Below are 53,190 nucleotides of genomic sequence, written 5' to 3'. Positions count from 1 at the left end.
AAGAACTGGAGGGGGGTTCATCCACAGGGCGGGGCGGTGTCGGGGCCGGACGGGACCGGCGCTCGGTCGGTGCGGCCAGGAGGGAGACCTGCGTGGGTTTGACCCTGCTTCTCCGCTCCGCGTACCGTTGCAAGGTCACCCGACGTCCGCTCGTGGTCGACCGGTGCCGCATGTCCACGGATATTCACTCCCAGTCCAAAGGGCGTGTGCCGTGGGGAGGCGGTGCCAGCCGAAGTTTGGCGTGCACCTGATTCCCGCCGGAGTGGACACCCGCAGAGATACCCATCGGAGAGAGCTCGTGAGCAAGCGTACCTATCAGCCGAACAACCGTCGTCGCCACAAGGTGCACGGTTTCCGCCTGCGCATGCGCACCCGCGCCGGCCGCGCGATCCTGTCGGCGCGCCGCCGCAAGGGCCGCAACAGCCTGGCGGTCTGAGCCGGGCTCCGGCGGACCTGAGGGCGTCGAGCAGCCGTGCTGCCGCGACCGGCACGCCTCACCGAGGCTGACGGATTCCGCGCGGCGGTGCGCTCCGGGCGCCGGGCAGGTTCGGCCACCCTGGTCGTGCACTGGCACGACCAAGGACCGGAACCGGCCCAGGTCGGGTTCGTCGTGAGCAAGGCAGTGGGCAACGCCGTGGTCCGGAACCGCGTGAAGCGACGTCTTCGTCATCTGACCCGGGAGCACCTCAGGGAGCTCCCGGGTCGTGGCGTGCTCGTGGTCCGTGCCCTGCCGGACGCGGCCACGGCCCGCCCGGCGCGGCTGGACGCCGACCTGGCGCACGGCTTGCGCCGGGTGCTGACTCCGCGGTCCGCGTCATGACGGTGCGGGTGGCACGGTCGTGAACCCGGTCAAGCTCCTGCTGATCGGGCTCCTGCGGCTCTACCGCACCTTCATCAGCCCGCTCTACGGGCAGGTGTGCCGCTACCACCCCACGTGTTCGGCGTACGCGCTCGACGCAGTGACCGAGTACGGCGCCCTCAAGGGCAGCTGGCTCGCCGTACGCCGTCTCTCCCGTTGTCACCCGTGGTCGCCGGGTGGCTACGACCCCGTTCCTCCCCGCGCGAATGCGGGTCCGACCTCTACACGAGGAGCTTGAGTGCTCGACTTCTTCGGTGCCATCGGCGGAGCCATCATGACCCCGCTCTACTACATCATCTCGGTGGTGCTGGTGGGCTTCCACAAGGTGCTGGGCACGTTCCTGGACCCGGAGGGTGGGTCCGCGTGGGCACTCTCCATCGTCGGACTGACGCTGGTGATCCGGGCGGCGCTGATCCCGCTGTTCGTGAAGCAGATCAAGTCGAGCCGGAACATGCAGCTCATCCAGCCCAAGGTCAAGGAGCTGCAGAAGAAGTACGGCCACGACCGCGAGCGTCTCGCGCAGGAGACGATGGCGCTCTACAAGGACTCGGGGACGAACCCGTTCGCCTCGTGCCTGCCGATCCTGCTGCAGATGCCGATCTTCTTCGCCCTCTTCCGCCTGATCGACCAGGCCGCCGACGGCAAGGCGCACGGCGTGCTGACCACCCAGCTCGCCGAGGACTTCGGTCAGGCGAAGATCTGGGGCGTCGTCCCGATCTCGGAGACGCTGACCGGCTCGTGGGGTGACCAGTGGTCCGTGGTGACCCTGGCCGCCTTCCTGGTGCTGGCGATGACGGCCACCACCTTCCTCACGCAGCGTCAGCTGATGAGCAAGAACATGCCGGCGGACGCACTCACCGGCCCCTACGCCCAGCAGCAGAAGATGCTGCTCATCGTGCTCCCGGTCGTCTTCGCCGTCGGTGGTATCGCGTTCCCGATCGGTGTGCTCCTCTACTGGACCACCTCGAACCTGTGGACGATGGGCCAGCAGTTCTACGTGATCCGCAACAACCCGGCGCCGGGCACACCTGCCGCAGTCGCCAAGGCGGAGCGGGACAAGGCCAAGGCGGCCAAGAAGGGCCACGTGGTCGACGGCGAGGTGCCCGGTGCGGTGGACGTGCAGGAGGCCCCCGAGGCCCCGCGTGCCGCGCCCCGTCAGCAGCCCAAGCGCCAGACCCGGTCCCAGCGCAAGAAGCGCTGATCCCACCCACAGCTGTCGGCGGGACGCCCGCCATCCACCACACGACGCAGGGAGAATCGCGTGACTGAGACCGAGAAGGAAGCGCAAGGCGGAGCCGGGGACGCTCCGGAGCCGCGCCTGAGCAAGGTCGACCGGTTGGAGCAGGAGGGCGACATCGCGGCCGACTACCTCGAGGAGCTCCTCGACATCGCCGACCTCGACGGGGACCTGGACATGGACGTGGAGGGTGACCGCGCGTCCGTCTCCATCGTCGGTGCCGACCTGTCGATGCTGGTCGGGCGGGACGGCGAGGTGCTGGAGGCCCTGCAGGAGCTGACCCGGCTGGCCGTCTACCGCGAGACCGGCGAGCGGTCGCGGCTGATGCTGGACATCTCCGGTTACCGCGAGGAGAAGCGGCGCGAGCTGGTGGCTCTGGCGGAGCGTCTGATCGCCCAGGTCAAGGAGACCGGTGAGCAGGTGGACCTGGAACCGATGAGCTCGTTCGAGCGCAAGGTCGTGCACGACGCGGTCAAGGCCGGCGGCCTGACCTCGGAGTCGGAGGGCGCTGAGCCCCGGCGGTACGTGGTGATCCTGCCCGGTGCCTGACGACGTTTCACGTGGAACCACGGGGCGACCCGTGGACCTGACCCCCCTCCCCGACCTGCCGGATCGGGTGAGGGGGGTCGTCCCGTCTGAGCGGCTGGGCCTGGTGACCGAGTACGCCCAGATGCTGGCCACGGACGGGGTCGTCCGTGGGCTTCTCGGTCCGCGGGAGGTGCCTCGCCTGTGGGACCGCCACATCCTCAACTGCGCCTGGCTCACCGAGCTCATCTCCGAGGGCCGCACGGTCTGCGACATCGGGTCCGGGGCGGGACTGCCGGGCATGGTCGTGGCGCTGCTCCGACCGGACCTCCAGGTCACGCTGGTGGAGCCCCTGCTGCGGCGCACCGTCTTCTTGGACGAGGTCGTGGAGTCGTTGGCGCTCGACAACGTCGAGGTGGTCCGCGGCCGCGCTGAGTCGCTGCACGGCAGCAGGCTCTTCGGTGTCGTGACCTCGCGGGCGGTGGCACCGCTGCCTCGCCTGCTGGACTGGTCGATGCCTCTGGTGGACGCCGGCGGCGAGCTGATCGCGCTCAAGGGCTCGTCGGTCGCCGACGAGATCTCCGCGAGTACCGCCGAGCTGCGCCGCCACCGCTGTGGTGAGCCGGAGGTCGTGCGTCTCGGTGGGGACGAGGACACGGTCCCCACGTATGCACTCCGGGTTTCCCGCGTGGATCCGGGGGCGCTACCGTTGCGCCCTGGCGGTAAGTCCCGTGGCGGGCGATCCGGTCGGCGCCCAGCTCGCAACCCGCGCTGGTCCTGACGAGACGGCACGGCGACTCCGCCGTGCGGGATGCTCTTCCGGGCCCGTGCCGTCGGCGGCGAAACGTGGCCCCGAGGATCACGTCGCACCAGCTGTCGCCCTTGGCGGCACCTATCGCAACCACAAGTGAGAGGGTCCCCCGTGACTGACGCAGAGCACCGGCAAGGGAATGACGGTGAAGAGTTTTCCACCGGCCCGGAGACCGCCTCTGAGCGTGAATCGGGTGGGTTATCCACTGGTTATCCACAGGCGCGGGAAAGCGACGCACAGGGGGACCAACCTCCCTCATCAGCCGGGGGTCATGAGGTTCCACGTGAAACACGTGCCTCGTCCACCCACTTGGTCGACGTGCTGGGATCCGTGCCTGCGGGCGCCATTCCGGCTGTCCCCTCTCCTCAGTTCTCTCACCAATCACCCGCGTCTGAGTTCGCCGGCAATGCTGTGACCCCCGCGCCCCCTGGTGCCGAGCCGACGGCTACGGGCCGAGTCGCGGCGGCTGCCGAGGACTCCGGTCCGGCCGCCGCCTCGCCAGTGCGGACTGAGTACGAGGCTGCGGCCGCGGCTAATCCGCCAGCGGAGACGCCTGTTTCACGCGAAACCGAGTCGGCTGTCCACGCCGGGGCCGGAGGGTCCGCAGCCGGGTCCTCCGCCATGCAGGCATCCGGCACCTCGGGCCAGGTTTCACGTGAAACCCCCGCCCCCGCCGCGGCTCAGGTTTCACGTGGAACGACGTACCGCACCGCTGGGCAGATCGCCGAGGGCGCCCCGGCCGACTTCGACAACACGACCCCACTGGCCAGGGCGGCCGAGCACGTGGTGCGGGCTCGCCACGGCGCGCTCGGCCGGTCCGCGCCGGCCCGCCCAGACGCCACCCGGGTGATGGTCGTCGCCAACCAGAAGGGTGGGGTGGGCAAGACCACCAGCACCGTCAACCTGGCCGCGGCCTTGGCCCAGCTGGGCAGCCGCGTCCTCGTGATCGACCTCGACCCCCAGGGGAACGCGTCCACGGCCCTGAACGTGGAGCACCGCCGTGGTGTGCCGTCCACCTACGACCTTCTGGTCGACAACGTGCCGATGGCCGACGTGGTCACCACCTGCCCGGACCTGGAGAACCTCTGGGTGGTCCCGGCCACCATCGACCTGGCGGGCGCCGAGATCGAGCTGGTCAGCGTAGTCGCCCGGGAGAACCGGCTCCGGCGGGCCATTCACGCCCATCCGTGGGTGGGCACCGCCGCGGAGGCCGGCGAGGAGCGCTTCGACTACGTGTTCGTGGACTGCCCGCCCTCGCTCGGGCTGCTCACGCTGAACGCCCTGGTGGCCGGGGACGAGATGATGATCCCGATCCAGGCGGAGTACTACGCCCTGGAGGGGCTGGGACAGCTCCTGGAGACCGTGGAGATGGTGCGCAAGCACCTGAACCCCGAGCTGGCGGTCTCCACCATCCTCCTCACCATGTACGACGGCCGCACGCGGTTGGCGGCCGGCGTGGCCGAGGAGGTACGCGAGCACTTCGGCTCCACCGTCCTCAAGACCATGGTGCCGCGCTCCGTACGGGTCTCGGAGGCACCGTCGTACGGGCAGACCGTGATGACCTACGATCCTGGTTCGCCGGGAGCCTTGTGCTACCTGGAAGCCGCCCGTGAGATCGCCAGCAAGGGAGCACCCCAGCGATGAGCAACCCGACCAAGCCGGTACGACGTGGACTGGGACGCGGTCTGGGCGCGTTGATCCCGACCGGGCCGCCGGTGGAGTCAGAGGCCGACGCCGGGACGGCCCGGGGCATGGCGCCCGGATCGGGTGAGGTCGCAGGCCCGGCGGGCGAGCTGGGACGTCACCTGGCCTCCGCGAGCGACGAGCCTCAGCGCTCGGAGGCCGTCCAGGGCGCAGGACGCGAGTCCGCCGGCGCTCCGGACTCCGCGGACCCGACCGCTACCCCCGCCGAGATGGTGGCGGGAGCCTACTTCCGCGAGATCCCGATCGAGCAGGTCAGGCCGAACCAGTGGCAGCCCCGCCAGGTGTTCGAGGAGGACGCGCTCGCCGAGCTCGTGCACTCCATCCGCGAGGTGGGTCTGCTCCAGCCCGTCGTGGTGCGGCCCGCTGACGAGGGTGGCTACGAGCTGATCATGGGCGAGCGCCGCTGGCGCGCCTCCCAGGAGGCCGGTCTGGAGAGGATCCCGGCCATCGTCCGGGAGACCGAGGACGGCGACATGCTCCGGGACGCCCTCCTGGAGAACCTGCACCGCTCGCAGCTCAACCCGCTGGAGGAGGCTGCCGCCTACGGACAGCTCCTGGAGGACTTCGGCTGCACGCACGAGGAGCTCGCACAGCGCATCGGACGCTCGCGTCCGCAGATCAGCAACACCCTGCGCCTGCTCAAGCTCAGTCCGGCGGTCCAGCGGCGCGTGGCAGCTGGTGTGCTCAGCGCCGGGCACGCCCGTGCCCTGCTGGCCGTCGAGGACGGCGACCTCCAGGACCGCCTGGCGGCACGGGTGGTGGCCGAAGGGATCAGCGTGCGCGCGCTCGAGGAGATCGTCGCTGTGGGCGACCACGGGCGTCCGGGTCGTGCTGCTCGGCGCAGCAAGCCGGTCGCTCCCGGCCTCACCGACCTTGCTGACCGCCTCGCTGACCGCTTCGAGACTCGGGTGAAGGTCGATCTGGGCAAGTCGAAGGGGAAGATCACCGTGGAGTTCGCCTCCATGGACGATCTGCGCCGGATCGTGGCCGTGATGGACCCCCGGAACACTGACGACCGGCCGATCTGAGTCGCTTTCTCGACTGAGCCACAAGTCGAGAAAGCGATAAGGGCATATGTCGACAAGTCGACATATGCCCTTCGTTGTTCCACGTGGAACAGCACCAGCCTCAGGAGTCAGTCGAGCCCTGACGCTTCTCGGCCGCCTTGGCGGCCTTCCGCCGCGCGCGGGCCCGGCGCTCCTCGGCGTCGATCGCCGCCGCCTCCTCCAAGGTGGGAGCGGAACCGCCGTGGCTGGCCGGCACCCACCAGGCGCCCGCCGGGCGCTCGGCGGCCGGGTGACGCTGGATCGTCTCGTCCAGCATCTTGCTCATCCGGGCGTGCAGCTCGGCGGTCTCGGTGACCGGGTCGGCACCTGAGACCGGCATCGGCTCGCCGACCGTGATCGTGATGCTGCGGCCCCGGGAGAAGTCCTTGGGGTGGCCCTTGGTGAAGATCCGCTGGGTGCCGAACAGGGTGACGGGGATGATCGGGACGCCGGCGGCCGACGCGATCCGCACCGCCCCGGTCTTGAACTCCTTGAGCTCCATGGCGCGGGAGATCGTCGCCTCCGGGAAGATGCCGACCAGCTCGCCCTCCCGCAGGTAGTCCACCGCCTGGTGGTAGGAGGCGATGCCGTCGCCGCGGTCGACGGGGATGTGGTGCATCGAGCGCATCACCGGGCCTCCGACGGGGTTGTCGAAGACCTCCTTCTTCGCCATGAAGCGCACCACCCGACGCCCGGCGAGGTGCGCGGGGAACCCGCCGTAGATGAAGTCCAGGTAGCCCACGTGGTTGAACGCCATCAGCGCGCCTCCCTGGCGCGGGATGTGCTCGACGCCCTGGATGTCGAACTTCTGTCCGAGCACCCGGAACACCGTCTTGGCGGTGAGGATGATCGGGGGGTAGGTGATGTCCCGCATGACAAGGCTCCTGGCTGTGAAGGTCGGACGGGAGGGTGCCGCGTCCGACGTCGAAGCCTAGAGCAGGGCTGCTCAGCGGCGGGTGGCCAGGAAGTCCGAGATCCGGCCGATGGCCTCCTCCAGCACCTCCGTGTCCGGGAGCGTGACCAGACGGAAGTGGTCCGGCGCGGGCCAGTTGAAGCCGGTCCCGTGGGTGACCAGGATCTTCTTGGCCCGGAGCAGGTCGATGACGAACTGCTGGTCGTCCTCGATCTGGTAGACCTCGGGATCCAGCCGGGGGAAGCAGTAGAGCGCCCCACGCGGCTTCACGTTGCTCACTCCCGGGATCTCGTTGAGCAGGCGGTGGGCCAGCATCGACTGCTCGTAGAACCGTCCGCCCGGACCGATGAGCTCCTCGATGGACTGGTAGCCGCCCAGCGCGGTCTGGATCGCGTGCTGAGCGGGCACGTTGGCGCACATGCGCATGTTGGCGATCAGCGTGAGGCCCTCGAGGAAGTCGGTGGCGACCTCCTTGGGCCCGGAGATCATCACCCACCCGGCCCGGTAGCCGCAGACGCGGTACGCCTTGGAGAGACCGCTGAAGGTCAGGGTCAGGACGTCGTTGCCGGCGTACGTCGCCACGTGGTGGTGCTGGGCGTCCTCGAAGAGGATCTTCTCGTAGATCTCGTCGGCGAAGATCACCAGCTCGTGCCGACGGGCGATGTCGACCAGGCCCTTGACCGTCGCCTCGCTGTAGACCGCACCCGTGGGGTTGTTCGGGTTGATGATCACCAGACCGTGCGTGTTCTCGGTGATCTTGGCCTCGATGTCGGCCAGGTCGGGGTTCCAGTCGTCGTCCTCGTCGCACCGGTAGTGCACCGGCGTGCCGCCCGACAGCGTGATCGCCCCGGTCCACAGCGGGTAGTCCGGCGCAGGCACCAGGATCTCGTTCCCGTCGTCGACGAACGCCTGGAGCACCATGGAGATCAGCTCGGAGACCCCGTTGCCAATGTAGACGTCGTCCACCCGCACGTCGCGCAGCCCGTGGGACTGGTAGTAGTTCATCACCGCGGTGCGCGCGGAGTAGATGCCCTGGGAGTCGCTGTAGCCCTGCGCCTCCGGCAGGTGGTGCACCATGTCCGCCACGATCGCCTCCGGCGCCTCGAAGCCGAACGGTGCGGTGTTGCCGATGTTCAGCTTGAGGATGCGATGCCCCTCCGCCTCGAGGCGCTGCGCCTCCACGAGGATCGGGCCGCGCACGTCGTACCGGACGTCCTTGAGCTTCTGGCTCTGCTTGATCTGGCGCACGAGACCCATCCTCTCAGGCCGCGCCACGTCCTAGCATGGGGATATCGAGCAGCCCAGGAGGTACGCCGATGTCCCGCAAGGTCGTGCGGTTGACCCTGGACCACCTTCCCCGCCTCGACGAGCACGTGCGCACCTGCCTGCGCTGGCAGCTGGACCCGGTGGCCAGGGGCCGTGTGGCACCGCCGGAACGGGCCGACGAGCTGAGTGCCTGGGTCTCGGAGGTGCTCCGGGAGTGGGGATCGTGCGGCCGGGTGGCGCTCAACGACGACGAGGTGGTCGGAGCAGTGCTCTACGCCCCTCCGGCGTTCCTGCCTGGGGGCCAGGACCTGCCGACCTGGCCGCCGACGCCGGACGCGGTGATGCTCGCCCAGCTCTACGTCACGCCCGAGGCGCGGGGCGGCGGCTGGGGACGGATGCTGGTGCAGGGACTCGCCCGGGACCTGGTGCAGCGGGAACAGGTGGCCCTCGAGGCCTTCGGTGACACCCGCGGGCTGGCCGACGACGGCACCGCGCGCGCCTGCGTGCTGCCGGCGGAGTTCCTCGGCGCGGTGGGCTTCAAGACACAACGGGCGCACAGCACCACCCCGCGGATGCGGATGGAGCTCCGGACCACACGCGCCTGGATGAGCGACGTGGAGCAGGCCCTGGAGCGCCTGGTGGGTGCTGTGCGCCCGGCGCTGAAGCCTCAGCAGGGCAGGAGCGTCAGATCAGGCCCTCGAGCTCCTTGAGGATCGCGGCCTTGGGACGGGCGCCCACGATGCTCTTCACGACCTCGCCGCCCTGGTAGACGTTGATCGTGGGGATGCCGGTGACGCGGTACGAGGCCGGGGTGACCGGGTTCTCGTCGACGTTCATCTTCAGGAAGGTCATCTTGTCGCCGTGGGCACCGGCGATCTCGTCCAGGATGGGTCCGACCTGGCGGCACGGACCGCACCACTCGGCCCAGAAGTCGACCAGGACCGGCTTGTCGGCCTTCAGCACCTGGGTCTCGAACTCGGCATCGGTCACGGCGGGCATGTTGGACATCTGATCCTCCTGAGGCTCAGCGGTACGGCGGTCTGTGACGTGCAGTGATCTGTGCCCTGTCAACACCGGGCGGGTGGGGCTTGTTCCCCGGCGGGAGGCCTCAGGCCTTCGCCGCCTCGACCTCCTCGACGGCCGCGGCGGCGGAGCCCGCGGTGTCGGCGGAGAGCTGGTCGAGCATGGCGACGTAGCGCTCGGCGTCCAGCGCGGCGGAGCAGCCGGTGCCGGCGGCGGTGATGGCCTGCCGGTAGTGGTGGTCGACCAGGTCGCCGGCCGCGAAGACGCCCGGCAGGTTCGTGGCCGTCGAGGGGTGCTTGACCAGCACGTAGCCGTCGTCGTCCAGGTCGACCTGACCGGTCAGCAGCTCGGAGCGCGGGTCGTGGCCGATCGCGATGAAGAGCCCGGTGACCGCCAGCGGCCGGAGCTCGCCGGTGACGGTGTCACGCAGGGTGAGCGACTCGACCCGGTCCTCGCCGTTGATCTCGGCGACCTCGGAGTTCCACACGATCTCCAGCTTGGGGTCGGCGAAGGCGCGCTCCTGCATGATCTTGGAGGCGCGCAGCTCGTCGCGGCGGTGGATCAGGTACACCTTCTGGCCGAACCGGGTGAGGAAGGTGGCCTCCTCGATCGCCGAGTCGCCCCCGCCCACGACGGCGATCGCCTGGTCGCGGAAGAAGAAGCCGTCGCAGGTGGCGCACCAGGAGACGCCGCGGCCCGAGAGCTCCTCCTCGCGGGGCAGGCCGAGCTTGCGGTAGCCGGAGCCGGTGGCCAGGATCACCGAGCGGGCGGTGTACGTCGCCTCGGCGGTCTTGACGACCTTCACGTCGCCGGTCAGGTCGACCTCGACCACGTCGTCGGCGATCAGCTCGGCGCCGAAGCGCTCCGCCTGGGCGCGCATCTCGTCCATCAGCGCCGGGCCCATGATCCCGTCGCGGAAGCCGGGGAAGTTCTCCACCTCGGTGGTGTTCATCAGGGCGCCGCCCGCGGTGACCGATCCCTCGAAGACCAGCGGCTCGAGCGCTGCGCGGGCCGCGTAGACCGCTGCGGTGTAGCCCGAGGGTCCGGAGCCGATGATGATGACGTTGCGGGTGGTGGTGGCGGTGTCGCTCATGGTCGGTGGAACTCCCTGCGTGGTCGGATCGGCAATGGGTGTGCGGATGCTAGAACCGATCCTAGGGGGGTGTTGTTCCCTGGTCCGGAGCCTCGGCGGGGAGGGTCGCCCGCCGGATCGGCGCCTCGTCGCCGCACACCACCACGAGCGCCTCCTGCCCCGCGGAGGTCGCGGGCCTCAGCACCAGCGCGGCGGGTCGCCCGTCGTACCGGATCTCGACCAGGCGGTCCCGCGGCCGGGTGGGCGAGGGCAGGCAGCCGGCGACGGCCAGCCGGCCGAGGACACCTGGGCTCGGCGCGGCGCTGCGCGCCCGGACCAGGTCCCGGACCAGGGAGGCGGGGTTCACCTCGGGGACCGGGAGCCCGAGGGTGTCCTGGCCCGGCGCCGGGGGTGCGTCGCCCCTCCGGGTCCCGTCGCTCGCAGCCCCCGGGGCGTCGTCGGCGGACGGCGCCTGGTTCGGGGCGGGAGACGGGGCGGGAGACGGGGAGATGCGCTCCTGCTCCCCGGCCGCCGACGTGTCGGCGCTCGAGGACGCCCCGTCGGGTCCGCCGGAGCCCAGGGGGCCCAGGGTGGTGCCCCACACCCCGCCGACGACCAGCACCGCGGCGGCCGCCGCGGCCGGCCAGACGAACCGGCGCGGCCGACGGGGCTCGGCCGCCTGCGAGCGCTGCGAGAGCTGGGAGGGCTGGGAGGGCTGGGAAGCGCGCGCGGCCCGGGAGCGCTCGAGCTCGGCCAGCGTCTCGTCCAGCCGGTCCGCCACCGGAGGGGGGATCGGCTCGGAGCCTCGCGCGGCGGCGAGCAGACGCCGTACGTCGTGCTCGGGGTCGCTCACCTGGTCACCTCGTCGTCGGCGCCGGGAGTCGGCGCGCTGGGCTCTGTGTCTGTGGACAGGACGGTGTCTGTGGATAGGACGGCGTCCGTGGGTAGGACGGACCGGGGCCCCGGCGGGTTCCCCAGCAGGTCGGCCAGGACCACCGCCAGCCGCCGCCGGCCGCGCGAGCAGCGCGACTTGACCGTCCCCTCGGCGCAGCCGAGCATGGTCGCGACCTCGGCCACCGGGAACCCCTCGAGGTCGACCAGCACGAGCGCGGCCCGCTGGTCCACCGGCAGGGTCGCCAGCGCGGCGTGGACCTGACGGCGCTGTTCCTCGTCGAGCACGGCGTCGGCGGGATCGACCGGCGCCGAGCCTCCGGGCGCGACGCCCAGCGGCACGACCCGGTCGGCGAGGTCGTCGGGGAGCGGGTCGGCGGCCCGCACCTTGGCCGCGCGCAGCCGGTCCAGGCACGCGTTGACGACCACCCGGTGCAGCCACGTGGTTACCGCCGACTCGCCGCGGAACGAGTCCGCCCGGCGGAAGGCGGAGACCAGGGCGTCCTGGAGGGCGTCGGCCGCGTCCTCGGGGTTGCCGGTGGTGCGCAGCGCGACCGCCCACAGCCGGTCGCGGTGCCGGGCGAAGAGCTGGCCGAACGCGTCGGGCTCGCCGGCGACGTGCGCAGCCAGCAGCTCCGCGTCGCTCGGCGACGGGCTCACCCGCTGACCACGACCTCGCGGATCTCCCCGCGGAAGTCGGAGTCGACCGGCGGCAGCGCGGTCAGCCAGACGGTGACGTACCGGGCCTGCTGCGCCTCGTCCAGCTCGACCGAGATGGTCTCCTCGTCAGTGCCCGAGCCGACCGGCTCCAGCCCGGAGACGTCGGTCGGGGCCTCCTCACCGAGGTAGACCTCGGCGCTCGTCGAGCCGCCGGAGACCGAGATCTCCACCAGCCGCACGTCCTTGACCGTGCCCAGGTCGAGGGTGAGGCCGACGCCGGACTTCAGCCCGCCCGGCCCGAACTGCTGGAGGTAGCTGCTGGTGATCCAGGAGGTGTTGGGGTCGCCGTCGACCGCGTACGGGACCAGCTCGGGGTTCTCGTCGCGCGGCGGGCTGCCCTCCGGGTCGAAGTCGGTGGCCGTGACCCCGTCGTGCGGGGTGACCTGGGCCGAGGGCGGTGCGCCGCTCGGCTCGTCCGGCTCCTCGTCGTCGCTGCCGGCGCCCCCGCCGCCCAGCTGGTAGGCGGCCACCACGGTGAGCAGGATCAGGGCGGAGAGGCCGATCACCCAGGCGAGCCGGAGCCAGCGGCGGCCGGGCTGCCGGGCCGGGGGGACGACCGGAAGGTGACCCGAGCTGCCGCCGCCGTGCGTGGCGCCGGGACCGGGGCCGGCGGAGGTGTCCCAGGGCCAGTACTCCGCGCCCTGGTCGGGTGCGGGCCGCGGCGCCCGGGGACGTCGTACGGGGGTGCCGTCCTCCGGGTCGGGCGCGAAGAGCGGGCGCGCCGCAGGCTCCTCCAGCGCGGGCGGGGGCGTGGGCGGGTTGCCGCGGGCGCGCAGCCACTCGACCTGCTCGTCGTCGTGGAAGACCGGCATCCCCGCCTCGGTGGGCAGGTCCGTGGTGCTGGACCGTGCCGGAGCGACGGGTGCGTGCCCGTTCGTGGAGACCTTGGCCGAGGCAGGCTCTGCCTTCTGCTGCCCCTCGACCTGCGGGGCCCCCTCGACCGGGAGCGTGGTGCTGCCGGTGGCGACGTCGCCCAGGAACTCCTCCAGCGCGTCGCGGACCCCGGCCGCGGTGTGCAGGTCGTGGGTGGGCCGGTGGCCCAGGTGGGACAGGGTGCGTCCGCCTCCGTTGCGCCCCTGCGGCCGGTGGCCGAGCACCTCGTCGCAGATCTGGTCCAGGGCGCGGGGGATGCCGGCCCGCACCTGCCGGGGCCGCAGCGGGTGCCCGTGCTCCCGCGGCGCAGGGGGCACCGAGGAGCCGTCCGGGCCGGGCCAGCGGCCGGTGAGCGCGGCATACAGGACCGCGACCAGGTCGCGCACGTCCTGCTCGCGCCGGTCTGCGGGCAGGCCGTGCAGGGCGGCGTCCACGGCGAAGCCGATGATGCGCACCTGACCGTTCTCGTCGACCAGCACGCTCTCGGGGTAGAGCCGCCCGTGCGCGCGGCCGGCGGAGTGGGCCACGGCCAGGGTGTCGGCGACCTCGGCGACCAGCCACGCGGCCTGCCGGGCCGGGAGCGGCCCCTCGTCGGCCAGCATGCTGTCCAGCGAGACCCCCTGGCCCCACTCGTTGACGACGTAGCAGAGACCGTCGTGCCGGTCGGCGTCCAGCACCCGGAGGTTGCGCCGGTCGACCAGCGCGGCGGAGCGCCGCGCTGCGGTCATCAGCGCCTCCGCGCGGTCGTCGTCGTCCGGGATCAGGTGGATCGCCACCTGGCGTCGGAGCACGGCGTCCTGGGCGCACCAGAACCACCCGCCCTCGCTCTCCCGGAGCAGGTCGACCATCTGGTAACGCTCGGCAAGGACGTCGCCGGCATGGAGCGAGGCGGCCACGGTCCTCCAGGAATGTCAGGTCAGCCAGGTGGTCTCAGGGTCATGGTACGGCGCGTTCAGCGCGCGCGCAGGCGTCGGCGGACCGTGTCCATCACCGGATCCACCAGCTCGGTCACCTCGCCCAGCCGGAGCACCCTGGCCAGGACCAGGAAGACCGCCACGTCGACCACGCCGACCACGCCGGCGCGGCCCACGGAGACCACCGGGTGCGGCTGCTCGCCGAGGCCGCCGAGGGCGAGCGCGGCGAGCCAGGCGGCCGCAGTGGAGAGCGCCACCACCAGGAGCAGCCGGGCGCCGAACCGCACCAGGCGGGCCACCTCCAGGCCGCCCACGCGCCGGCGCAGCACCGAGAAGCTCACGCTGGCGCCCACGACGTACGCCAAGCCATAGGCGGTGACCAGGGCGGGGACGGTGTCGCGCGGGGAGGCCTGCCCCACCAGCAGCACCGCGGCGGTGATGTTGACCGCCGCGAGGACGCACTGGATGAGGAAGACGGTGCGGGTCTGCTCCAGCGCGTAGAAGCCGCGGAGCGTGAAGTAGTGCACGGTGAAGAAGACCAGGCCGATGCCGAACAGGGAGATCGGCAGCACGTAGTTGTCGACGTCCGGGGCGCCCGCCCCCCAGCCGTACGCCGCGTTCGCCAGGTCGGGGGCCAGCACCGGCAGCAGCGCCGCGAACGGGACCACGATCGCCAGCGAGCTGCGCATCGTCGCGCTCAGCGTGCGGGCCAGGTGAGCGAGGTCGTGCTCCGCGGCGTACGCCGAGAGTCGCGGCAGGATCGCGGTGGCCAGGGAGACGGTGATGATCGCGTGCGGGACCATCGTGATCAGCATGCTGTTGGCGTAGACCGTCGGGCCGGTGCCGTCGCCGCCCCCGACCGTGCCGCTGGTGGCCAGGCGGGTGACCTGCCAGAAGGTGATCTGGTTGACCACGACGAACAGGATCGTCCAGATCGCCAGCTTCATCGTGTGGCCCAGTCCGGTGCCGCGGAAGTCGAACCGCGGGCGGTAGCTGAACCCGGCGGCCTTGAGGTACGGCAGCAGCACCAGCAGCTGGACCACGATGCCGGCGGTCGAGCCGAGGCCGAGCAGCAGCTCCTGACCGGTCGAGTAGGGCCCCACCTTCTCCGCGCCCTCGGCCGGGCCGTAGACGAACCAGTAGGTGACCAGCATCCCGATGGAGATGACGTTGTTGGCGATCGGCGCCCACATCATCGGGCCGAACGTGCCACGGGCGTTGAGCACCTGCCCGACCAGCACGAACATCCCGTAGAAGAAGACCTGCGGCAGGCAGAACCGGGCGAACGCGATGGCGGAGTCCCGCTGGGCCGCCATCGCCGGGTCGTCGAGGCGGGCGTCGAAGTAGAGGTCGACGATCCACGGCGCCGCCGCCACGAGCAGCACGCTCACCGCGCCCAGGAAGATCGCCGCCAGGGTGATGATCCGGCTGGTGTACGCCGCTCCCGCGTCCTCGTCGTGCTTCAGCGCGCGGACCAGCTGGGGCACCAGCACCGCGTTGAAGACACCGCCCGCGAGCAGGATGTAGAGGGCGTTGGGGATGGTGTTGGCGACGTTGAACAGGTCGGCGTGCAGCAGGCTGCCCAGGGTGGCGACCAGCAGGGCCGAGCGCAGGTAGCCCGAGATCCGGGAGAAGAGGGTGCCCGCGGCCATCACCGCGCTGTTGCGGGCGATGCTGCGGCGTTCGACGTCGGGGGGCGACTCGCTCACCCGCGGGCCTCCTGGGTCTCGGGCTCGGGGGCCGGGTCCTGGGTCTCGGGCTCATCGGGCTCGCCGCGCTCACCGGGCTCGCCGGGCTCCTCGAGCTCCTCGGCCTGCTCGCGCCGGGTGGCGCGGTTGCCGCGGGCCAGCCGGACGCCGATGGCTCCGAAGAGCAGCGCCGCGCCGGCGCCCATGATCACCCAGAGGATGCCGCTGACCTGCGAGGTGCGGACCGGGTAGCTGGCCACCGACCCGAGCGGGACACCCTCCTGGTCGGTGACCCGCAGGGTCAGTTCCTGCTTGCCCTCCCGGGTGGCGGTGGCCTGGAGTCGCATCCGGCGCCGGGACTGCGGCGCCAGGGTGAGCGGCTCCTGCTCCTCGATCAGCAGGCCGCCGGGGCTGCTGGCGGCGATCCGCACCGTGACCGAGACGTCGAGGTCGTTGACGATGGTGACGCCCAGGGTGCCGCGGTCGCTGGACAGGGTCGCCCGCAGCGGGGTCTCGATCCGGATCGACTCCAGCCGGTCGTCGAGCCAGTCGGTGGCGCGCACGGTGCGCTGGCGCCAGGTGCCGGCATCGCGCCGGGCGAAGTAGGAGAGGCTGGGCAGCGCGGCCTCGAGCACCGAGGAGACCAGGGGCGAGGGGCGGCTGAGCACGCCCTCGAGCAGCCGGGCGCGCTCGAGCTGCTCCTCGACCACCGAGATGCTGGCGCCCGGCAGCAGCGCCTCGCGCTGGGCGTCGGTCCACACCAACGCGTCGTCGGGCAGGGACTGCCCCGGCGCGGGGCTGCTCAGCGGCGCGGTGAGCGCCTCGGCGCCGATCACGTCGCTCAAGGGGCGGAGCTTGAGCAGGCCCCGGACGAAGGTGGAGTAGAGCTGCTCGGAGCCGGTGGCGGGGTCCCAGCTCGGGGGCGGGGCGATCACCAGGGGCGAGCGGTCGTCGACGAGCATCTGCAGGGCCGCCTCGCTCACCACCCGCTGGCGCACCGCGATGGCGCCGGACGCGCGTTCCGGTCCCGGCCCCCCGGCGGCGATCCCGGAGGAGCTGGTGGCGAAGGTGCGGTCGAGGATGCGTCCCGTGCTGGGCGTCTGGCCCAGCGGGTCCTGGAGCGCCCGGTCGCTGAGCAGGATCCCGGTCTCCGGGGTGGTGGCGGCGATCGCCTCCGGCGACAGCCAGCCGTCCGGCGGGGCGAGCACCGGGGTGGCGCTGATCCCCAGCTCGGCGAGCACCTGGTCGGAGTGCGTGCGGGCGAGCGCGAGGAGCTCGGGCGCGCGCTCCTGGAGCGCCGAGGCGTCGACGTCGCCGTACGGCAGGGCGAGCACGGGGTGCTGGCTCATCTCCGCCTTGAACAGCTCGAGCCACCCCTGGGCCGCGGCGGCTGCCGCCACCTGCTGCGGGCTCGGTTCCTTGGCCGGCTCGCCGTCCTCGGGCTCGGGGACGGACTGGGTGGGGTCGGTGGGCGGCGGGGCGGGGGTCTCCCCGTCGGTCCCGGCGGCACCGCCGGAGTCGTCGGTCTCGCCCTCGGAGCCGTCGCCGGAGTCGTCTCCGCCCTCCTCGGCCGTCGCGTCGGGGAGCGGGGCGGTGCTGGCCGGCGGGTTGCCCGCGGCCAGCTTCATCACCGCGTGCGGCACGGCCGGGTCGAGCAGCCACGTCACCGGCCGGTCGCCGGCCGCCTGGCCGGCCTCCAGCAGGTTGCGCAGCCGGCCGCCGGGACCGAGCAGCTTGGCCCACGCGGCCGGTCGGGCGATCCGGCCCGCGGGGGTGTGCTGGATCGGGGCCCGCAGCGGCAGGATCACCGCGGCGTCCAGCCGGGGGCGGCGGTCGGTGACGACCGGCAGGAACGTGCGGGCCCGGCCGTCGGCGGACCCGTCGCGGACCTGGGTCTCGGTCTGGCCGATGGCGTGCACGCCCGCCCAGTAGACGCCGTCCCCGCCGGCCAGCGAGCCCGGCGGCACCAGCACGGTGAACTCCGCGGACTCCCCGGGCGCGAGCTGGGGGATCGTCTGGAAGGTGCCGGGGTCGACGATGCGCGGGCCGAGGACCTCCTCCTCGGGCATGGTCGCGGCCAGCGCCAGCGTGGGGGAGTCGAGGATCGGGGTGAGGGAGTGGAAGGCGTGCACGTTGATCGTCGTCCACACCTCACGGCTGCTGTTGGTGACCGTCCCGGAGATCTGCACGAGGTCGTCGGCCGCCGGCACCGAGGGGGTGAGCTCGGTGATCTCCATCTGCAGCGGGTCGGCCCCGTCGTCGGGGGCCGCGGAGGCCGAGGGCGCCGCCCAGGAGCCGAGCGGGACGCTCGCGACCAGCATCAGCAGGGCCGCCGCGAGGCTCGCCCGGGCCCGGAGGGCGGACGGGAGCGGTCGACGGCGAAGCACCCCATGACTCTAGTGCGCCTAGACTCGTTCCTCGTGTCCGACGCCCCTCCCCTTCCCCCGTTGAGCATGGCCCAGGTGCAGCAGGCGGTCGCCGCCGAGCTGGACCGGATCGGTGCCGTCATCAATGAGCTGGGCGCTCGCTTCGCCGGCGCCGGGCACGAGCTCTACCTGGTCGGCGGGCCGGTCCGCGACGCCATGCTCGGCCGCCTCCAGAACGACCTGGACTTCACCACGGACGCCCGACCGGAGCAGACCGAGCGGCTGCTCAAGGGCTGGGCGGACGCCGTGTGGGACATGGGCCGCGCGTTCGGCACGATCGGCTGCCGCAAGGGCGAGTGGCAGGTGGAGATCACCACCTTCCGCTCCGAGACCTACGACCCGAGCTCCCGCAAGCCCGACGTGGACTTCGGCGACTCCCTCGCCGGTGACCTGGGACGACGCGACTTCACGGTCAACGCGATGGCGGTGAGCATCCCCGACCGCCGCTTCGAGGACCCGTACGGCGGGGTGGTCGACCTCGCGCACCGGGTGCTGCGTACGCCGGGGCGCCCGGAGGACTCCTTCTCCGACGACCCGCTGCGGATGATGCGTGCGGCCCGGTTCTCCGCCCAGCTCGGTTTCACGGTCGCCCCCGAGGTGGTCGAGGCGATGCGGGCGATGGCGGGGCGGATCGAGATCATCTCCGCCGAGCGGGTCCGCGACGAGCTGGTCAAGCTGGTCTGCGCGCCGTTCCCGCGCCGTGGGCTGACCCTGCTGGTCGAGACCGGCCTGGCCGACCACGTGCTGCCCGAGCTGCCGGCGCTGGCGCTGGAGAGTGACGAGCACCACCGGCACAAGGACGTCTACGAGCACACCCTCACGGTGCTGGAGCAGGCGATCGAGATGGAGGAGCGGCTCACGCCCGACGGCGAGCCGCCGCGCCCGGACTTCGTCTCCCGGTTCGCCGCGCTCATGCACGACGTGGGCAAGCCCCGGACCCGCAAGTTCGTCGGCGACGGCACGGTCACCTTCCACCACCACGACGTGGTCGGCGCCAAGATCACCCGGAAGCGGATGAAGGCGCTGCGGTTCTCCAACGACGAGATCGAGGCAGTCAGCAAGCTGGTCGAGCTGCACCTGCGCTTCCACGGCTACGGCTCCGGGGAGTGGACCGACTCCGCCGTACGCCGCTACGTCCGCGACGCAGGCGACCAGCTGGAGCGGCTGCACATCCTCACCCGCGCCGACTGCACCACCCGCAACGCCCGCAAGGCGGCGCGGCTGCGGCGTACCTACGACGACCTGGAGGCGCGGATCGAGCGGCTCTCCGAGGAGGAGGAGCTCGCCTCCATCCGTCCCGACCTCGACGGGACGCAGATCATGGAGATCCTCGGCATCGGCCCCGGTCGCGAGGTCGGCGAGGCCTACAAGTTCCTGCTCGAGCTCCGGATGGACGAGGGCCCCCAGGACGAGGAGGCGGCGCGGGCCGCGCTGCTGGCCTGGTGGGGGCAGCGCCAGGCCTGACCCTGCTGGTGGGCTGCTTGGTCCTCACGAATCCCCGCACAGCCGGGGATTCCCGGACTTAGTGACGCATACGACCCGTGCCAACCACGTGGAACCAGTACGAAGTTCACGCCGAGCCTCCCTCGGCCCCTGCCGCCGTACGCCGCGTACGCCGCCGCGGCCGCTCCGGACACGCCTCGCGCGCTGCCCACCCGTCCTCTAGATTGCCCGGATGACGACGTCCAGCGCAGACCAGGTCGAGCCCCTCCTCGAGCAGACGATCGACGTGCGGGCCACGCCCGACCGGGTCTGGGCGCTGGTCTCCGACCTGCCCCGGATGTCGCGGTGGAGCCCGCAGGTGGTCCGGAGCATCCTGCGCGGCGGACGCCCAGTGCGGCTGGGCAGCCGGATGGTCAACGTCAACCGGCGCGGCCTGCTGGTCTGGCCGACCCAGGCGAAGGTCGTGCGGTTCGAGCCGACCCGGGAGATCGCGTTCAAGATCAAGGAGAACGGCACCACGTGGTCCTTCACCCTCGAGCCGGCGGCCGGGGTCGACGGCACGGAGGCCGACGGCACCCGAATCGTCCAGCGGCGCGAGGCGCAGCAGGGCACCAGCGACCTCTCCCGGAAGCTGGTCGACCGGTTCATGGGCGGCCAGGTCACCTTCCAGGACGAGCTGCGCGCGGGCATGCGGCAGACGCTGGCGCGGATCAAGGCCGAGGCCGAGGCGGTGCCCGGGCGCTGACCGGGGCCTGCGGGCGTCAGTCCCGGTCTGGTCTCGCGAAGGTCTCGCCCTCCACCGCCGTCCGCACGGCGTCCAGCGCGGTCCGGGGACCGACCCCGATCGCCTGGGCGCGGGCCAGGAAGTCTCGGGTCAGCTGGCGGAGCACCGCATCCGGGCCGGGCGTCACGGCGTCGGCGACCCGGGTGCCGGCTCCCCGACGGGAGACGACCAGCCCTTGGGTCTCCAGCTCTGCGTAGGCCCGGCCCACCGTGCCGACCGCCAACCCGAGGTCGCCTGCGAGCTGGCGCAGCGGGGGCAACCGGTCACCCGCCCGCAGGATCCCCGCCCGGATCAGGTCCTCCAGCTGCCGGCGCACCTGCTCGTACGGCGGTGTCGGGTCCCGCGGGTCGACCTGGAGAGCCGCGTCAGGCACGCGCGGTCTCCTGCTCCCGGACGACCGGCCGAGGAGCGGGCGGTGTGAGCAGCGCGACCAGCGAGGCGACGAGCGCGACGAGGGCGAGCGCCCCCACGGCCAGCGCCAGGCAGCCGACGGCTCCCCACCCCGGCCGGGGGCAGGCGTGCTGGAGCAGCGTGGTGCCGGCCACCAGGGCGAGGCCGATCATCGGCGCGGAGACGACCACCCCGAGAGCTCCCACGATCGCCTGCATCGACGTACGTCGGTGGTGGTCGGCCTCGGCCGGTGTCCCGCCGAGGGGGCGGCGGGTGACCTGCCATGCCGCCGCGGCTGCCACGGCGAGCGCCACCGCGACGCCCAGGGCGTAGGGCACCACGTAGAAGGACCCGGGGTAGGGGCTCCGTGTGGACGACACGGCGGCCGTGCAGGCGGCCCACAGCGCCCGGCCGTCCCGGCCCATGTCGTCTGCCGAGGCGGTGAGCCAGGTGAAGCTGCACAGGGCCGCCGCGCAGACGCCGAGCCCGGCCACGAGCCGGGTCAGCCCCGGGGGCAGGAAGTCACGGACCCGGCGCGGTCGCAGGTCGGCGGTGCGTGGACCGGCGTCGAAGCGCGGCCGGACGACCAGCTCGCCGAGCACGGCCGCGAGGAGGGTGGCCAGCCCGAAGAGGATCGGCGCGTGGATGGCGTCGACCCATAGACCCGGGGAGGGCACGATCCCGCCGTCGGACAGCTGGCTGACGGCCAGAGCGGCGCCGAGGAGGATGCCCGTCCCGCGCACCAGCGCCACCAGCCGCGCCTCGCGCCCCAGTCGGCGGGCGCCGCGTCGGCGTACCAGCAGGCCCAGCAGGAGCAGCGGGACCAGGAGCAGGCCGAGGCCGAGGACCAGCTCGAGCGGCCCAGGCAGCAGCGGGGCGAGCTCGTCGTTTTGTGCCAAGGACATGGCACAAAAGATGGCAGTGGTGGCAACTTGTGTCAAGGACTCGACACAAGTGTCTCCCGCCTCGCCGGCCGGCACCACGCGGTCGCGTGCGACCAGGAGCGGCGATGACGTCCCGAAGGTCGGAGCGCGCGCGAACGACGAGGACCCGCCAACCCCCAGGGCTGACGGGTCCTCGTCGTACGTCGGGCTAGGTCACTCGCCGCGGATGAACGCCTCGAGCTGGGTGCGACCCTCCTCGTCGGGGATCTGCACCGGCGGGGACTTCATCAGGTAGGCCGAGGCCGGGATGATCGGGCCGCCGATGCCGCGGTCCTTGGCGATCTTCGCCGCACGGACGGCGTCGATGATGATGCCGGCCGAGTTGGGGGAGTCCCAGACCTCGAGCTTGTACTCCAGGTTGAGCGGCACGTCGCCGAACGCGCGACCCTCGAGCCGCACGTAGGCCCACTTGCGGTCGTCGAGCCAGGCCACGTAGTCCGACGGGCCGATGTGCACGTTGCGGTCGTCCGCGGTCGCGCCGGCGAGCGGGCCCTCCAGGTTGGAGGTGACGGCCTGGGTCTTGGAGATCTTCTTGGACTCCAGGCGCTCACGCTCGAGCATGTTCTTGAAGTCCATGTTGCCGCCGACGTTGAGCTGGTAGGTGCGGTCCAGCGTGACGCCGCGGTCCTCGAACAGCTTGGCCATCACCCGGTGGGTGATGGTGGCGCCGACCTGGGACTTGATGTCGTCGCCGACGATCGGGACGCCGGCGTCCTCGAACTTCTTGGCCCACTCGGGGTCCGAGGCGATGAAGACGGGCAGCGCGTTGACGAAGGCCACGCCGGCGTCGATCGCGCACTGGGCGTAGAACTTGTCGGCCTGCTCCGAGCCCACGGGCAGGTAGGAGACCAGGACGTCGACCTGGGCGTCCTTGAGCACCTTGACCACGTCGACCGGCTCGGCGGCGGACTCCTCGATGGTCATCCGGTAGTACTTGCCCAGACCGTCCATCGTCGGGCCGCGCTGCACCTCGACACCGAGGGTGGGGACGTCGGAGATCTTGATGGTGTTGTTCTCCGAGGCGCCGATGGCCTCGGACAGGTCCTTGCCGACCTTCTTGTCGTCGACGTCGAACGCCGCGACGAACTCGACGTCCTTGACGTGGTAGTCACCGAAGACGACGTGCATCAGACCCGGGACGGTGCCCTCGGGGTCGGCGTCCTTGTAGTACTCCACGCCCTGCACGAGCGACGTGGCGCAGTTGCCCACGCCCACGATTGCCACGCGTACCGAACCCATGGGCTTTCCTCTTTCCTGGTGCGACCGCTTGGTGCGATCTGGTGATGACGCTTCTGTGTGACCGGGCGGCCGTGTCAGTGCTGGTCCCCGGTGGCTGGCTCGGAGAGCGGGGCGGTGCTGTTGCCGTGCCCGTCCCGCTCGGCCTCGATCAGGCTGGAGAGCCACCTGACCTCCCGCTCGACCGACTCGACCCCGTGGCGCTGGAGCTCCGCGGCGTACCGGTCGACTTCCTTCTGGGTGCGCGCCAGGTCGGTCTGCACCCTCTCCAACCGCTCCTGGAGGCGGGTACGACGTCCTTCGAGGACGCGCAGCCGGATCTCCATGTCGGTGGAGGAGAAGAATGCGAACCGGATGTCGAAGGTGTCGTCCTCCCAAGCCGCGGGGCCGACCTCCGACATCAGGCGCTCGAACTCCTGGTGGCCGGCCTCGGTGACCCGGTAGACGATGCGCGGCCGACGGGTGACCGGTGCGGGCACCGTGTCGACCTCCTCGATCAGCGAGGCGCGGAGCATCTTCTTCAGGGCCGGGTAGAGGGAACCGTAGGAGAGCACTCGGCCCCAGCCGAGCATCAGGTTCAGCCGCTTGCGGAGCTCGTAGCCGTGCATGGGTCCCTCGTGCAGCAGTCCGAGGACTGCCAGCTCGATGGTCTCTCCACGACGTGCCACGCGACCTATCGTAGCGATATATCCGTCCTGCGTGAACCCGGGCCGGCGACACGGCTGGTCCGCAGCCCGCGGGTGACCTGGGTCTCGGGAGGTCGCCGGGAAATCCGACCGTCCGGCGCTCCCGCACTACCCTGGCCGCGTGACTCAGTCCCGCAGGAAGCCCGGCCCGGCCGTCACCAAGCGCCCGGTCAAGACGAAGTCGACCCCGAAGCAGAAGCTCAAGAAGGTCGCCCTCTGGCTCGGACTCGCAGGCCTGGTCGGCTGCCTCGTCGCCGTCGGAAGCTTCGTGGTCGCCTACCAGACCATCGAGATCCCGGACGCCAACGAGGAGTTCAAGACCCAGACCTCGTTCGTCTACTACGCCGACGGCGAGCGCGAGGTCGGCCAGTACGCCCGGCAGAACCGGGTCTCGATCCCGCTCAAGGACGTGCCCAAGCGCGTCCAGGACGCGGTGGTCGCGGCCGAGAACAAGTCGTTCTGGAAGGACCGGGGGATCGACCCCAAGGGCATCGTGCGGGCCGCGTTCTCCAACGCGCGCGCCGGGGAGACCACCCAGGGCGCCTCCACGATCACCCAGCAGTACGTGAAGATCCTGTACCTGACCTCCGAGCGCAAGCTCAGCCGCAAGGTCAAGGAGGCGATCCTCTCGCTGAAGATCCAGCGCGAGATGAGCAAGCAGGAGATCCTCGAGGGCTACCTCAACACCATCTACTTCGGCCGCGGCGCCTACGGCATCCAGGCCGCCTCCGAGGCGTACTTCAACAAGGGCGCCAAGCGGCTCAAGCTGCGTGAGGCCGCCTTCCTGGCCAGCGTGCTTAACAGCCCGTCGGCCTACGACCCCGCCAACGGCGAGGAGGCGGAGGCGGCGGTCACCCGCCGCTACGAGTACACGCTGGGCCGGATGGCCGACGACGGCTACATCACCCAGGAGAAGGCGGAGACCGCAGCCAAGCGGCTGCCGAAGTTCCCCAAGCAGGAGGCGCAGAGCGCGTACGGCGGGCAGAAGGGGCACATGCTCAAGCTCGTGCGCGACGAGCTGCTCCGGCTCGGCTACACCGAGACCCAGATCGACGGCGGCGGCCTGCGGGTCACCACCACCTTCGACCCGGAGATGATGGCGAGCCTCCAGGAGGCGGTCAACGAGCAGCGCCCCGAGGGCTTCGGCGACCAGCAGCTGCACATCGGCGCCGCCACGGTCGAGCCCGGCACCGGGGCGCTCAAGGCGTTCTACGGCGGCCAGGACTACCTCGACTCCCAGATCAACTGGGCCGCGACCGGGGGCATGGCCGGCTCGACGATGAAGGCCTTCACCATCGCCACCGCGATCAAGGAGGGCTTCTCCCTCGAGGACCGCTTCCAGGGCTACTCGCCGTACACCTTCCCCGACGGGACCACCAAGGTCTACAACGCCGGTGAGGGCGCCACCGACCTCGGCTCCTCGGTCTCGATGGTGACCGCCGCGGAGAACTCGACCAACACCGCGTTCGTCGACATGAGCGCGGCGATGGACGACGGGCCGCGCAAGATCCACGACCTCGCCGTGGCCGCGGGTCTCCCGCCCCAGGAGCCGAAGGAGAAGTTCCCCGGCATCCCGGCGCGCTCGGTCGACCTGCTCCCCGGAGACGCGCTGATCACCCTGGGCAAGGCCCGGGTCAGCCCGATCAACATGGCCAACGCCTACGCCACCTTCGCCAACGGCGGCGAGCGGGCCGACGTGCACGTGGTGCAGAAGGTCGTCGAGGCCAACGGCGAGACGACCTACACGCGCGACGACTCCACCCGCCGGGTGGTCGACGAGGACGTCAACGCCGACACGGTCTACGCGCTCGAGGAGGTCGTGCAGGACGGTTCGGGGCGGGCCGCCCAGATCGGCCGGCCGGTCGCCGGCAAGACCGGCACCGCGACCAACGACAAGGACCAGGTCTCGTCGTCCTGGTTCGTCGGCTTCACCCCGCAGCTGTCCACCGCGGTGATGTACGTCCGGGGCGACGGCGACGACCAGCTCGACGACTGGTTGCCCTCCTTCTTCGGCGGGACCTATCCCGCGCAGACCTGGCACGCCATCATGGAGCGCGTGACCGAAGGCATGGAGATCGAGGAGTTCCCGGACCCGGTCTTCCTCGACGGCGACGCGCCGGCCGACGGCTACGAATACGTGCCCCCGCCGGCGCCCGCGCCGAAGCCCCAGCCGAAGCCGAAGCCGAAGCCGAGCACGAAGCCGGTGCCGACCAAGGAGCCGACGCCGAGCCAGGAGCCGACCCCGACCCCACCGGTCGAGCCGCCCGCGCCGCCGGAGCCGCCGGCGCCGCCCGCACCGCCGCCCCCGCCGGTCCCGCCGGTGCCCCCGGTGCCGACGCCGACCGTTCCCGTCCCTCCGCCTCCCCCGCCCCCGGCCGGCTGAGCGGGCCGGGCCGATGAGGGAGGAGTCGGGCCCGGAGATCTCCGGGTGGGTGGACCCGACACGGGACGACGCGGTGGTCGCGTCGCTCTCGGAGGGGATCGGCGGTCCGGTGGGCACCCGCGCGAGCGGGCACCCGTGGTGGACGCCGGTGCGCGTGCTGCTGGCGCTGGCCGCCCTGGCCATGGCCCTGGGGATGGTCACCAAGTCCGCCTGCGCCGACACCGACTGGCAGGACATGGACGTACGGACCAGCGCCATGTGCTACTCCGACATGCCCTACCTCTACATCGGGCGCGGCTTCGCCGAGCGGCACTGGCCCTACACCGGCGACGAGGCGGTGCGCTCCGAGTTCGAGGTGATGGAGTACCCGACCGGCATCTCCTACTGGGCCTGGGGCACCAGCTACGTCACCTGGTGGCTCAGCGGCTCACCGGCCGACGACGAGCCCGGACGGGACCTGCCTGCGGAGGGAACCCTGTTCGTCGCGGTCAACGCGGTGGGCTTCACCCTGATCGTGCTGATCTCCACCTGGCTGCTGGCGGGGGTCAACCGGGTCCGGCTCGGCAGCGGACGGATCCTGCGCCGGCCCTGGGACGCGGCGGGGTTCGCGATCGCCCCGGCCTTGGTGCTGACCGGCCTGGTCAACTGGGACCTGCTGGCCATCGGGTTCGTGGCCGGAGCGCTCTGGGCCTGGTCGCGGGACCGGCCGATCCTCACCGGCGTGATGATCGGGCTCGGCACGGCCGCCAAGCTCTACCCGCTCTTCCTGCTGGGCGGGGTGCTCGTGCTCTGCCTGCGCGGACGGCGCTGGGCCCCGCTGGGCTATGCCTCCGCCGCGACGGTCCTCTCCTGGGTCGTCGCCCAGGTCCCGGCCTGGGTCACCGGCCCGGACCAGTGGCAGGTCTTCTGGCACTTCAACAGCGAGCGCACGGCCGACCTCGGGTCGCTGTGGCTGGTGGCCCAGCAGATGACCGACGCGACGATCACCGCCGACACGATCAACCTGTGGTCGTGGGCCTTCTTCCTCGGCTGGTGCCTGGCGGTCGCCCTGGTGGGGCTGCTCGCACCCAGGCCGCCCCGGTTCGCCCAGCTCGGGTTCCTGATCATCGCGGGCTTCCTGCTGGTCAACAAGGTCTACTCGCCCCAGTACGTGCTGTGGCTGCTCCCGCTCGCGGCGCTGGCCCGCCCGCGGTGGCGCGACCTGCTGATCTGGCAGGCCGGCGAGCTGATCTACTTCGCCTCCGTCTGGTGGTACCTCGACGGCCGGCTGGACCCCGGCGCGGGCGACGACCCCGTCGCCTACTGGGTCACGACCGTGGTCCGGGTGCTGGCGCAGCTCTACCTGGTCGCGGTGGTCACCCGCGACGTGCTGCGTCCCGAGCACGACCCCGTGCCCCGGGACCCGGACGATCGGGGCGGACCGGGTCCGCAGGAGCCGGACCCAGAGCCTCAGACCACCTCGACCCGGTCGAACCAGGTCGCGGTGTAGCGGACCCGGACGTCGATCCGGTCGCCCACCTCGGGCACCCGGGCGCCCGCCGGCAGGAAGAGCATCGAGGCCTGCATGTGCGGGGGCTCGGCGAAGAGCCGCTGCTTGCCGTCGATCGAGAACGGCGAGCGCACGAAGCCGACCGCGTCCAGGCCGCCCCGGGCCAGGGTGGCCGCCCGGGCCTTCAGCGACTGGTCGCCGGTCGGCGCCTCGAGCCCGATGCCGTGCGCGGTCCCCCCGCTGACCACCAGCAGGTGGCCGGCCTTGGGCGCGGTCCGGGAGCGGTAGCCGAAGACGTCGCCGCGCTCGACCGGGTGCACGTCGAGGACCGTCGAGGTGACCCGGAGGGCGTCGCGGGCCCCGAGCCACAGGTCGGTGCCGATCCGCGGGCGGATCTCGAAGTCGCCGTACGACGAGCGCAGCCGGTCCAGCTCATCGGACGTCAGGTGGCTGACCCACAGGGTGCGGCTGGGCAGGCCTGCCGAGACCATGTCGGTGGCCAGGCGCTGCACCTGCGCGAGGTGCGAGCCCTGGGCCAGCGGCAGGTGCAGGGCCACCCCCTCGAGGGTGCCGCGGGAGGTCAGGCCGCCGAGCTCGCGCAGCTGGCGCCCGGTCATCCCGTGCCGCAGCATCGAGGTGACCAGCTCCAGGACGTAGCGGGCGTCCGGCTGCCGCTCCAGGAGCGCGGCCAGGTCCTCGGGGCGGCTGACGGTGTGCACCACCCGGCTCGCGATCGCCGGGTCGACCTCGAGCGCGGCCCCGAAGGGACGCCACGGGGTGAGCACGAGGAGGCTCCCGTCGAACCGGGAGGCGACCTCGGGCAGCTCCTCGTAGGTGCCGACGGCGAGCGTGTCCGCCGTCTTCTCGCTGCCAGGGGCGTCCGACCGGTGGTCGGCCAGCCACTGCGCGCGCCGGGCCAGCCGGCCCAGGCCGAAGCCGTAGCCGTTGCCCTTGACCACCGGGACCAGGCCCGGGGTGCGGTCGGCGACCGCGCGCAGGTGCTCGCGCCAGCGGTCGCCGTCGACGGTGAGGTCCAGGCTCATCCGCGCCTCTTCATGTAGAGATCGAACGCCTTGTAGATCGCCTTGTTGATCGGCAGGTCCCACTCCCCGGCGTACTCCACGGCCTCGCCGCCGGTGCCGACCTTGAACTGGATCAGGCCCACGTGCGGGTCCTCGGAGTCGAGGGTGTCGGTGATGCCGCGCATGTCGTAGACCTCGGCGCCGGCGGCCAGCGCGTCGCGGATCATCGCCCACTGGATCGCGTTGGAGCCGCGCACGTCGCGCTTCTCGGTCGAGGAGGCGCCGTAGGAGTACCAGACGTGGGTGCCGACCCGGATCGAGATCGTGGCGGCCACCAGGTCGCCCTCGTGCCGGGCCAGGTGCAGCACGATCCGGTCGGGCTCCTCGGCCGAGAGCGCCTCGACCATGGTCCGGAAGTAGGAGAGCGGCCGCGGGGTGAAGTGGTCGCGCTCAGCGGTGTGCGCGTACAGCGCGTGGAAGGCCTCCAGGTCGGCGGCGGTCCCGCGGACCACCTCGACCCCGGCCTTGTCGGCCTTCTTGATGTTGCGGCGCCACAGCTGGTTCATCCCCTTGAGCACCTCCTCCTCGGTGCGCGGGCGGCCGTCGGCCACCAGCGGGAGGTGGAAGTTGTACTGGGGCTGCCCGGCGGCGAAGCCGCCCTCGACCGCCTGCGGCACCCAGCCGAGCTCGTGCAGCTGGGAGACGACGCGGGCGCCCTCCTGCGAGCGCTCCAGCGGCACCAGGTCGTCGAGACGGCGTACGGCGGCATCGGCGATGCCCTCCTTGACGCTCGCCGCCGACCAGCGGCGGGTGACCACCGGCGGACCCATCCGCACCCCGAAGGCGCCGGAGCGCTTGAGGTGGGCGGTCAGCGGGGTCAGCCAGCGGGCCAGGTCCTGGTCGCCCCAGTCGATCACCGGGCCCTCGGGCAGGTAGGCCAGGTAGCGCTTGACCTTCGGCAGCTGCCGGTAGAGCACCAGCGCGGCGCCGACCATCTGCTCGCCCGTCCCGCCGTCGGCGGCCGGGGCGAACCAGCCCAGCGACTCGTGGCGCCACTCGGACTTCACCGCTCCCCACGCCGGGGTCTGCAGGAAGGAGGCGGAGGACCGGGAGCGGAGGAAGTCCAGGTGCTCCTCCGCGCTGACCACGCGCACGGCCAGTGGGGTCACAGGGACGGCGACTGGTGCGGAGCTGGGATGAGACACGCGTCGAGGCTACCCGCGCTCAGAGGCGCTCGCGGAGCCAGGCGGCGTCGGCCACGTGCTGCTGCGCGTCGCCGGGAGTCTCCAGCACCACCGGCGCCCCGGCGTCGCGGACCACCGCGGCCAGCAGGTCCGGGTCGACCCGGCCCGCGCCCAGGTTGGCGTGCCGGTCGGCGCCGGAGTCGAAGTCGTCGCGGCTGTCGTTGCAGTGCACCAGGTCGATCCGGCCGGTGATGGCCAGCACGTCGGCCACGACCGTCTCCAGGTCGTTGCCGCCGGCGTGGGCGTGGCAGGTGTCGAGGCAGAAGCCGACCCGGTCGGCGCCCTCGGTGCCGTCGATCGCCGCCCACACGCCGGCGATCCGCTCCAGGTAGCGGGTCATGGCGTTGTCGCCGCCGGCGGTGTTCTCGATCAACAGCGGCACCGCGAGGTCGGCGGCCTCGATCGCCTTGCGCCAGTTGTCGAACCCCTTGGCGGGGTCGTCGGCCTTGTTGACGTGCCCGCCGTGCACGATCAGGCCCTTCGCACCGATCTCGGCGGCCGCGTCGAGGTGCTTCTGCAGCAGCTTGCGGCTGGGGATGCGGATCCGGTTGTTCGTGGTCGCGACATTGATGATGTACGGCGCGTGCACGTAGAGGTCGACCCCAGCGGCCTCCGCCGCCTCCCGCAGCGCGGCCGCGCCGCCGGGGTAGGCGATCTCGGGGCCCTGGTAGCCCTGTGGGTCGCCGAGGAAGAACTGGACCAGGCCCATCCCGCGCGCCTGCGCCTCGCCGACCGGGTCGGCCTGGTCGACGTGGGCGCCGATGACCGGGGTGCTGGTGGCCGGAGTGCTGGGGTTGCTCGCGGTGCTCATCCCGTCAGCATAGGAACTCCCGGGGACAGGCTCACCGGCCCCGGACGGTCAGAGGCCCAGCATCCGGCCGATCAGCAGGACGCAGCCCACCGTGACGCCCAGGGAGACCCCGAGGACCAGGAACGGCAGCAGTGCCGCTGAGCCGCCGACGGGTCGTCGCGGCGGCCGGTCCCGGTGATCCGGGGGAGGGCCGAGGCGGCGGTGGCCCCACGGGCCGGGCGCGGGCGGCACCGCGAGCCGTCGCAGCAGCACCAGCGCGGCCTGGGCGTCGTCGGGGCGGTGCCCCGGGTCGTCGGCGAGCAGCCGCTCCAGCAGGGGACGGAGCGGGGAGGAGGGCAGGCACACCCCGCGCACCGGACGCGCCCCGGTGAGCAGGTGCACCCCGAGCATGCCGACGGCGTACAGGTCCTGGCGCGGGTCGGGCGGCTGTCCGGCGGCCTGCTCGGGCGCCATGTAGCCCTCGGTGCCGACGGCGGCGGGCGAGGTGGTCAGCCGCTCTCCGGCCAGGGTGACCGCCACCCCGAAGTCACCCAGCCGCACGTGCACCCGGTCGTCGTCGGTCGGCTCCAGGAGCAGGTTGGCCGGCTTGACGTCGCGGTGCACCAGCCCGCTGGCGTGCACGGCGCCCAGGGCGTGCAGCGTCTGCTCCAGCACGGCGGCGACGAGTCCGTCGGGCAGCGGCCCGTGCTCGCGCAGCAGGTCGGCGACCGAGCCGCCGGTGACCAGGTCCATGGTGAGCAGCACCAGGTCGCCCTCGGCCGCCCACCCGGTGGGGGCGACCACGTGCGGGTGCCGCAGCCGGATCGCCTGCTCGCGCATGAACCGCGCGATCAGCGCCCCCGAGTGCTGGCCGAGGACCTTGGCGGCGACCAGCTCGCCGGTCTGCAGGTCGCGGGCCCGCCAGACCGACCCCATGCCGCCGGCACCGATCTGGTCGAGCAGCAGGTAGCGACCGGCGACCGGTCCCGCTCGTTCTCCGGACACCCGACCTCCCTCTCCCTCCCCGAGCAGGGACGCTAGTGGCCCGCGGACGGGCGGGGTGCGGTGATCCACAGGGCGGGCGGCGACGATTCCGTCGGCGCCTGCGCCGACTGTTAGCCTTGGCCGGTTGTCGCTGCGCCCTTCTCAGTAGGAGGACTCGGCGATGACCGCGACTCGGCCCCCTGGGCCGCGGTCGTGACGCAAGCCCTCCTGCCACGGAGAGTCCGTGGCCGCCTGAGTCCAGAGGAGGTGGAGACCGCTTTGCGTGCATATGAAGTGATGGTCATCCTTGACCCCAGCCTTGAAGAGCGCACCATCGAGCCGTCGCTCGACAAGTACCTCAACGTCATCCGCAACGACGGTGGCACCGTGGACAACGTCGACGTCTGGGGACGTCGTCGCCTTGCCTACGAGATCAAGAAGAACGCCGAGGGCATCTACGCCATCGTCTCGCTGCAGGCCGAGCCGGCCACGGTCAAGGAGTTCGACCGCCAGCTCACGCTCAACGAGTCCATCCTGCGCACGAAGGTGATCAAGCCCGGCAAGCGCTGAGCTTGTGCAGAACCCTTCACGCCTGTCGGCGCCGTCGGCAACGATGAACCCGGCAGACACCAGCACCACCTATTCGATGGATCAATGAGGGAGTCCTGACATGGCAGGCGAGACCGTCATCACCGTGGTCGGCAACCTGGTCGACGACCCGGAGCTGCGCTTCACCCCCTCGGGGGCGCCCGTGGCGAACTTCCGGATCGCGTCCACACCGCGGACCTTCGACCGGCAGACCAACGAGTGGAAGGACGGCGACGCGCTGTTCCTCTCCTGCTCGGTCTGGCGTCAGGCGGCGGAGAACGTCGCCGAGTCCCTGCAGAAGGGGATGCGGGTCATCGTCACCGGCAACCTCAAGTCCCGTCAGTACGAGACCCGTGAAGGCGAGAAGCGCACGGTCTTCGAGATCGCGGTCGAGGAGATCGGCCCCGCGCTCAAGTACGCCACCGCCAAGGTCACCCGCACCACCCGTCAGGGCGGTGGGGGCGGCTACAACAGCGGTGGTGGCGGCGGCGGCGGCTACAACGCCGGCGGCGGCGGCGCCTCCCAGCAGGCCGACGACCCGTGGAGCACCCCTGCTCCGTCGCAGTCCCAGGGAGGCGGCGGCTACGGCGGCGGCGCCCAGGGTGGCGGCGGCTACGGCGGCGGCGCCCCGGGCGGCGGTCAGGGTGGCGGTCAGCCGGACCCGTGGGGCGCCCCTGGCGTCGGCGGCTCCGACGAGCCCCCGTTCTGATCCCTTCCCCGAGCACCTTCGGGATCCATCGAACCATCCGAATACACCTCAACCATTCCGGCCTGCACGGCCGGGCTTCTAGAAAGGAAGCACCACAATGGCCAAGGCAGTGATTCGCAAGCCCAAGAAGAAGGTTTGCCAGTTCTGCAAGGAGAAGGCGACCGGTGTCGACTACAAGGACACCACGCTCCTCCGCAAGTTCATCTCCGACCGCGGGAAGATCCGCGCGCGGCGCGTGACCGGCAACTGCGTCCAGCACCAGCGTGACGTGGCCATGGCGGTCAAGAACGCCCGCGAGGTCGCTCTGCTGCCCTACACCTCCACCGGTCGCTGAAGGGAGACGGAGACATGAAGCTCATCCTGACCCAGGAAGTGACCGGCCTCGGTGCCCCCGGCGACGTGGTCGAGGTCAAGGACGGCTACGGCCGTAACTACCTCGTGCCCCGTGGCGAGGCGATCCGCTGGACCCGTGGCGGCGAGAAGACCATCGAGTCCATCAAGGCTGCGCGTGCCTCGCGCTCCGTGCGCGACCACGCGCACGCTGTCGAGGTCAAGGGCAAGCTCGAGGGACAGCCGGTTCCGCTGAAGGTGCGCGCGGGTGAGGGTGGCCGTCTGTTCGGTGCCGTCACCGCCGCGGACATCGCGGGCGCCCTGGCGACCGCCTCCGGCGAGACCGTCGACAAGCGGACCCTCGTGCTCGGCAACCCGATCAAGTCCCTCGGCACCCACGAGGTCTCGGTCAAGCTGCACGACGACGTCTCGGCCAAGGTGACGCTCAACGTCATCCCCGCCTGACGTACGCCTGACGAACGGCCCGTCCACCCTTCGGGGTGGACGGGCCGTTTCGCGTTCCAGGCCGGGTTAGCGCGGTTCACTCGCTCGGGTCCGCGCAGAGGAACGGGTCCCCGCGGCCACCGGCGTGGTACTCGTACTCCGTCCCGTCGACCCGCAGGGTGATCCTGCTCCCCGGGACCAGCGCCTGGGTGTAGCTGAACCCGGGCTGTGCGCAGCCCAGGCTCCCGTCGCGCCAGGTGACCTCCTCCTGGGCCACGAGCTCGACCGCGCCCGGTGGCACGGCCAGGCGCTCGGCCAGGTCTGCGGTCGCCCGCTCGACGGCGTCCGTCGGTGGCTGTGGGTCCATCGCGCTCTCCCTTGCTCCTCGCCGGGCGCTGACGTGCCCGTGCGCTCGACCATCTTGCCGGGCCGACCCGAGGCGGCACGGTCACCACCGGGTCCGGGAACGACGAGGGGGCCGGCGGAGATCCGCCGGCCCCCTCGGGCTCTGCTAGGTCGTGCTAGGTGGTGCTGGGTCCTGCTGGGGTCACCGCTTCTTGTTCTTGACCTGGAAGGTCTTGCGGGCGGTCGCGGACTCGACGGCGGCGTCGCCGCGGTACGTGACCGTGACCGTGACCTTGCCGGCCCGGCGGTAGCGAGGCAGCTTCACCTTCGCCTTGCCGGCGGCGCTGAGGGTGACCCGGTAGGTCTTGGTCCGACCGGCCCCCTTGACGACCACGGCGACCTTGCCGGTCGGGGTGACGCCGGGAGCGTCGACCTCGACCTTGACCTGCTTGGTCGCCTTGCTGCGGACCTTGACCTGCTTCGGCGTCTTGATGCCGATGCTGGCCTTCACCTTGGCCGGCGGCTGCTGGCCGGGCGCGGTCACCACGACGTTGGTCGGCGCCGAGGTGCTGCCGTGGGTCCCGGCGTCACCGAGGTAGCGAGCCACCACCGGGTAGGTGCCGGCTTGGGCGGGCGCGGTCAGCTTCGCCCGCACGGAGCCGTTGGCGTCGAGGGTTCCCTCGCCGGCCTTCGCGCCGTTGACCAGGAACTCCACGGTGCCGGTCGGCTTGGCCGCGACCGGGGCGACGACGGTGGCCGTCGCCTCGAGCGTGCCGCCCGTGGTGATCTGCGACGGGGAGACCGCCAGGGCGGTAGACGACCGCTCCTTCGCGCCCTTGACCTCGACACCGACGGTGTCGGTGACCGGCTTCGCACCCGGGTCGGACGTGGTGTGCACGAGCGTGCTGGTGAGCACGTCGCGGTTGACCACGTCCGGGTCGACCGTCACCTGGTAGGCGAAGGACGCGCCCTCGGCCTGAGGAACGGCGTAGGTCATGCAGACCAGCAGGTCGTTCCGGATGGTGCCGGCCGCCGGCGCGTTGTTGATCAGCGTCGTGGCGTCGGTGCCGGTGGCGTTCTCCGTGCCCACCGTCACGTTGCCCAGGTCACCGGTGACGTTGTCGTAGGCGAACACCAGGTCGTTGCTGCCGACCTGCGCGACGACCTGGAGGTCCAGGCTGCCGCCGGTGCCGTCCACGGCCCGCATGTCGTCGTACTCCACGAACCGGAGGGATCCGGTGCTGGCCAGCGTGACACCCGAGCCCGCCGCCGCGTCGTAGCGGACAGCCATGTCCCGCCACAGCGCCGCTGCGAGGTTGTTCGGCTTCTCCACGTCCGGCAAGGTCTGCGGCGTGCCCGGCGCGGTGGCACCGGACCAGTTGGCCGCGTGGTCGTAGACCAGGTAGCCGTCGTCGGTGAACGTCAGGCCCTGGTACTGCTTGCCGTAGAACCCGAACGTGACGTCCGAGAACGCGGTGAACGCCGAGTCGTTCCCGGTCACCGTCGCCGAGGGCCTCAAGCCGGCGGATGCCAGGTCGAAGTACTCCTGCTCCCCGCTGTACGGGTGGACGCACGACGGGTCGTTGACCGACGTGGTGGCCTCGTAGCCGCCGACGTCACCGAAGGTGCTCTCGAGCTCGCCCTCCCAGGTGACCTTGCCGTCGGCGTACGTCGCCCCGCCGGTGGCGGAGCCCTCGACGTACGTCGTGCCCTCGGGCAGGGTCTCGGTGAGGGTGTAGGTCAGGTCCTCCTGCGACACGTTGGGCGCGATGTCGACCGTGTAGGTGATCGTCTCGCCCGGGGCGGCCCGCTCGACGTCCGCGGTCCGGGTGACGTCGTCCTCGACCCGGCGGACCGTCACCGGCACGACGCCGACGTGGCCGTCGGTGCCGGGGGCAGCGCCGAGCGTGAGGGAGCCGTACCAGGTCTGGCCGGCCTCCATCGCGTCCTCGTCCCAGAAGGTGCGGATGCTGAACGGCGTGCCCGCCTCGATCGGCCCAGTCGGGCCCTCGGCGCGCAGGTTGCCGGCGTCGCCGGCGACCACCGCGGTGGCCACGACGGCGGTGTCGGACCCGCCGGCCGTGGTGGCCTCCCAGTTCTGCACCAGGATCCACCAGCTGCCGGCCTCCGGGTTGGCGACCTCGCACCGCTCGGCGGAACCGCCGCTGGCGCTGGAGCAGACCTCGTTGGCAGCCGAGACCTCACCGCGACCGACGAACATGTCGAAGTCCGGCGCGGTGGTCTCCCGCAGGCTGGTCAGCAGCCGGGTGGCGCCCTGAGGGACGTCGACCCGGACGACGGTGGTGCCGTCGCCGTTGTAGGGGTCGGTGTTGGTCTGGTCCTCGGGGACGCTGATCGACTGGGTGCTCTCGGGGACCAGGCCGGAGGCCGTGACCTTGAGCGAGTCCAGCTCGATCGCCTGGAGACCGTCGGTCACCTGCGAGCCGGCGTCACGACGGGTGGTGATGTCGATCGACGAGGGCAGCACGCCCGACGAAGGCAGGACGGCCACCGGCAGGTGCGCCTCGGGGGCCGAGGAGCCGGCCGGCGGGGTGAGCACCACGGTGCCGTAGAGCCACGTGTCCGTGCCCGCGCTCGACGCGAGCTCGGCGGTCACCGTGAGGTTGGCCTCGCCGCCTGCGGTCAGCGCCAGGCTCTCCTGCGCGACCGAGACGGTCAGCTCGGGGGAGAAGCTCTCGGTGCTGACCGTCCAAGTGCCGGCGCCGGTCGCGGTGCCGGTCAGGGTCCTGGTCCACTCGCAGTTCGACAGGCACTCGTTGTCGGCCATGCTGGCGATGTTGAGGGCGCGGACGTCGCCGCCCTCGGCCGGGTCTGCGGCCAGGTAGTCGGCAGCGGACTCGTCGAGCACGAAGCCGGCCTTGGCCGCCTTGGTCAGGTCCACCCGGCCCGAGCCCATGTCGTGCCAGTCGGCGTCGGTGCCGTCGTTGTCCTTGATCTCGGTGACCGCGGTGGTCATCAGCGCGGACTGCGCCTCGGCGGGGGTCCAGTCGGGCTGGACGCCCTTGAGCAGCGCCAGCGCACCGGCGGTGTGCGGGCTGGCCATCGAGGTGCCGGAGATGAAGCCCCAGCTGACCTCGTTGTCGGCGCCGTCGGCCGCCAGGATGTCCACGCCCGGGGCAGAGACCGAGGGGCTGATCATCGAGACCGCACGGTTGGGCCCGCGGCTGGAGAACGCCGCCATGATGTCGGCGACGTCGTCGCCGACGTACCGCTGGCCGCCGGAGAGCTCGGCCTGCGGGTTGGTGACGCTGGCCAGCCAGGTACGCAGCTCCTGGGCGTCGGCGTAGGTGATGTGCACGGCCGGGAGCTCGTGCGGGTCGGCGTTGAGGGAGTCACCGCTGGCCTGGTCGTTGGCGAGGATCATGCCCTCGGCTCCGAGGCCGGCGACGACGCCGCCCTTCTCGACGCGGCCGTTGCCGCCGCGGGTGCAGAGCACGATCTTGCCGGTCAGGTCGACGTTGCCGAGCCCGGCGGCGGTACACAGCGGGTCACCGAGCGTGGTGGCGTCGACGACTGGGAAGGCGCCGTCCGAGGCCTTGGCGAAGGCCACACCCTCGATGTCGGGGTGGGTCGCGCCGCCCTGGGCGGTGAGGTCGGTGACCGCGGCCTGCCACTGGCGGTTGTGCTGGGTGGCGCCCACGGTGGTGATCCAGGGGACGTCGCCGGGGCTGCCCAGCGTCTCGGCGCCCGGTCCCGCGTTGCCCGCGGAGGTGGCGACGTGGATGCCCGCGGCGCGGGCGTTGAGGAAGCCGATGGCGTCCGGGTCGCTCCACGGGTCGGAGGGGGCCGCGCTGCCGATGGAGTAGTTGATGACGTCGACGCCGTCGGTGATCGCCTGGTCGATGCCGGCCAGGATGGCGCTCATCGGGCAGCCGCCGTCGCAGACGTCGTAGCCGATGACGTTGGCGTGCGGGGCGACGCCCTTGATCCGCTCGGTGGTGGAGAACTCGAACTCGGTGCCCTCACCGGCGTACGTCGTGGCGTCGACCACGTTGCCGGCCGTGGTGCTGCCGGTGTGGGTGCCGTGGCCGTCGTCGTCGTACCTGCTGCCGTCGGTGGTGAGGTTCCAGTAGCCGATGAGCTTGTCGTTGCAGCCCCAGTCGGCGACGAAGACGGAGCTCGTCGGGTCACACATGCCGACGTAGGTGCCGGCGCCCCACGGGTTGGTGTGGTCGTAGCCGTCCGCGCCCACGTCGTGGAAGGACGGGTTGGCCGGGTTGAGGCCGCTGTCGAGGATGCCGACGATCACGCCCTCGCCCTTCGAGCCCTCGACCCCTGCCGGGGTGTCGGTGCCGTCCCAGATGCCGGGGGCGCCGATCCACTCGGGGCCGACGTCGGTCTGGAGCTGGCGCTCCTCGTCGACGTGCACCGCGGCGACGCCGTCGAGGTCGGCGACCTGGCGCGCCTGGGCGCGGGTCAGCCGGACCGCGAGGCCGTTGGCGGCCTCGGTGTAGGTGTGGGTGACCCGCGGCGCGGCGCCGGTGATCCGGCGGATCGAGGAGCGCAGGTCGGCCTGCTCCTCCACGAGCTCGGCGCGGTAGCCCGACGCCGAGGGGGCGTCCTGGGCGCGGGCGCCGTCGGCGGTCTCGCGCGAGGGGACGGCCGGCTGGTCGAGCTGGACGATGTAGGTCTCGGCCTTGCCCGGTGCGCCCAGCGACATCACCGTGCCCTTCTCCGCCTTGGCACCGGTGAAGCCCTGCTCGCTGGACGGGGCGGCCGCCTCGCCCGGCTGGGCCGGGTCGGTGGGGGCGGCGTTGGCGGACCCGGTGAGGGGCGCAAGGGAGAAGAGCAGTGCGGAGGTCGCGATGACCCCCACGGAGCGTCGTATCAAGTGGTGCTCCCGAGGAGAGGGAACCCGGGACCGGCCCGGGATCGAAGGGTGCGGAGGATGAAAGTGAAAGGAGTGGCAACTGTTTCCTAGGTCACTCCTAGACGTCCTGTCAACGGATCCGACCCACCCGGAGTGCGGACGTGTCCGAACCGTGATCCACCAGTCCGCTCAGCGGACGGTGCTCGCGCCCGCGACCATCCACGCGTCGTGCCGTGCCCGGTGCACCAGCACCACCCCCCGGGCGCCCATGAAGACGGTCACGAAGACGACCCAGATCCACACCAGGCCGCCGCCGGCCGCCGCGACCAGCAGGACGACGGGGGCGAACGCGACGAGGGTGACCACCCCGGCGCGCGCCAGGTAGTCACCGTCCCCGGCCCCGATCAGCACGCCGTCGAGCACGAAGACCACCCCGGCCAGCGGCTGGCCCAGGGCGATCACCAGCAGCACCGGCACCAGCAGGGCTCGCACGTCGGTGTCGGGGGTGAAGAGGGCGCCGATCCACGGGCTGACCGCGGCGACCAGGAGCCCGGTGACCACCCCGGACCAGAGCCCCCAGGCGATCATCCGCTGGGTCAGCCGACGGGTCAGGGCGAGGTCGCCGGCGCCCAGTGCCCGGCCGGTGAGTGCCTGGGCGGCGATGGCGATGGCGTCGAGGGCGAAGGCCAGGAAGGTCCACAGGGTCATCGCGACCTGGTGCGTGGCGACCGAGGTGCTGGCCTCGTCGACGACCCCCAGGGCGACGGCGTACGTCAGCACGAGCAGAGAGGCGCGCAGGGTCAGGGTGCGGATCACCAGACCGACGGAGGCCCGCGCCGCGGCCCGGATGCCGGCCCGGTCGGGAGCCAGCGAGGCACCCTCGCGCCGGGCGGCCCGCACCACCACGGCGACCATCACGGCAGCGGAACCGACCTGGGCCAGCACCGAGCCCAGCGCGGCGCCCACGATGCCGAGCGCCGGGACCGGTCCGAGCCCGAAGACCAGGACCAGGTTGAGGCCGACGTTGACCAGGTTGCCCACGACCGCCACGTAGAGCGGGGTGCGGGTGTCCTGGAGACCCCGCAGCACCCCGGTGGTCGCCAGCATCACCAGCAGCGGCGTGACGCCGAACATGGCCACCCGCAGGTAGTCCTCGGCGTACCCGGCGACCGTCTCGGAGACCCCGAAGGCGCGCACCAGCGGTCCGGAGAACGCGACGCCGAGCACCGTGGCCACGGCGCCGAGGAGCACGGCGAGCCACACTCCGTCCACGCCCTGGGTCAGCGCCCGGCGCAGGTCGCCGGCACCCAGGTGCCGGGCGACACTGGCGGTGGTGCCGTAGGCGAGGAAGACGCAGAGCCCGACGATGGTCTGGAGGACGACGCCGGCGATGCCGAGACCGGCCAGCTCCTCGGTGCCGAGGTGTCCGACGATCGCGGAGTCGCTGAGCAGGTAGAGCGGCTCGGCGATCAGTGCGAAGAACGCCGGAACCGCGAGGCGGAGGATCTCGCGGTCGGTGGGGCGCACCCTGGAAGTGTAATGAGCACGGAGAGTTCTACCCGCTACGACCACCCTGTGTCCCAGCCTGTGCTCCAGCCTGTGGACATCCGGGGGATATCACACAGATCACAGCGCTGTCCGCAACTTGTCGACAAAGCAACCGGCGGTCTGAACCGTCTGCGAAAATTCTTTCTCCCCAACTTTCATCCACAGGTTGAGGACGACGTTTCCGCAGGTCAGAGGCTATGTGGCAGATGTTGTGGACATGTTTTCCACACAACGCACCCGGCGAGCCCCACAGATCCGGTGGCTTCGTGCACCAGAAATCCCCAGTTATGCACACACCCTGTGGATAACGGGCTGTCCTTTGGGTCCTTCCGGCACGTACCGTCGCTGCGTCCCAGGTCTGTCGGTGGTCGTTCCTACCGTGGTCAGTGCCTGGGTCGCCCCCCGTCCCGGCGCCCGGCCACACGCGGTCATCCGTCGGTCGTCCCACCGCCACCACCCCCCTCCGGAGGCACCCTGTGAGCATCGCCGAGCACGACATGGTCGGGCCCAGCGAGCCGCCGCTCGACGAGAGCTACGAGCAGTGGGGCGACGGGCCCTCGTCGTACGCGCCGGGGGAGAAGCCGCGGTCGGCCAACGACCGGACGCCGCCGCAGGACAACGCCGCGGAGCAGAGCGTGCTCGGCTCGATGCTGCTCTCCAAGGACGCCATCGCCGACGTGTCGGAGGCCGTGCGCGGCGTCGACTTCTACCGCCCCGCGCACGAGCTGATCTACGACGCGATCATCGACCTCTACGGCCGTGGCGAGCCGGCCGACCCGGTGACGGTCGCCGCCGAGCTCCAGCGCCGCGGCGAGCTGCAGCGCGTCGGGGGCGCGCCGTACCTGCACACGCTCTCGGCCAACGTGCCGATCGCGGCCAACGCGGCGTACTACGGGGAGATCGTCCGGGAGAAGGCGATCCTGCGGCGCCTGGTCGAGGCCGGCACGAAGATCGTGCAGATCGGCTACGCCGGCGAGGGCCAGGTCGACGACGTCGTCGACCAGGCCCAGGCGGAGGTCTACAAGATCACCGAGAAGCGGGCGAAGGAGGACTACGCCCCGCTGAGCGACATCATGAACGGTGTCCTCGACGAGATCGAGGCGATCAGCAACCGGGAGGCCGGGGTCTACGGCGTGCCCACCGGGTTCGCCGACTTCGACGAGCTGACCAACGGTCTGCACTCGGGTCAGATGATCATCGTCGCCGCGCGTCCCGCGATGGGTAAGTCGACGCTGGCGCTCGACTTCTGCCGGGCCGCGTCGATCCACAACAACATGGCCTCGGTCTTCTTCAGCCTGGAGATGACGCGCTCGGAGATCGTCATGCGTCTGCTCTCCGCGGAGGCGAAGATCGCGCTCAACCACATCCGCAACGGCAACATGCAGGAAGACGACTGGGACAAGCTCGCCAAGAAGATGGGCGAGGTCTCGGCCGCTCCGATGTACATCGACGACTCGCCGAACATGACGATGATGGAGATCCGGGCGAAGGCGCGGCGGCTGAAGCAGAAGCACGACCTGCGCCTGATCGTCATCGACTACCTGCAGCTGATGAGCTCGGGCAAGAAGGTGGAGTCCCGCCAGCTCGAGGTCTCGGAGTTCTCCCGGCAGATCAAGCTGCTCGCCAAGGAGCTCGAGGTCCCGATCATCGCGCTCTCGCAGCTGAACCGTGGTCCCGAGCAGCGTGGCGACAAGCGCCCGATGATGAGCGACCTGCGTGAGTCCGGCTCGATCGAGCAGGACGCGGACATGGTGATCCTGCTGCACCGCGACGACGTCTACGAGAAGGAGTCGACCCGCCCCGGCGAGGCCGACCTGATCGTGGCCAAGCACCGAAACGGGCCCACGCGCGACATCACCGTCGCGTTCCAGGGTCACTACTCGCGGTTCGTGGACATGGCGCACTGACGGCGGACCGGTTGTGCCGACGATCGGCGAGTGTGCAGTGGATCGTTCCAATTTGCAGATCCTGCAGATTGGACACCGCGCCCCGGATGAGACTTGCGTACGTCCCCCGGAACTGCCTGTCTCCTTGCGGCGTGGGTGCATGAACCGCCGCCGACTCGCTGCTTACGATCCGCCAGCAACTGGCCGGGGGCCGCATGGCCAGAATCTGAAGTAGGGCCTTTGCCGTCGCGATTGGCCCAACCCGCAGCATGGCGACTGTCGGTCCGCCAAGATCGGTGCTGACATCCCCGTCGCCTGAGGAGACACCGTGGGATTGATGTCCTGCCTCCATGTGACAGCGCCCAAGTTTGATTGCTCCTGCCACGAGGCCCTGTACGCGCTGTGGGCGAAGGACCCGGATCACCTGGCCGCGGGGTTTCCGCCGTACGCGCCGACCCCGCACCTCCTGGACACGTCTGTCGCGATGGAGTCGCTGTGGCGGACCTGGCTCCGGCCCGGCCTGCGGGACCTCGTCACAGCAGCCCTCTACCCGGGCGACGAGGCGTCGACGGTGCGAGCGTTGCAGTTGCTCGCGGGGCTCCATGACGTCGGCAAGGTCAACCCCTTCTTCCAGACCCAGCCGTTCGCCTTCGGAGAACCGGCCTGGCGGACCCCGCTCTCGGAACGCCTGACCGAGCTGGGGCTCCCGTTGCCGTCCGGTGCGCTGATGGACCTCGCCCGCACCTCTCGGCTCGGCGAGCCCAAGGGGCACGGCGGCTCGGTGGCGACGCGCCACGAGTACGTGGGCGCCTACGCGCTGCGGGGCCGGCGGAACTTCACCGAACGCGAGGCCGCCGGCGAGAGCTGGATTCCCACCGCGGTCAGCGGCCATCACGGACGCTGGCGTGCCCCGGAGGATCCGCTGGAGTCGATGGACCACCGCGACGAGACTCTGCTCCGCGCCACCGCCGGCGGCCACTGGGCCGAGACCCTCGACCACCAGCGACAGCTCATCGAGCAGGCGATCGGCGTTCGGCTCGACGACATCCCGCCGATGACGGGGGCCCGCTCCGGTCCCGCGCTCGTTCTCGTCTCGGGACTCCTCATCCTCGCCGACTGGGTCGCCTCCGACGACGGCTTCGTCGCGGCCGGCAAGCGGCTCATCGCCGGCGGCCTGGACCCGATCACCGACGCCGACAAGTGGATGCAGGCGCGGCGGGAAGGGATCGACGCGCACGTCGCACGCACGGTCGGCTCCCTGACCTGCCTCGACAGCGCCGAGGAGGTCATCCTGGGCGGCCACCCGCCCAGGCCGCTCCAGCAGGCGGCCATCGACATCGGGCCCGACGACGGGCTGTGGATGGTGGCGTTCCCGACGGGGGAGGGGAAGACGAAGGCCGCGCAGCTGCGCCACATCCAGCGCCCCGACGAGCACCTGCTGTTCGCGTTGCCGACCATGGCGACGACCGACGCGATGGCCGAGACGCTGCGCCGGGACTTCCACCCGACCGGGAACCTGGTCATCAAGTCCCACCAGCACGCGTCCTTCTCACAGCTCGACAGCGTGACCCCCGAGGACGCCCGGCTCTACGCCGACCACTGGTTCACCACCTCGGCCCGGCGTCTGGTGGCCCCGATCGCGGTCACCACCTGCGACCAGGTCCTCAGTGCGGCCCTCAACCAGAAGTCGACCCACCTGCGCCTGCTCGCGGTCGCCAACCACCACGTCGTCTTCGACGAGGTGCACACCTTCGACGCCTACCAGCGCGAACTCCTCGTCGAGCTGCTCGCCTGGCTGGGAGCCACCGGGGCCCGGGTCACCCTTCTCTCCGCGAGCATCCCCCACCAGGACGCAGTCGACTACCGCAACGCCTACGTGCACGGCCTCACCCGGGACCGGAAGCGGAAGGCCGTGGTCCCGTACGAGTCCCGCTACCCCGGGCACTCGCTCATCGACGTGGCGGACGACGGCGAGCTGCGAGACGAGGTCGAGGCAGACGTCCCCCTCTCGGCCCCGGTCGAGCCCGTCGGATTCGTCACCGTCACCTCGACCGAGGTGGCGACGACGCGCGCCGAGTGGGCACTCCAGCAGATGGCCGAGCACCCCCGGTGCCACGTGGCGGTGGTGTGCAACCAGGTCGACTCGACCGTGGAGACCGCCCGGGCCATCGCCGCGTCCCTCCCTGACGGCAGAGAACTGATCGTCCTTCACTCCCGTATGACCCGGTCGCAGAGGTCGCAGGTGGAGTCGCTGCTGCGCGGCCGCCTGGGTCCGCCGCCCCGGCACCCGGGTGCGGACGCCCCGGCGGAGGCGGTCGCGGCCTACGAATCGGAGCTGGCCGGCTACATCACGGCGCCGCCGGTGGTGGTCGTGGCGACCCAGATCATCGAGGCGTCCCTCGACCTGGACTTCGACATCATGGGGTCCGACCTGGCCCCGAGCCCCTCCCTGGTCCAGCGGGCCGGCCGGCTGTGGCGGTTCCGGGACGAGGTCCACCGGGTGCGCCGGCACGGTGCCGCGGGCCCGTCGCGGACCATGACGGTCTTCGTGGCCACGAACAAGGACGGTTCCCTGTCGGCTCGGGGGATGTTCCCCTACTCGTCCGCGGAGCTCCGCAAGGTGCACGACCTGGTCACGAGCCGCCCTCTGCTCCGGATCCCCGAGGACGTGCAGTCGTTCGTCGACGACGGCCGGGTCACCATCGAGGACCTCAACGCCGACGTCGCGTGGGCAGCTGAGGTCCAGAGGGACTTCGGGGCGAAGATGCAGATGGTCGCCAGCGCCAACGTCTCCAAGGCCAAGCTCTTGAAGGACGTGATCGCGGCGCCGACGCTCACCTACGGCGCGCTCATGTCGCTGACCCGTCTGCCGGACGACGAGGACGCGATGCGCACCCGCTACATCGACGTCCCGGGCTCCACGTTCATCGTCTTCGACTCCGGGCAGAACCCGTCCGAGTTCGTCGCCGCCGGGCCGGTGCCCGCGAACATCATGCGGGGCGCCACCGGCGACCAGGTACGGGCGTGGCAGAAGGCGACCCTCCCGGCGTCCGGGCGCCACCGTGACGACCTCCTCGCGCTGCACGCCGCCACCCTCGCCAGCCTCGGGATCGAGGAGTGGAAGCCGAAGGCAGCGGTCCTGGAGCGACAGCTCCCTGTCGACCTGGCCCTGTGGGAGGCCGCCGCTCGGGCGCGTCAGGCCGAGGACGCGAAGCACCCGATGGGCGCCTTCGACGACCTTCTCGGATGGGCCTGACCGTGCCCGACTACCCGATGAGCCACAGATGGCACAGGAGCGACACGGACCGCGGTCGCCGACCGCGCCGGCGCACGACCGAAAGGCATGCTCTGTGAACCAGACCACGGTGGAAGACGGCGTCTTCAACGCCCTCCATGACCCCTGGGTCCCAGTCACGCTTCCCGGTGGCCGGCAGACGATCGCCAGCCCTTACGACATCCTCGTCGGGGCGGACGGCTACGTCGGGCTCGGGGCCGGGATGTCCCCGCTGGAACGAGACGCCACGACTCGCCTCCTCATCAGCCTCACCGGGCTGGCGCTGCGCCTCGGGGACGTTGAAGCCGGCGAGCCGGCCGACATCCCAGCCGCGGGGGTCAAGACGCTCGCGGACACCTTCTCCGACCTCTTCTGGCTCCGCCACCCCTCCCGCCCCTTCTGCCAGGAGTGGGAGCTGGCCCAGGACGACGCCAACAAGGCGATCCGCAGCCTCGCCTTCCTGGACCCGCAGACCCCCGGCTCATCTTCGAGCCAGTGGGGCACGACCGCCGGCAGCGTCGAGAGCAAGTCCGCCGGGATCGCCGCCGACCCGGCCCGGCTCACCAGGCTGGTCGTGACCACCTGGTGGCACACCAAGCACTCGAACGCCCGCGACGGCTACGGCCGCAAGTTCGAGTACGGCGCCCCCGGAGACGTCGCGGTGCGGACGCTCGGTGCCTACATGACGCACCGCGACTCCCTGGTCAAGAGCCTCATGGCGAACGTCCCTGAGCACTGGCTGGAATCGGGCTCGCTGCCCGCCTACCTGGACCAGAGCGGTGGCCCGTCGGATGAGGACCTGGCCCGCGAGCCGCTCGACTTGTGGCGCACCACCTACGCCCGCAACACGCCACTGCTGCACTGGGACGACACCCAGGACGGCCCGGTGCCCACCGGCTACGTCCTCGGCCCATCGACCACGCGGGTCCCGATGATCGCCCCCACCGAGGGGGAGTCGCTGAAGGCCATGCACTCCCTGGACCCGTCCCGGCTCTTCGTGGAGACGAAGAAGAAGGACGGCACCATCCTCGCCAAGCCGGTTTCGGCGCCCGACGTGCGCCTCTCCTCGACCGAGGGGTACATGCGCTGGTACCTCAACGACCTCGCCGGGTCGCTGAAGGTGTGGCGTGACCGGGTGCGGCCCTTCCTGCCGCTCGACGACTCCGACGACTGGATGATCGGAGCCTTCGCCGAGATCTGCGACACGCAAGGCAACCGGAAGTGGCTCGACTACGCCTTCGTGCCCCGCCGCCGGCTCGAAGCCCCCGCGGTCATGGACGACGGGCGACACGGCCCGGTCCGGCTCCTGGAGGTGGCGGCAGAGCTCCGCAAGGCGCTCAACGGCCCCCTGCGCCTCGCGGCGGAAGGCCGCGGTCGCGCCGAGGGAGCTCCTGCCCTGCGAGCCCAGACCGAGCGGGCCCTGCTCGCCGCCCTGGAAGAGGACATCGCTCTTGCGCTCGACACCAGGCCCTCGGACGCCTTCGACGCGGCAGCGGTCGCGGAGCGGATGAGGAACGGGGCTGTCGCTGTCTTCGACGTCGCGACCGCACCGTTCGCCACGCCGACGGGCCTGCCCAACGTCGTGACCGCCCGAAGCCGGTACCGATTCGCGACCAAGAACGCACTCGCGCGCCTCTTCGAGGCGGAGTCCGCGACCAAGACGAAGGAAGGCCGAGCATGAGCGTGACCGAGCAGGAGGCGGCGCCCGCGGTTGCTGGGCGCCCGGAGAGGACCCTGGCGTACCGGGTCATCGGCATCCGCGACCGGGTGCGCGCCGGGGGAGCCGGGCGTGGGGTCCTGTCCGCCGTCGCCGCCGGCATCCACCCGATGACCGAGGCCGGCGCCTTCCCCTACACCGAGGCCGCCTTGTCCGGGCTGAGCGTGTCGCAACGCGTCGGAGCGCGCCGTGCTGCCGCCATGATCGCGGTCCACCGCGACGCCCGCGCGACGAGCGAGGGGCACACCCCCATCGGGTCGACCCTGCGCAGCCTGCACGCCAAGGCCCACAGCTCCTGGCCCGGGGACGTCGACGGCAAGAGCGTCCCGAAGCGCACCGCGATGTCCATGTCGGTCGACTCCCTGCCCCTGCTCGACGTCGACAACGCCGCCCAGGTCATCAGCGGCCTGGTCGGGAGGTGCGCCCAGCACGGGATCCCGGTCGACTTCGCGTCCCTGGCCACCACCTTGACCTTCTGGGGTGACGGACTCAGCTCCAAGTCGCGGTCGCACCGAGCCAAGGTCGTGCAGGACTTCTACGGCCTCAGTGACCGCCGCGACCACGCCACATCCGCCACCACGCCCGCCGCCGCCGCGCAGTAACCGCCACTCCGACCGAAGGAACTCCATGTCCCACAAGTTCATCACCGTCCACACGGTGACCGCCCTGCCCCTGCACAACATGAACCGCGACCAGTCGGGGCTGCCCAAGTCGCAGTTCGACGGGGGCATCCAGCGCGGCCGGATCTCCGCCCAGGCGCTGAAGCGCGCGGCGCGCGTCGCGTTCCTCAACGACGTCCCCGAGGCGTCGGTGCGCACCCGTGACGGTGTCGGAGTCGCGCTGAAGCACGCGGTCGAGTACGCGGCCACCAAGGGTCTCGACTTCGACGAGAAGGCCGGACGCGCGGCGATCAAGAAGGTCGTCGACGGCCTCGCCAAGGCCGCGAAGGACAAGGACGACGACGCCAAGGCCGAGGACAGCGACGCCCAGGGCGACAACATCCTCTTCTTCGCCACCTCCGAGCTCCAGACGCTCGCGGTCGCGGCCGTGGAGGCGCAGGCCGACGGCGCGACGCTGTCGTCCACCGACTGCATCCAGGACGCCCGGTCGGCCAGCCTCGACGTCGCCGCCTTCGGCCGCATGTTCGCCGCCGCCCACGACCTGGGAACCCACGCGGCGGTAGCCGTCTCGCACTCCGCGACCACCCACCCGTTCGCCCTCACCGCCGACTACTTCTCGGCCGTCGACGACGCCCAGGACGGGCACGCCGGCGCCGGCCACATCGGCATGACGTACTACACCTCCGGCACCTACTACCGGACCTTCACCATCGACGTGGAGCAGCTGCGCCGGTCCTGGTCCCGGTTCGGCGCCGAGGGCTCCCGCAACGAGCTGTCCTCCCTGGTGCGGGCCCTGATCACAGCCCTCCCGTCGGGGCGCGTCTCCAACTCCAACCCGCACACCCTGCCCGCGCTCGTGCTGGTCGAGCAGCAGCGCAGCCGCTGCGCCTACGACTTCGACGAGCCGATCGAGGCCGACGGACGCGGCTACAAGGCCCCCACCCTGGCCGCACTGGCGGCGAAGCGGCGCTCCGCGCTCCGCTTCGACCCCAGCAACTTCGGTCGCGCCGTCGTGGCCGGGGAGGTCGGCGACCTGGACTTCGCCGCCGAGCAGGTGGAGACGCTCGACGACATCGTGGCCACCGTCGCCGACGCGGTCTACGGGGCCTGAGCTCGATGCCTTCGCTGCTGCTGAGGATGGCGGGCCCGGTCCAGTCGTACGCCGGGTACCGCCTCCTCCCCAACAACTACCCGGTCGCGACGGCGCCGATGCCCAGGAAGTCAGCGGTCGCAGGCCTCCTGGGCGCATTCGTGGGCCGCCGCGACCTCCACGAGCTCGTCACGGAGTTCGACCTGCATGTCCGGGTCGACCGGACGAACGCGGCCGCTGAGGACCTCCAGGTCCTCGTCCCGCTGCCGAACGCGGTGCACGCGGCGGCGGACAGGGCGGAGAAGTTCCGCACCGGGACGGCTCGGGCGCACGCTCACCACCGGGACCGCACCGGCGCGGTCGGGCCCAAGAACACGCGGGGAACGGCCCTGGTGAACCGTGACTTCCTGCCGCACGCCGAGTTCATCTGCGCCATCACCGCGGAGACCGAGCTCGTCGACGCATGGCTGGCGGGGGCGCTCGACCCGGTCTTCATGCCCTACCTCGGAAGGCGGGCGAACGCCCCCGCCTTCCCGTTCGTCCTCGGCGTCGACCACGGGACGCCGGTGCAGGTGCTGTCGGAGCTCCCCCACGTCCCCCGGCACGGCGAGAAGGCCGCCAGCCTGCGGCTGTACGAGGTGACCGGCGACTACGCACGCCACGAGCACCGTCTGGTCTCCCACGTCTCACCGACCCCGGCATCCCGAGAGGAGCAGCTGACATGGCTGTCACGACACCTGAGCAGGTAGCGCCCGGCGTGGACCGAGAGAGCCCCGTCTACTGGACGACCTTCCCGGCCGCCTCCGTGCAGGCGGACTGGTCAGACCTCGCCGCCGCACACCGCGCCGTCATGCGACTCTTCCCCACCACCCTCCCCGGGGCCGCGGCAGAACGCAGGGCCACCGCCGGGATCCTGTTCCGGGTCGACAACATCGGAGGGGTCCCCACGGTCCTCGTGCAGTCCTGCGTGCCCCCAGAGTCGGTGCCCATCGAGGGACGGACCATGACCGTCACCGGCCGAGGGTGGGAGAACAGGAACGGGGACCTGATCGCGCTCCGCGTGGCGGTGAACCCGGTCATCCGAGGCAAGTCCCAGGCGACTCCCGGAGGCCCGAAGAAGGACGTCACGCGAGGCGTCGTGCCGCCCGAGGGGATCTCGGCATGGCTCTCGGGGAAGCTGGCCGGCGCAGTGACCGACCTGGAGGTCGTCAACCACTACCGCGACACCTACCGCTTCGGCCCGAAGGGCGCCAAGAGGTCGCTGGTCATCGACACCGTCGACGCGATCGCGACCGTCGCCGATGCGCAGCTCCTCGACGCGATGCGGCGTGAAGGGCTCGGCCGCAGCAAGGCGTACGGGTGCGGCCTCATCACCGCGCGCCCGGCGGTGCGGGACTGACCTGGACGCAAGCGATCTGATGCCGTGAGCTACGCGACGCTGATCTCCTCATCCCTGCCGGAGGGCATGCGCGGCGCGCTGAACAAGTGGTTCGTCGAGGTCCTGCCCGGCGTCTACGTCGGCACCGTCAGCAGAGGATCCGCGACGAAGTCTGGTCCGCCATCAGCGACTGGGTGCAGGACAGGGCGGATCCAGCCGTCTACGCGGCGATGATCGAGTCAGCCCCCACAGAGCAAGGGTTCGAGATCAGGACCGCCGGGGCCCACGCCTACGAGGTCGTGGACCTCCACGGGCTCCAGCTAGTGTCCCGGCACCACAAGGAGGGCGCCAGCAGGCTTTTACAGGGCCTTCCCGACCCGGCCTCGTGATGCCGAAACCATCATCGCAGGTCAGCAAGGGTCCTCCCCGCTCACGCGGGGGTGCTTCCCACGCCCGGCTCTCGGTGTGGTCCCTGGGCCCGTCCTCCCCGCTCACGCGGGGGTGCTTCCTACAAGAAGCAGCGCGGCACCATGCTCCAGTGGTCCTCCCCGCTCACGCGGGGGTGCTTCCTACAAGAAGCAGCGCGGCACCATGCTCCAGTGGTCCTCCCCGCTCACGCGGGGGTGCTTCCCACCCGCACCGAGCGCGACGAGGCCGCACAGAGTCCTCCCCGCTCACGCGGGGGTGCTTCCGGTGCAGAAGATTGCACGTGGAGAGCTGGACCGTCCTCCCCGCTCACGCGGGGGTGCTTCCGAAGAAGGACCGGGTCCGGCCTTCGGCGCGGGGTCCTCCCCGCTCACGCGGGGGTGCTTCCGCCCCCCAGGAGCAGCCCGGCACCCACGCAGGGTCCTCCCCGCTCACGCGGGGGTGCTTCCGTTGATGCCGTCAGCAGCGTTGACCTCAGTCGGTCCTCCCCGCTCACGCGGGGGTGCTTCCGCTCCGTGCTGAAGGATCGGGTCGCCAGCCACGTCCTCCCCGCTCACGCGGGGGTGCTTCCTTACCCGAACCGGTTGGCCCGGTAACGAGCACGTCCTCCCCGCTCACGCGGGGGTGCTTCCGGCGGCGCGAGGTTGTAGGCCAGCATCGTTGCGTCCTCCCCGCTCACGCGGGGGTGCTTCCCGGGTGCTCGGTGCGGACGTAAGCCTGCGCGCGTCCTCCCCGCTCACGCGGGGGTGCTTCTGAGGTGCCCGAGCGGATGGGTTGGCGCGAGGCGTCCTCCCCGCTCACGCGGGGGTGCTTCCCGAGCAGCGGTATGGATCTTGCCTCGCGCCTCGTCCTCCCCGCTCACGCGGGGGTGCTTCCCATCCGCTCTACCACCTCAGGGGGAGCGGGGGTCCTCCCCGCTCACGCGGGGGTGCTTCCACCGTCGGCCCCGACACCGGCGCCGAGGCCGTGTCCTCCCCGCTCACGCGGGGGTGCTTCAAGCAGAGCCAGCCGCACGACTCGACACCACGCGTCCTCCCCGCTCACGCGGGGGTGCTTCCCACGGCCCCGCGCTGTCCCATCTCGCGCAGGAGTCCTCCCCGCTCACGCGGGGGTGCTTCCCTCGCGCCCCTGCCGGACGGCATGGAGGACCTGTCCTCCCCGCTCACGCGGGGGTGCTTCCGAACACGTGGTCGTCGGGGTCCGCTGCCTTGGGTCCTCCCCGCTCACGCGGGGGTGCTTCCCTGACAAAAGACGAGAGCGGCCGTCCTGGCAGGTCCTCCCCGCTCACGCGGGGGTGCTTCCCCACATGTCGGCGGTGTCGTCGTGGTGGTGGAGTCCTCCCCGATCACGCGGGGGGTGCTTCCTCGGTGGTGCTGGAGGTCGCGGTCTCGGCCTGGTCCTCCCCGCTCACGCGGGGGTGCTTCCGTGGGAGTGCTCGAGCAGCGCGGCGTACGCCGGTCCTCCCCGCTCACGCGGGGGTGCTTCCATGGCCGACCGTGCCGCCCGCGCCTTCCGTGAGTCCTCCCCGCTCACGCGGGGGTGCTTCCATGAGCACTACTCCTGTGGTGGTCGGACTGACATCTTCCCCGCTCACGCGGGGGTGCTTCAAGAAGACGACCTCGTCCGCCACGGCGATTCTTCAGTTGGCGTGGTGTTCTCTGCCGTGCAGAGGGGCTTGCGAAGGTTTCTAGGGACGATCGGACCCCAGTTCGCCGGTGGTCTCGGGACCGTCCCTGTAGTCAGACAGGCGCGCGTCGCGATGCGACAGGTTGCTCCTTTCCAGTAGATCTTCGACCCGGTTACAGATGTCGACGGCCTCGGGTGATGGTACGAGCTGCGCAAGTCTCCAAACATTGAGGAGCACTTCGGCTGCCTCTTCTCGGCGGTCAGCTCGCATCCTGGGGCCACCCTCGCGCGCCGGATCCAGATACGTGCGGTAGTCCCCAGTTCCCTTGCAGATCGGGCAGGGGTCCTTCTTCTGGACGCGACGTTTCCGCCAGGTTTGAAGTAGCTGCTGGACCCCGTCGGACAGTTTGTCGCCGTCACTTGCATGCTCCTTGTCGTGAGCCCAGTCATTGGGCCCGACGTACCAGGCGCGCATGCCGACCAGCCAGCGAACCTCGCTTTCGAGCTCCCTGCGCTCTCGCCAGCCGAGGTCTTCATGCTGGAGCCGCTGGCCTGCCAGCGCGATCATCCGGTCGAGGGCCTCCTGACGCCGGCGGAACTTCTGACCACACTGCTCGTTGTGAAACCACTTGGGTCTGCCCCTGTTCTCTCTTGACACTGTGGCATTGCAGCCGGGAAGCCGGCAGGGGAGTCCGAGTGCCTGCACATTTTTCGCCGTCAGGGTCCGCCAGTCCCCCTCCCGCTCCGCGGAGGCTGCCGATTGTTCTACGCCTGATCGAACCATGGGGCAGAGACTAGCGCACTTTAATTGTGCACACTTGAAGTGCGCCAGCGCTTGCCAGTCACGAGATCCTGCAGCCTAGCGCCCGTTAACTGTGCGAGCACGCTCTAGTCAGAGGTCTCACTGAGCCCTAGAGTGACCAGTCGACGATGTCGCGCCGGAAACAGCGCGAGACCCAGACTGCTGACACAGTCCGGGCCCCGCTTCGGCGCCTCGTCGGAGTCCCTGCACAGG

The 53,190-nt window shown here is 71.3% G+C and carries 45 protein-coding genes, 1 pseudogene and 1 CRISPR repeat array; of the genes and pseudogenes, 25 read left to right on the top strand and 21 right to left on the bottom strand.

The genetic code is table 11. The features are described 5' to 3' along the window. The first annotated feature begins 298 nt into the window (after positions 1-298). The 8 genes from rpmH to H8838_RS19855 all read left to right on the top strand — a co-directional run bounded on the left by rpmH (position 299) and on the right by H8838_RS19855 (position 6,164). A complete protein-coding gene (gene rpmH / locus H8838_RS19890) occupies positions 299-436 on the top strand; it encodes a 50S ribosomal protein L34 (RefSeq protein WP_110180841.1) in 138 nt (45 codons plus the stop codon). Between the two features lie 36 nt (positions 437-472). After that, positions 473-820, top strand: coding sequence for a ribonuclease P protein component (rnpA, locus tag H8838_RS19885; RefSeq protein WP_181310101.1), 348 nt, complete (start codon positions 473-475; stop codon positions 818-820). Positions 821-839: 19 nt separating this feature from the next. Next, on the top strand, positions 840-1,097 hold the full coding sequence (gene yidD / locus H8838_RS19880) for a membrane protein insertion efficiency factor YidD (RefSeq protein ID WP_181310102.1): 258 nt from the start codon (positions 840-842) through the stop codon (positions 1,095-1,097). After that, positions 1,098-2,060, top strand: coding sequence for a membrane protein insertase YidC (gene yidC / locus H8838_RS19875; protein ID WP_185995547.1), 963 nt, complete (start codon positions 1,098-1,100; stop codon positions 2,058-2,060). A gap of 117 nt (positions 2,061-2,177) precedes the next feature. Then, positions 2,178-2,645 carry a Jag family protein gene (locus tag H8838_RS19870; protein WP_181310218.1) on the top strand — a complete coding sequence of 156 codons (468 nt, stop codon included), beginning with the start codon at positions 2,178-2,180 and terminating at the stop codon, positions 2,643-2,645. A gap of 31 nt (positions 2,646-2,676) precedes the next feature. Beyond that, complete coding sequence (rsmG, locus tag H8838_RS19865) at positions 2,677-3,402, top strand: 16S rRNA (guanine(527)-N(7))-methyltransferase RsmG (RefSeq protein ID WP_224766276.1); 726 nt, start codon at positions 2,677-2,679, stop codon at positions 3,400-3,402. 651 nt (positions 3,403-4,053) lie between these two features. Next, the gene (locus tag H8838_RS19860) at positions 4,054-5,076 is read left to right on the top strand and encodes a ParA family protein (RefSeq protein WP_317983780.1); all 1,023 of its coding nucleotides are present in this window, start codon (positions 4,054-4,056) and stop codon (positions 5,074-5,076) included. Beyond that, a complete protein-coding gene (locus tag H8838_RS19855) occupies positions 5,073-6,164 on the top strand; it encodes a ParB/RepB/Spo0J family partition protein (protein ID WP_185995548.1) in 1,092 nt (363 codons plus the stop codon). The genes H8838_RS19860 and H8838_RS19855 overlap by 4 nt, the downstream gene beginning before the upstream one ends. Positions 6,165-6,264: 100 nt before the next feature. Here H8838_RS19855 and H8838_RS19850 read toward each other — a convergent pair whose 3' ends face one another. Then, positions 6,265-7,056: a lysophospholipid acyltransferase family protein gene (locus tag H8838_RS19850; protein ID WP_185995549.1), complete on the bottom strand. Its 792-nt coding sequence runs from the start codon at positions 7,054-7,056 to the stop codon at positions 6,265-6,267. Positions 7,057-7,128: 72 nt separating this feature from the next. Then, positions 7,129-8,343, bottom strand: coding sequence for a pyridoxal phosphate-dependent aminotransferase (locus tag H8838_RS19845; RefSeq protein WP_181310106.1), 1,215 nt, complete (start codon positions 8,341-8,343; stop codon positions 7,129-7,131). 68 nt (positions 8,344-8,411) lie between these two features. Between H8838_RS19845 and H8838_RS19840 the strand changes: the two genes are divergently transcribed. Next, positions 8,412-9,071 carry a GNAT family N-acetyltransferase gene (locus H8838_RS19840; RefSeq protein ID WP_181310107.1) on the top strand — a complete coding sequence of 220 codons (660 nt, stop codon included), beginning with the start codon at positions 8,412-8,414 and terminating at the stop codon, positions 9,069-9,071. Here the strand turns inward: H8838_RS19840 and trxA are convergent. The 7 genes from trxA to H8838_RS19805 all read right to left on the bottom strand — a co-directional run bounded on the left by trxA (position 9,046) and on the right by H8838_RS19805 (position 17,929). Next, complete coding sequence (trxA, locus tag H8838_RS19835; protein WP_181310108.1) at positions 9,046-9,369, bottom strand: thioredoxin; 324 nt, start codon at positions 9,367-9,369, stop codon at positions 9,046-9,048. The genes H8838_RS19840 and trxA overlap by 26 nt on opposite strands. Positions 9,370-9,469: 100 nt before the next feature. Then, a complete protein-coding gene (trxB, locus tag H8838_RS19830; RefSeq protein ID WP_181310109.1) occupies positions 9,470-10,477 on the bottom strand; it encodes a thioredoxin-disulfide reductase in 1,008 nt (335 codons plus the stop codon). Positions 10,478-10,538: 61 nt separating this feature from the next. Then, the gene (locus H8838_RS19825) at positions 10,539-11,309 is read right to left on the bottom strand and encodes a hypothetical protein (RefSeq protein ID WP_185995550.1); all 771 of its coding nucleotides are present in this window, start codon (positions 11,307-11,309) and stop codon (positions 10,539-10,541) included. Further along, the gene (gene sigM / locus H8838_RS19820; protein ID WP_185995551.1) at positions 11,306-12,007 is read right to left on the bottom strand and encodes an RNA polymerase sigma factor SigM; all 702 of its coding nucleotides are present in this window, start codon (positions 12,005-12,007) and stop codon (positions 11,306-11,308) included. Before sigM ends, H8838_RS19825 begins: the two co-directional genes overlap by 4 nt. Further along, positions 12,004-13,836, bottom strand: coding sequence for a hypothetical protein (locus tag H8838_RS19815; RefSeq protein ID WP_185995552.1), 1,833 nt, complete (start codon positions 13,834-13,836; stop codon positions 12,004-12,006). Before H8838_RS19815 ends, sigM begins: the two co-directional genes overlap by 4 nt. Before the next feature lie 56 nt (positions 13,837-13,892). After that, positions 13,893-15,563, bottom strand: a complete 1,671-nt coding sequence (gene murJ, locus H8838_RS19810; protein WP_224766275.1) for a murein biosynthesis integral membrane protein MurJ — start codon at positions 15,561-15,563, stop codon at positions 13,893-13,895. Continuing rightward, entirely contained in the window at positions 15,560-17,929 is a 2,370-nt protein-coding gene (locus H8838_RS19805; RefSeq protein WP_185995553.1) for a DUF6049 family protein, read from the bottom strand. The genes murJ and H8838_RS19805 overlap by 4 nt, the downstream gene beginning before the upstream one ends. Before the next feature lie 66 nt (positions 17,930-17,995). On the opposite strand from H8838_RS19805, the gene H8838_RS19800 reads away from it, so the two are divergent. Continuing rightward, entirely contained in the window at positions 17,996-19,432 is a 1,437-nt protein-coding gene (locus H8838_RS19800; protein WP_185995627.1) for a CCA tRNA nucleotidyltransferase, read from the top strand. A gap of 211 nt (positions 19,433-19,643) precedes the next feature. Beyond that, on the top strand, positions 19,644-20,156 hold the full coding sequence (locus H8838_RS19795; RefSeq protein WP_185995554.1) for an SRPBCC family protein: 513 nt from the start codon (positions 19,644-19,646) through the stop codon (positions 20,154-20,156). Between the two features lie 16 nt (positions 20,157-20,172). On the opposite strand, the gene H8838_RS19790 is transcribed toward H8838_RS19795, so the two are convergent. The 4 genes from H8838_RS19790 to H8838_RS19775 all read right to left on the bottom strand — a co-directional run bounded on the left by H8838_RS19790 (position 20,173) and on the right by H8838_RS19775 (position 23,433). After that, complete coding sequence (locus tag H8838_RS19790; protein ID WP_185995555.1) at positions 20,173-20,568, bottom strand: GntR family transcriptional regulator; 396 nt, start codon at positions 20,566-20,568, stop codon at positions 20,173-20,175. Further along, positions 20,561-21,490: a hypothetical protein gene (locus tag H8838_RS19785; RefSeq protein ID WP_185995556.1), complete on the bottom strand. Its 930-nt coding sequence runs from the start codon at positions 21,488-21,490 to the stop codon at positions 20,561-20,563. Before H8838_RS19785 ends, H8838_RS19790 begins: the two co-directional genes overlap by 8 nt. Positions 21,491-21,682: 192 nt before the next feature. Beyond that, a complete protein-coding gene (locus H8838_RS19780) occupies positions 21,683-22,768 on the bottom strand; it encodes an inositol-3-phosphate synthase (protein ID WP_185995557.1) in 1,086 nt (361 codons plus the stop codon). Positions 22,769-22,842: 74 nt separating this feature from the next. Then, complete coding sequence (locus H8838_RS19775) at positions 22,843-23,433, bottom strand: PadR family transcriptional regulator (RefSeq protein WP_181310116.1); 591 nt, start codon at positions 23,431-23,433, stop codon at positions 22,843-22,845. A 139-nt stretch (positions 23,434-23,572) separates the two neighbouring features. Between H8838_RS19775 and H8838_RS19770 the strand changes: the two genes are divergently transcribed. Together H8838_RS19770 and H8838_RS19765 are read left to right on the top strand one after the other, a co-directional pair. Beyond that, entirely contained in the window at positions 23,573-25,834 is a 2,262-nt protein-coding gene (locus H8838_RS19770; protein WP_181310117.1) for a transglycosylase domain-containing protein, read from the top strand. A 13-nt stretch (positions 25,835-25,847) separates the two neighbouring features. After that, positions 25,848-27,323: a glycosyltransferase family 87 protein gene (locus tag H8838_RS19765; protein WP_181310118.1), complete on the top strand. Its 1,476-nt coding sequence runs from the start codon at positions 25,848-25,850 to the stop codon at positions 27,321-27,323. On the opposite strand, the gene H8838_RS19760 is transcribed toward H8838_RS19765, so the two are convergent. Genes H8838_RS19760 through H8838_RS19745 form a run of 4 tightly spaced genes read right to left on the bottom strand, consistent with a single transcriptional unit; the run spans position 27,284 to position 31,384 of the window. Continuing rightward, positions 27,284-28,366: an alanine racemase gene (locus H8838_RS19760; protein WP_181310119.1), complete on the bottom strand. Its 1,083-nt coding sequence runs from the start codon at positions 28,364-28,366 to the stop codon at positions 27,284-27,286. The genes H8838_RS19765 and H8838_RS19760 overlap by 40 nt on opposite strands. Then, a complete protein-coding gene (locus H8838_RS19755; protein ID WP_309136285.1) occupies positions 28,363-29,550 on the bottom strand; it encodes a lipid II:glycine glycyltransferase FemX in 1,188 nt (395 codons plus the stop codon). Before H8838_RS19755 ends, H8838_RS19760 begins: the two co-directional genes overlap by 4 nt. A gap of 19 nt (positions 29,551-29,569) precedes the next feature. After that, positions 29,570-30,400, bottom strand: coding sequence for a deoxyribonuclease IV (locus tag H8838_RS19750; RefSeq protein ID WP_181310120.1), 831 nt, complete (start codon positions 30,398-30,400; stop codon positions 29,570-29,572). Between the two features lie 48 nt (positions 30,401-30,448). Continuing rightward, positions 30,449-31,384 carry a serine/threonine-protein kinase gene (locus H8838_RS19745; protein WP_185995558.1) on the bottom strand — a complete coding sequence of 312 codons (936 nt, stop codon included), beginning with the start codon at positions 31,382-31,384 and terminating at the stop codon, positions 30,449-30,451. Between the two features lie 258 nt (positions 31,385-31,642). Here H8838_RS19745 and rpsF point away from each other — a divergent pair, with 258 nt between their 5' ends. From rpsF to rplI, 4 genes are all read left to right on the top strand, one after another. Continuing rightward, a complete protein-coding gene (gene rpsF, locus H8838_RS19740; RefSeq protein ID WP_181310122.1) occupies positions 31,643-31,933 on the top strand; it encodes a 30S ribosomal protein S6 in 291 nt (96 codons plus the stop codon). A gap of 100 nt (positions 31,934-32,033) precedes the next feature. Beyond that, the gene (locus tag H8838_RS19735; protein ID WP_181310123.1) at positions 32,034-32,660 is read left to right on the top strand and encodes a single-stranded DNA-binding protein; all 627 of its coding nucleotides are present in this window, start codon (positions 32,034-32,036) and stop codon (positions 32,658-32,660) included. A gap of 97 nt (positions 32,661-32,757) precedes the next feature. Then, entirely contained in the window at positions 32,758-32,994 is a 237-nt protein-coding gene (rpsR, locus tag H8838_RS19730) for a 30S ribosomal protein S18 (RefSeq protein ID WP_101525917.1), read from the top strand. 14 nt (positions 32,995-33,008) lie between these two features. Further along, on the top strand, positions 33,009-33,455 hold the full coding sequence (rplI, locus tag H8838_RS19725; protein WP_181310124.1) for a 50S ribosomal protein L9: 447 nt from the start codon (positions 33,009-33,011) through the stop codon (positions 33,453-33,455). Positions 33,456-33,531: 76 nt separating this feature from the next. On the opposite strand, the gene H8838_RS19720 is transcribed toward rplI, so the two are convergent. From H8838_RS19720 to H8838_RS19710, 3 genes are all read right to left on the bottom strand, one after another. Then, positions 33,532-33,801 carry a hypothetical protein gene (locus tag H8838_RS19720; RefSeq protein WP_181310125.1) on the bottom strand — a complete coding sequence of 90 codons (270 nt, stop codon included), beginning with the start codon at positions 33,799-33,801 and terminating at the stop codon, positions 33,532-33,534. 180 nt (positions 33,802-33,981) lie between these two features. Next, positions 33,982-38,616 carry a S8 family serine peptidase gene (locus H8838_RS20310; RefSeq protein ID WP_185995559.1) on the bottom strand — a complete coding sequence of 1,545 codons (4,635 nt, stop codon included), beginning with the start codon at positions 38,614-38,616 and terminating at the stop codon, positions 33,982-33,984. Positions 38,617-38,799: 183 nt separating this feature from the next. Further along, the gene (locus tag H8838_RS19710; RefSeq protein ID WP_181310127.1) at positions 38,800-40,137 is read right to left on the bottom strand and encodes an MATE family efflux transporter; all 1,338 of its coding nucleotides are present in this window, start codon (positions 40,135-40,137) and stop codon (positions 38,800-38,802) included. Positions 40,138-40,655: 518 nt separating this feature from the next. Here H8838_RS19710 and dnaB point away from each other — a divergent pair. The 8 genes and pseudogenes from dnaB (at position 40,656) to cas2e (ending at position 50,512) form a co-directional block, all read left to right on the top strand. Next, on the top strand, positions 40,656-42,065 hold the full coding sequence (gene dnaB, locus H8838_RS19705) for a replicative DNA helicase (protein WP_181310224.1): 1,410 nt from the start codon (positions 40,656-40,658) through the stop codon (positions 42,063-42,065). 331 nt (positions 42,066-42,396) lie between these two features. Further along, positions 42,397-45,300 carry a CRISPR-associated helicase Cas3' gene (gene cas3, locus H8838_RS19700; protein ID WP_185995560.1) on the top strand — a complete coding sequence of 968 codons (2,904 nt, stop codon included), beginning with the start codon at positions 42,397-42,399 and terminating at the stop codon, positions 45,298-45,300. A gap of 94 nt (positions 45,301-45,394) precedes the next feature. Continuing rightward, positions 45,395-46,999, top strand: coding sequence for a type I-E CRISPR-associated protein Cse1/CasA (locus tag H8838_RS19695; RefSeq protein ID WP_185995561.1), 1,605 nt, complete (start codon positions 45,395-45,397; stop codon positions 46,997-46,999). Next, positions 46,996-47,637 carry a type I-E CRISPR-associated protein Cse2/CasB gene (locus H8838_RS19690; RefSeq protein ID WP_185995562.1) on the top strand — a complete coding sequence of 214 codons (642 nt, stop codon included), beginning with the start codon at positions 46,996-46,998 and terminating at the stop codon, positions 47,635-47,637. The genes H8838_RS19695 and H8838_RS19690 overlap by 4 nt, the downstream gene beginning before the upstream one ends. A 25-nt stretch (positions 47,638-47,662) precedes the next feature. Then, positions 47,663-48,766, top strand: a complete 1,104-nt coding sequence (locus H8838_RS19685) for a type I-E CRISPR-associated protein Cas7/Cse4/CasC (protein WP_185995563.1) — start codon at positions 47,663-47,665, stop codon at positions 48,764-48,766. Between the two features lie 5 nt (positions 48,767-48,771). Continuing rightward, entirely contained in the window at positions 48,772-49,494 is a 723-nt protein-coding gene (locus tag H8838_RS19680; RefSeq protein WP_185995564.1) for a type I-E CRISPR-associated protein Cas5/CasD, read from the top strand. Beyond that, positions 49,467-50,144, top strand: a complete 678-nt coding sequence (locus H8838_RS19675; RefSeq protein ID WP_185995565.1) for a type I-E CRISPR-associated protein Cas6/Cse3/CasE — start codon at positions 49,467-49,469, stop codon at positions 50,142-50,144. Before H8838_RS19680 ends, H8838_RS19675 begins: the two co-directional genes overlap by 28 nt. A 24-nt stretch (positions 50,145-50,168) precedes the next feature. After that, positions 50,169-50,512 (top strand): annotated as a pseudogene (gene cas2e / locus H8838_RS20365) (type I-E CRISPR-associated endoribonuclease Cas2e). Between the two features lie 30 nt (positions 50,513-50,542). Beyond that, a CRISPR array of direct repeats spans positions 50,543-51,851; the repeat unit is 29 nt; unit sequence GTCCTCCCCGCTCACGCGGGGGTGCTTCC. A 385-nt stretch (positions 51,852-52,236) separates the two neighbouring features. On the opposite strand, the gene H8838_RS19665 reads toward cas2e, so the two are convergent. Further along, on the bottom strand, positions 52,237-52,743 hold the full coding sequence (locus H8838_RS19665; RefSeq protein ID WP_185995566.1) for a hypothetical protein: 507 nt from the start codon (positions 52,741-52,743) through the stop codon (positions 52,237-52,239). Positions 52,744-53,190: the final 447 nt, after the last annotated feature.

The sequence above is a fragment of the Nocardioides campestrisoli genome (genome assembly GCF_013624435.2).
GTDB lineage: Bacteria > Actinomycetota > Actinomycetes > Propionibacteriales > Nocardioidaceae > Nocardioides > Nocardioides campestrisoli.
The sequence above is the reverse complement of the archived record's forward strand: the minus strand, read 5'-3'. Positions and strand labels throughout refer to the sequence as shown.

Coding starts and splice junctions, on each gene's coding strand:
- H8838_RS19860 (WP_317983780.1), top strand. CDS start 4,054: ATGCAGGCATCCGGCACCTCGGGCCAGGTTTCACGTGAAACCCCCGCC.
- H8838_RS19855 (WP_185995548.1), top strand. CDS start 5,073: ATGAGCAACCCGACCAAGCCGGTACGACGTGGACTGGGACGCGGTCTG.
- H8838_RS19850 (WP_185995549.1), bottom strand. CDS start 7,056: ATGCGGGACATCACCTACCCCCCGATCATCCTCACCGCCAAGACGGTG.
- H8838_RS19840 (WP_181310107.1), top strand. CDS start 8,412: ATGTCCCGCAAGGTCGTGCGGTTGACCCTGGACCACCTTCCCCGCCTC.
- trxA (WP_181310108.1), bottom strand. CDS start 9,369: ATGTCCAACATGCCCGCCGTGACCGATGCCGAGTTCGAGACCCAGGTG.
- trxB (WP_181310109.1), bottom strand. CDS start 10,477: ATGAGCGACACCGCCACCACCACCCGCAACGTCATCATCATCGGCTCC.
- H8838_RS19800 (WP_185995627.1), top strand. CDS start 17,996: ATGGCCCAGGTGCAGCAGGCGGTCGCCGCCGAGCTGGACCGGATCGGT.
- H8838_RS19795 (WP_185995554.1), top strand. CDS start 19,644: ATGACGACGTCCAGCGCAGACCAGGTCGAGCCCCTCCTCGAGCAGACG.
- H8838_RS19785 (WP_185995556.1), bottom strand. CDS start 21,490: ATGTCCTTGGCACAAAACGACGAGCTCGCCCCGCTGCTGCCTGGGCCG.
- H8838_RS19780 (WP_185995557.1), bottom strand. CDS start 22,768: ATGGGTTCGGTACGCGTGGCAATCGTGGGCGTGGGCAACTGCGCCACG.
- H8838_RS19765 (WP_181310118.1), top strand. CDS start 25,848: ATGAGGGAGGAGTCGGGCCCGGAGATCTCCGGGTGGGTGGACCCGACA.
- H8838_RS19760 (WP_181310119.1), bottom strand. CDS start 28,366: ATGAGCCTGGACCTCACCGTCGACGGCGACCGCTGGCGCGAGCACCTG.
- H8838_RS19750 (WP_181310120.1), bottom strand. CDS start 30,400: ATGAGCACCGCGAGCAACCCCAGCACTCCGGCCACCAGCACCCCGGTC.
- H8838_RS19735 (WP_181310123.1), top strand. CDS start 32,034: ATGGCAGGCGAGACCGTCATCACCGTGGTCGGCAACCTGGTCGACGAC.
- rpsR (WP_101525917.1), top strand. CDS start 32,758: ATGGCCAAGGCAGTGATTCGCAAGCCCAAGAAGAAGGTTTGCCAGTTC.
- rplI (WP_181310124.1), top strand. CDS start 33,009: ATGAAGCTCATCCTGACCCAGGAAGTGACCGGCCTCGGTGCCCCCGGC.
- H8838_RS19720 (WP_181310125.1), bottom strand. CDS start 33,801: ATGGACCCACAGCCACCGACGGACGCCGTCGAGCGGGCGACCGCAGAC.
- dnaB (WP_181310224.1), top strand. CDS start 40,656: ATGGTCGGGCCCAGCGAGCCGCCGCTCGACGAGAGCTACGAGCAGTGG.
- H8838_RS19690 (WP_185995562.1), top strand. CDS start 46,996: ATGAGCGTGACCGAGCAGGAGGCGGCGCCCGCGGTTGCTGGGCGCCCG.
- H8838_RS19685 (WP_185995563.1), top strand. CDS start 47,663: ATGTCCCACAAGTTCATCACCGTCCACACGGTGACCGCCCTGCCCCTG.
- H8838_RS19680 (WP_185995564.1), top strand. CDS start 48,772: ATGCCTTCGCTGCTGCTGAGGATGGCGGGCCCGGTCCAGTCGTACGCC.
- H8838_RS19675 (WP_185995565.1), top strand. CDS start 49,467: ATGGCTGTCACGACACCTGAGCAGGTAGCGCCCGGCGTGGACCGAGAG.
- H8838_RS19665 (WP_185995566.1), bottom strand. CDS start 52,743: ATGATCGCGCTGGCAGGCCAGCGGCTCCAGCATGAAGACCTCGGCTGG.